Genomic DNA, 55,894 nt, shown 5'->3' on the forward strand with positions numbered 1-55,894 from the left:
CGCACGGGCCCGTTCTTCAGCTTCGAGGACGCCGGCATCGTCCCCGACATGGTCTGCCTGTCCAAGTCGATCGGCGGCTACGGGCTCCCACTCGCGCTCACGCTGATCCGCCCGGAACTCGACGTCTGGCAGCCGGGCGAGCACAACGGCACGTTCCGCGGCGTGGGCCCGGCCTTCGTGACCGGCGCGGCAGCGCTGCGCGCCTACTGGTCGGGCAACGACCTGGAGAAGGCCGTACGGAGCGCGGGCGAACGGCTCGCCGCAGCACTCGGCGAGATCGCCCGTGCCCATCCGGACACGGACATCACCGTCAGGGGACGGGGCCTGGCCGCCGGCCTCGGCTTCCCCACGTTCCCGGGCGCCCCGGACGGCCTCGCCTCCCGGATCTCCGCGGAGGCGTTCCGGCGCGGGCTGCTGGTCGAGACGTCGGGCGCCGACGGATCCGTCGTCAAACTCCTGCCGCCGCTGACCGTCACCGACAGCGAACTCGACCAGGGAGTGGACATCCTCGCCGCCGCGGTCGGCTCGGCCCTGCGCACCTGAACTCCCCGACCACACACCACACGAAAGGAGCCACCATGGAAAGCGCCATACCCACCGTCGACCTGCGCGCCTGGCGCACCGCCTCGCCCCAGGAGCGGCGCGCCACCGCGACAGCGCTCGACCGGGCGCTGCGCGAGACCGGCATGTTCCTCCTCGAAGGACACGGCGTGCCGCGCGAGACCATGGACGAACTACGCGCCCGGGGTAGGGAGTTCTTCGCCCTCCCGTACGAGGCCAAGGCGCCGTACGCCATCGGCGCGCCCTACGAGAGCGGCTGGCTCGAAATGCACCCCGGCGGCGGCGTCGGGGTGGCACGCGAGGAGGGCGAGGAGCCGACGGCAGAACCCGACCTGCACGAGTCCTTCTACGCGGGCCCCGCGTACCGCTCGGGCGACGAGGCGGCCGACCGCTACAGCTACCCGCCCAACCGCTGGCCCGACCCGGTGCTGCCCGCGCTGCGCCCGGCAGTCGAGACCTACACCGGCCACATGCAGCGCGTCGCCCTGGCCCTCAACGTGCTCTTCGCCGAGGTGCTCGGGCTCCCCGAGGACTTCTTCAGCCGGAGGGCCACCCGTGCCACCTGGACTCAGAACGTGAGTTGGTACCCGTCGCTGACCTCGGTGGGCGAGGTGGCGAGCGGGCAGCTGCGCAACGGGCCGCACACCGATCTCGGCGCCTTCACCATCCTCAGCCGCCAGCAGGGCGTGGGCGGGCTCCAGGCATGGAACGAGGCCGACGGGTGGTTCGCACCCCCCTACAACCCCGACGCGCTGGTGGTGAACCTCGGCGACCTGATGGAGCGGTGGACGGACGGCCGCTGGCGGGCGCTGCTGCACCGGGTGCTCGCCCCGAGCCCCAGTGCGCCCGACGAGGAACTGCTCTCGCTGGTGTTCTTCTTCGAGTCGGACCCGGACACACTCGTCGAGCCGCTGGCCCCGCCGGTGGGCGGCGGCGCAGGCCTGGAACCCGTCGTCTCCCGCCGCTCCGTGCTGGAGAAGCTCGGTGTCCACCCGGACACGTCGCCCTCCCACGCCTGACCGCAGGACACGCCGCTCCCGCACGCCGGACCGCCGTACGCGGCACCTCGCACGCCAGAGACCGCCGGCCACCGCGCACCACCGCGGTGCCTCCCCCGCCGTCCCCCACCCCCGAGAAAGGTTCGACACACATCATGACCCTCCGCATCACCAAGCGGTTCGACTTCTCCGCCAGCCATCAGTTGGGCGGCCTGCACGAGAGCCACCAGTGCGCCCGCCTGCACGGCCACAACTACGCCGTGGAGCTCGAACTGAGCGCCGAACAGGGTGACTTGACCTCGGTCGGCTTCGTACGCGACTACGGCGACCTGTCCGTGTTCAAGAAGTGGCTCGACGAAACCCTCGACCACCGGCACCTCAACGACGTGGTCGACGGCAACCCGACCGCGGAGAACCTCGCGGTCTGGATGTTCGGCCAGTGGGAGAAGGACTTCCCCGAGCTGACCTCGGTCCGCGTCTCCGAGACGCCCAAGACCTGGGCGGAGTACCGGCCCTGAGCCGGAGCCCGTACCGCCAGGCACAGCATCCACAGCAACCGGCGCACGCCCTACACGAAGAGGAGGTGGTGCCCCGTGGAACCGGAACTCGTGGTCAACGAGATCTTCGGCCCCACTTGAGGCCGTCCAGGGAGAGGGACGGTCACTGGGCCGCAGGTGCGGCTTCCTGCGGCTCGGCGGCTGCAACCTGTCCTGCCGCTGGTGCGACACCCCCTACACCTGGGACTGGCAGGGCATCAGCGACAGCGGCATCAGCTACGACCCCAAGGTCGAGCTGCACCGGCGGCCGGTCTCCGAGGTCGCCGATGAGCTGATGGGGCTCGGCGTCGGCCTCGTGGTGATCTCCGGAGGTGAACCGCTCAGCCAGCAGGCGCGGTTGCTGCCGTTGGTCGACATCCTGCGGGACGCGGGGACCGAGGTGGAGTTCGAGACCAACGGGACCCGCGTGCCCGACAGCAGGCTGGTGCGGCCCGGCGTGCGCTTCAACGTCTCGCCGAAGCTGTCGCACTCCGGGGACCCGGCCGAGCGGCGCATCGTGCCGCAGGCGCTCACGCGGTTCGCCGCCACGCCGGGCACCACCTTCAAGTTCGTCTGCCGCACCACCGCGGACCTGGACGAAGTGGCCTCGCTGGTCTCCGACTTCGGCATCGAATCCGTCTGGATCATGCCCGAGGGGCAGAGCCCGCACGACATCGACAAGCACATGCAAGAACTCGTCTCCTCGGTCATCGACCGTGGATGGAACGTGACCACCCGGCTGCACACGCTGGTCTGGGGACAGAAGAGGGGTGTCTGAAGTGACCATGAACACCGTCGAACCGCAGGCCGTCGCCGAGGAGGAGAGCGCGGCCGACCCGCTCGTGGACCTCGCGCAGCGCCTGCTCAAGGAGATCGGCGAGGACCCCGGGAGAGACGGGCTGCGCCAGACTCCCGAGCGGTTCGCGCGCTGGTGGCGCGAGTTCATCGACTACGACCCCGGAACCATCGACACCCTCTTCGAGACCACGACCACCAGCCAGATGGTGGTGGTCTCCGACATCCGGGTGTGGTCGCTGTGCGAGCACCACCTGCTGCCGTTCAACTGCTCGGTCGACATCGCCTACCGGCCCACCAAGCGGCTGCTCGGCCTGTCGAAGTTCGCCCGGGTCGCCCACCGCCACGCCCATCGGCTCCAGGTGCAGGAGCGGCTCGTCGCCGACATCGCGCAGGAGGTGGCGGACATCACCGGCGCCGAGGACGTCGCGGTGATCGCCAAGGGCGAGCACCTCTGCATGACGATGCGAGGCATCAAGGCGAGCGCCGAGATGACGTCGACCTCGTTCCTCGGGGCGTTCGGCGACGACAGTGCACTGCGCGGCGAGCTGCTCGCGCTGCTGAGGTCCTGAGCCGGCACCGGCACCCTGGCCGCGGCGGCCCGCGACGAACCTCGGGGTTCGCCGCGGGCCGCCGCGGTTCACGGGCGTCGCACCGGCCCGGAACACACCGCCGTCCGGTGTTTCCCGGATCTACCGCAGGGCGCGTCACATATAGCCCTCACGGATCGCATAGGCCACCGCGTGCGCGCGATTGCGCAAATTCAGACGCGTCATGACGTCGTGCAGTATGCCTTTGATAGTGCGCTCGGAGTAACTGAGCTGCTCGGCTATTTCCTTGGTGCCGAGCCCGTGCGCCACCAGTTCCAGCACGTTCAGTTCACGCCCTGTGGGCCTGCCGGTCGCCACGGTGCTCAACACGGTTCCCCGGGCCTGGCGTTCGAGGTGGCCGAGGAGCCTGCGCAGCAGATCGCCCGGCATGTCGCCCTCATTCCTCGCGGCCGCCTTGATCGCCTTTACCAGCTGTGCAGGGGTGGCCTGGTGACGCCACACGACGGAGAGGATTCCGGCCTCGATGACCAGGTCCAGCCGGTGTTCGTCGAGTTCGCCGATCACGAGCACCACGCGCTTGCCGTAGTCCGAGGCGAGTTTGCGCAGCCTGGCGACCGACTTGACGTCCAGGCGATCGTCGAGGACCAGGGCGACCGCGGTGGAGTCGCCGAGTGGGCGGCCGGAGTCCGACAGGACTCTCATGCCGCGCTGCTGGCCTATTTGGGCCATGATGCCGGCGCGGGTCAGGGGGTCGCCCCCGTGCAGGACGACGGAGACCGGAGGCACCGGGACCTTTGCTGTGCGAACGGTCGACGGTTCCTGTACTGCGCGAACGGGCGCGTCACCATACAAGGTGTGCAAGCAGAGAGACATGTACGTCCTTTGCGTTCAAGCAAGCGGTGAACCCCCGGGCTGCCCAGAGATCGTAGGCGCTTGAGGTCGCGTAGCCACGGCGGCACTCAGGGCAACCGACCATGTTGACGTGAAACGTCGGATCGTGGCCGAAAATATCAATGCGGACCACATACAACTACATCTGCATGGAGCGAGTCGGCGCCGTCGGTCGCCGGATGTTCCGAATCCTGCGGTGAAAAAACTCTCGCCTCTCCATTGTTTGCATTCCTTCCACTGCGGTTTCCCGGCCCTTTTCGGACACGCGCCGACCGGGGCTCCTACAGGCGGGTACCGCGCGGCCCGACCGCCTCCCGCCCGGCGTCGCCGGCCGCTTCCCCCGCCGCTCACCGCCGGGCGCGGCCCCGTCCTGCCGGGCAACGGCTCTGCACCGCCGGGCGTCGCACCGTCCGCCGGGACCGTCTGCCGGTACGTGCCCCGCGCCCGGCCCCGCGGACAGAATTGCGGGAAGCGCACGGCCGCCCGCCACGGGCGCGGCCGGCGCGCACGACCGAGGAGAGGCGGCCCATGACCACCAGTGCACCTGCGATCGTCCTGGTAGACCCGGTGCGGCAGGGCCGGCCCTTCAAGGCCGCCGCGCGCGAACTCGGCTTCCATGTCGTTTCCTTGTACACCCACGCTTACCTCGCCTCCCTCGACGGGCATGCCGAGGGCGACGATCTGTCCCTCTACACGGCCGACCCCGACGAGGCCGAGCGCCTCCTCACCGACGCCGGCGTCGACGCCAGGGCCGTGGTCCCCTGCCTCGAAGCCGGGGTCCACCTCACCGACGTGCTGGCGCACCGGCTCGGCCTCCCCGGCAACGACCACACCCTTGCCTGGGCCAGGCGCAGCAAGGCGGCCATGCGGGCGCACGGCGCGGAAGCGGGCCTGCGCATACCGGAGTTCCGTCTCGTACACTCCGCCAACGAGATCGCACGTGCGGCCCACGACATCGGCTTCCCCGTCATCGTCAAGCCGACGCTGGGCGCCGGGTCCCAGGGCGTACGCGTCTACTCCACCGCGGCGGACCTCGCGGACCTGGAGCCGCGGGTCACCCACGACGTCTACCGTGAGCCGGTGCGCGAGTGGCTCGTCGAACGGTACGTACGGGGGCGGGAGTTCGCCGTCAACTTCTTCAGCTCGGACGGCGAGCACCGGATCGTCGACATGTGGGAGTACCTGCGCCCCGACGATGCCGACTACGACTTCCCGCTCTGGGACATCATCCAAGTCGGCCGGGACCACAGCGACTTCGCGCGCGTTGAGGAATACACGCGCAGCGTCCTGACTGCGTTCGGCGTCCGCAGGGGCCCCAGCCACACCGAAGTCAAGTGCGCCGCGGACGGCGTCTACCTCATCGAGGTGGGCGCCCGGCTCTCCGGCGGCCCGGCCGTCGACCTGTGGATGGCCCACGGCGGGCTGCGCCCCTTCCACGACACGATCGCCTGCTACCTCGGGCGGCGCCCTGCCCTGCTCGACGGGCCCGTCGACTTCCCGGTCCGCTTCGGGTCGGCCGTCGTGCACAACGAGCAGGGGCCCGGGCCGCTCGTCGCGGTGCACGGCGCAGCGGAGGCCGCAGAGCTCCCCGGGGTCGACAGTGTGGAACTCGGCTACGCGCCGGGCGAGCACGTGCCCGCCACCCACGACAACGTCAGCATCCCGTTCAGCGCGGCGGTCCACGGACCGGACGCCGACGCGGTCCTCGCCACGCTGGCCCGCATCAGGTCGCTGGTCCGGGTGGAGACCCGGCCTGCGGCACCCACCGACGGCACGGACGCCCCCGCGGCAGCCTCCTGACATGCCGGGGCCCGAATCCGGGAAACTGCCCGCACCCGCCGCCGCACCCCCGCTTCTCCGGGCCGGCCTGCTCGCCACCTACCGGGACGTGCTCGCCGCCCCGGGCGCCACACGGCTCGCCGCGGCGAGCATCCTGTCGAAGTGGCCGATCAGCATGTTCCCCGTCAGCGTGATGCTGCTCGTCTCGCCCGGCTACTCCTACGCCGGGGCCGGCGCCGTCGTCGCGGCCATGCTCGTCGCCAACGCAGCCAGCAGCCCGCTGCGCGGCCGGCAGGCGGCCCGGCGCGGAGCGCGCGCGGTGCTGCGCACCTGTCTGGCCGGCTATCTGGCGGGGCTCGCGGGGATCGCCGTCGCCGCGGCCTGCTCGGCGCCCCTCCCCCTCGTCCTCGCGGCGGCCGTCCTCATGGGTGCCTTCTTCCCACCCGCGAGCATCCTGCTGCGCTCCCACTGGACGGCGGTGGACCGCGGCGGCAGACGCTCCTCGGCCAATGCCCTGGAGTCAGCGCTGATGGACCTGTCCCTGATCACCGGCCCCATCCTGGCCAGTTGGCTCAGCACCTCGCTCTCCCCCGTGCTCCCCCTGGTCGTCATCGGCGCCCTGATGACGCTCGCGGTCCTCCTGCTCTCCGCCCTGCCCGACCGTCGGCCCGCTTCCCCGCAGGCCACGGACCGCAGCCGCCCCGCGCCTGGAGCCCCACTGGTCCTCCTGCTCTGCGCGCAGTTCCTCTTCTGCGCGGCCCTCGCAGCCACGGAGGTGTCCCTCACCGTCTACGCGCAGCGGCAGCACGCGGCGGCCTACAGCGGCTGGCTCCTCGCGGGCCTCTCCGTCGGCAGCATCGTCGGCGCGCTGGTCCTCGGCAGGCTGCCCGGCGCCCGCGCCACCGCCCTGCCCGTGCTGCTCGTCCTGCTCGCGGCCGGCACGGGCGGCGTCGGCGCGGCCCTGTACCTCCCGCCGGCCGCGGTGGCCGCGGTGTGCGTCCCTGCGGGTCTCGCCATCGGCTCGGTCTTCGCCCGCTTCTTCACCGTCCTCGGCGCCGCGACCCCGCCGGGCGCCGACCACGAGGTCCAGGGCTGGGCCAACAGCATGACCACCATCGGCTTCGCCGCGGGCTCCTTCGGCGGCGCGGCCCTCGGCGACGCCCTGGGCACCCCCGCCCTCCTCCTCGCCACCCCCACCGCAGCCCTCCTGGCCGCCTACCTGACCACCCGCGCCCGCACCCCAAAACCCTGAGTCCGCACCTGAACCAGGTCTCCGATCGACCTCTGCGCCTGTGCCGCCGCACCCGGTACGACCTCACCTCGATCGAGCCCCTCTCCCTGACGAGCTGTATGCGCGCCACTGCCGGCTCGGCGGCTCGGCGGCTCGGCGGCTCGGCGGCTCGGCGGCACGGCGGCACGGCGGCACGGCGATGGTGCCCTCTTCGTCCACGTCGAGCTCGGGCTCCTTGCCGCAGACACCGCGTGGCTCCCGGCCCGCCACGGGTCCGGCGACGGAGCACCCACGCTCCCGCCCCGGGCGTACGACCCGGCAGTCGGCACCGGGGCACGCCTCTCGTCCCTCGGAATGGAGACACCGCCTTGGCCGTCAGCACACCGACGACCGTGCAGAACCCGCGCCACCTGCTCGCCCCCGAGCAGCTCGCCGGGGTCCGTACGACCGTCCTTGACGCCAACCCGGACATGACAGAGGACATCGCCGACCGCATCGTCCACCAGGCCCTCGCGTTCGTAGAGCCCTGGCGCGGCCCGGACCAGAGCACCATCACCATCGGCGCCCTGACGTGGCACACACCGAAGGGCCCGAACCGCACGCCGATCACCATCGAGAAGAAGGCCAGGCCGAAGGGAGCGGCACCCAAGTAGGCTGCCCGGCGCCAAGGACAGGGAGCAGGGCCATGGAGTGGATCGACCCCCGCCATGAAGAACTGCGCCTGCGGGGAGGACGGATCGGAAGTGCCCGAGGTCCAGGAGCAGCACGGAACACCCCTGCGCCTGCGGGGAGGGCGAGTCGGTCGGCGGTGACGGTCGGTCGTGCTCCGTGTCCTCCCCGCAGGTGCGGGGGTGTTGGCCGCTCCCGCTGCGCCGCTGCCCTGCTGCCCGTGTCCTCCCCGCAGGTGCGGGGGTGTTGGCGGCTCGCACACCGCGTGCGCGCCGTCGATCGTGTCCTCCCCGCAGGTGCGGGGGTGTTGGTCCCGCCGGGCACCACGGTCACGATCGACGAGTGTCCTCCCCGCAGGTGCGGGGGTGTTGATGCCGCGCTTCGCCCGTGCGGCGTTCGAGACGTGTCCTCCCCGCAGGTACGGGGGTGTTCCGGCCGACCCCATGCGGGTAATGGACTGGCCGGAGTCCTCCCCGCAGGTGCGGGGGTGTTCCGCCTGGAGCGCGCGGGCGAACTCGGCGTGGCTGGTCCTCCCCGCAGGTGCGAGGGTGTTCCGTCTTCCACGCTTTGCTTCGCGGCCTGCTGGTGGTCCTCCCCGCAGGTGCGGGGGTGTTCCGACCGCGACCTGTGCCGTGACGGTCACCGGCTCGTCCTCCCCGCAGGTGCGGGGGTGTTCCGGGGATCGACTCGTGCTCGGCGCGGTACACGGTGTCCTCCCCGCAGGTGCGGGGGTGTTCCGCTCAAACACCAGGTCACCGACCGCGACCACGGGTCCTCCCCGCAGGTGCGGGGGTGTTCCCGCGTCGGACACCTGCCCGCCGACGGTCCAGATGTCCTCCCCGCAGGTGCGGGGGTGTTCCCTGACGGAGGCCGGGTGCGGTGAACAGGGTCGGGTCCTCCCCGCAGGTGCGGGGGTGTTCCCGCGTCGGACGCCGACCGCCAGAACGTCCGCGACTTCCAGCTCTCCCGGCGCGAGCTCGCGGGCGACCCCGACGGCTACCCGGGCCCCCTGACCTGGCGCCTGCTGTTCAGCTGAAGGGCCCACATGATCCTCAACCTCACGCCGCACCCGATCCGGCTCTACTCGGCCGAACGCCCGGACGGCGACGACTACCTCGAACCGCATCTCCTCAGAGTGATCCCGCCCGAGCCCGTTCCCGCGCGGCTCGCCACGATCGAGCTCGGCGGCGGCATCACCTTCGAACTGGTCGAGTTCGGGCACGCCCAGAACCTCCCGCCCAAGCACGACGGCGTCCAGTACATCGTCTCCCTCGTCGTCGCCCTCGCGCTCGCCGACCGGCGCAGCGACTTGCTGGTCCCCTACCGCGAGGTCCGCAACGCCTCCGGGACTGTCATCGGCTGCCGCAGCTTCGCGCAGCCCGTCCCGTCTGAAACGAGACCCCCATGAACCGTGCCTTCCTGCTCGACCTCGTCGAGCGCACCGTCGCGACCTACCTCGAAGCCGGAGCCGGGCTCCTCCTGGCCGACAGCACGCATCTGCTCTCCCTCGGCAGCCAGCGCGTCGCCGCCATCGCCGCGCTCCCCGCGGCGCTGACCGTCGTCAAGGGCGCGCTCGCGGGCAGCCTCGGCACCAGCTCGACCGCATCCGCCCTGCCCACCAAGACCGCCCCCGCCCCCGCCCCGGCGGCGGTCTCGGACGGTCCGGCCGCAGGCTGATGCCGCACCGCTGCGGCCGGATCGGCCGCTGCCTCGGCTACCGCGGCGCCGCCCTCCTGATCTGCGGCACCGGCTGGATCAACTACGGCCTCGGCCTCCTCGCCGACCCGCGCTTCGGTGTCGTCCGCGGAGTCGCCGCGCCCACCCGCATCGCCCCCATCCCCATCTGGGGCTGGGCCTGGCTCACCGCCGGAGCCGCATCGTGCATCGCCGCGGTCCTCCCCTCCCGCCGGGACTGGTGGGGCTAGGCCGCGGCCACAGCGATGCCCGTGATCTGGGCAGCCGCCTACACCAGCGCCCGCGCGATCGGCACCCTGCCGCAGGGCATCACCTCCGGACTCACCTGGCTCGTGAGCCCGGGACTCGCGGTCGTGCTGGCGACCGCCACACGCAGACTGGTCATGATGCGGCGGGAGGTGGCCACCCTGCGGCGCGCCGTCGCCGCGTCTGTGAGAGAGGACGGCGCCGCCGATGGATGACAGCACAACCCTCTACGGCGCCGCCTCGATTGTGCTCGGCGGCCTGTTCGCGTTCCTCACCGCCCTCGTCGGCCGCCCCCGCGACCGCCCCGACCGCCCGGAACCCGGCGAGCCCGACCCGGAGCAGCTGACGACCGTCGCGGGCATCGCCGCCGTGGTCACCCAGCAGCAGCGCCTGCGCGACCTGGAGACCGAGCAGACCCACACGACCGCCCGGGTCGGCACCCTGACCCGCTACGTGCGCACCCTGAAAGCCGCTCTGCGGTCCGTGCACGTCCCCGTCCCCGAGCCCGACCCCGGCGACCGACACCTCATCGAGCAGTGAACACGCGCCCCCGCCCCGGCCACGCGCCGACGGCGGGGGCGCCTTCGTTCGTCTGAGGTCAGGCTCTGGGCGAAGCGACGTCATGGGCCGTGTCCGCGAGCCACGTCGGCCCGTCTCGCTCGATGATGCGAAGCGTGCGCCGCAGGCGCTGCCGAGTGCGCGAGGACGTGACCGTCCGCAGGATCGGTTCGAGCCTCAGCAGCGGCGCCTCAGCTTCCCGCCACGCTGCGAGCAGCACGTAGGCGTGCAGCTCGGCCAGGATGTTCCCGAATGCCCTCCGACCGCCGTCCGTGCTCGCTGCCGAACTGCGTTGCAGGTGCGGCAACGCGGCCGCCGGGTCTCCAAGGCTCAGCATTGCCTCGCCGCGGTGGAGCTCGATCTCGGCGGAGTCGACCCACCACGTGAACGACGGGTCGTCCGAGTGGACCGACTCTTGCAGACCGCCAGCCGCCCGGTCCAGAGCAGCGATGGTCCGGGCCCTGTCGCCAGCCTGGGCAAGGCCGCGGGCCTGACGGGCGCGCGCCATGAGCGCCACACGGCCCGGAACGCCCCGCCCTGTGATCAGCTCGTCTGCAATGGCCAGGGCCTCGCCCGCGCGCCCGGTGTGTACGTCCACCATCGCGATGAGGTCCAGGATGAACCACTCCAGCGGCTCGTCACCAGCGAGACGGGCGAGCATGTGGGACTCGGTCAGCGCGGTCCGGGCTTCCTCGTACCGGGCCGCGTCGTGCAGAAGCCATCCGGCCACCTCGCCGATCTCGGCAACTGCGGCGAGGCGCCGCTTGTCCGCGCCGACGAGTTGATCCGTCTGCGCTCGCCACACTTGGACTGCGGCATCCGCGACGTGGTCCCCACCGTGCCGGTTGTCGTGTTCAAGGAGGTAGCCGACCGCGTCGGAAACGAGTGTGTCCTGCCCGTCCCGAGCGGCCCCGTCGGAAGTGTCTTCGGCAAGCAGCGGCGCGAGCTCCAGACCAAGCAGCGAGCCGAGAGCCTCTACGAACTCTGCGGATGGCCGCTGCTTCCCGGCTAGGACACGAGAGAGGTACGCGATGTCGTAGTGAACGGCCCGGGCTGCTGCTCTTTGGCTCAGGCCCCGGTCGGCCAGGGCCTTGCGGACCGCATCGCCGAACGTGCTCATCGCGACCCCTTCCGCTGACTCGGAGCTGTCAACGCTGACCTCAGCGTAGTCAACAGCCAGCCCATACCGCCCGGCCCCGCAGGAGCCGTTGGATGAGTGCAGGCGCCCCGCGACCGCGCGACCGGCCCGGGGCTGTGGACGACGCTACGAGGAGCGACGCCATGGCGCAGACTACCGACCGACCGCCCATCAAGACGGACCAGCTGACCGACGAGCAGTGCCGCGGCGCCGCATGTACGGACTGCGGCGCCCCGCTGTCGGCTCGCAGCGCCGTCGAGCTCGGATCCCGCCCGGACACCGACGGTGTGCGGATCTTCCCCCGCGCCTGCCCCGGCTGCGACGCGGCCGCGCGATGACGACCCGCGCACCGGCCGCCAGGAAGACGCCGGAGTGCCAGCTCGGCGAGCACCTCCTGTGCCGCCCCGGCGACCACTACGCGGGCGGCATGAGCATCCCCGCGGTCCGCGTGCGCTGCTCCTGCACCTGACACACCCCCGGGCCCCGGCCGCCCGGCACCTGAGCCGCTCCGGCCGGCGGTGGGATACCACGCTCGTCACACCCGCCGGCCGGAGCACCAACCCCCGCCCCGGGCGCTTCCCGGCAGTCGCCGCCCGGGGCGGGGCCCCACCACAGCCACGAAGGGATCCGCCATGCCCCCGAACCCCGAACCCCGAGCCCGAGCCCGAGCCTGACGACGATGAGCCCGATCCGGAGCTCTCGGCGGTCGCCAAGCTCGGCTGGGCGACCGGCCTCGCGAACGACGAAGACTTTCCGCCCGCCGTCCGCGAGACGGCCGCCCAGCTCGCAGCGGAAGCCGCCGACGAACTCAAGCGCAACCGGTGAACTCCCGCCCCACCCCCGCGGGGAGACAGAGTAGGGGCGGGTCAGTAAGTGCAGTGCACCACCCCCACGAAGGGACGTACAGCACATGAGCACAGCAGTCATCGAGACCACAGAGCAGACCAGGACCCGCGATCCGCAAGCCATCCTCAACGCGGTCGCCCCCCACATCACGGAACTGACCACCAACGTGTTCGACAGCGGCATGAGCCTGTGGGACCGCGAGGTCGCCCTGCTCCTGCGCGACCACACCATGGTCCGCGACATGGCCGAACGCATCCTCGGCAACGCGATCATGTACGTCATGGGCTCCATCGAGAACCCCGACGTCCACCTGGGTGTCGGCCGACTCGTCGACATCGGCGTCCACCAGCTCATCCTCGACACACCCGTGTGGTGGGGCATCTGCCGCCTCTACAACGGCGGCCGCTTCAAACACCACGCACCGTTCATCGAACGCCGCAGCGACGGCCTGTGCCTGCGCACCGGCGACTTCCTGCGCTCCCAGGACTGGCCCGTCGACGACGAACTGTGGGCCATCGACGGCGCGAAGCGCTCACCGTGTGACGACAAGGCCCCCGACAGCCACTGACGCCCTACCCTGGCCCCTGCCCGCTCCTCGCGGGCAGGGGCCGCCGTCCACACCCATGAAGGAACGCCTGTGCCTGCACTGCACGACATCGCCGCCGAGACCGAACTGTGGGACACCTTCGCCAAGTCCGCGTTCGAGCCGGAAGCCGACCCCGCCTTCCACTGGACGCAGTACGCAGGTCACGGCCCCGGCCCCGAGCTGCTCGGCGACCCGGCGACCGCCCTGGAGATCGGCTGCGGCACCGGCCGCGCGGTCGCGTTCCTCGCCAACCGCGGGGTGAAGGCGACGGGCCTCGACCTCTCACCCGTGATGGTCGCGAAGGTCACCGAACGCTGGTCGGCGACAGGCGCGCAGTTCGAGCAGGGCGAAGTGCTCGACTACCTGCGCGAGCGGGCGGGCACCTTCGACGCGATCTACTCCATCTTCGGCGCCGCCTGGTTCGCGCCGCCGCACCTGCTGTTCCCGCTCGTCGCCGAACGCCTCGCTCCCGGCGGCCGGTTCGTCTTCTCCCAACCGCCCGCGATCCCCGGCGCCTACGGACCCCAGGGCATGTACAAGGGCGGCTTCGCGGGCAAGGCCATGTTCACCTACCGCTACAGCTACACGCCGCAGGTCTGGGAGCGGCTCCTACTGCGATCCGGCTTCCGCACGGCCGAGGCCCACGTCATCGAGGCGCCGGAACCCGGCCACATCGGCACCCTGGCCGTCCAAGCCGAGCGCTGATGCAGCCGACCCGAGCCCCGGCCACCACCACGGCGGCCGGGGCTTCTTCGCGTCTCCATTGCCTCGCCACAGGCGCGGTGATCGTTTGCACTTCGGCCGAGCGACGGCCGAGCTAAGGATCTTGAGAGAGGGGCGCTTCCCGGGGTGCCATCACGGGAGTGCAGGGCGCATCGATTCTCCAGATGCGTGTTCGAGTGGGGCGGGTGGGACTCGAACCCACGGCCGACGGATTATGAGTCCGCTGCTCTAACCGGCTGAGCTACCGCCCCCACTCGGCGCGTCGCGTACATGTGTACGCGCCGTCTGCCGCAGCATAGCCGGTCATACGATCTGCCGCCTCGGCTGGCCGGCATGCTCCCACCTGGAGGAGTGGCCCCCGCGCCGGGTGGTTCCCGGCAAAGGAAAAGGACCCCGAGGGGCCCTTCCGCATGAGTGCTCCCCCGGCTGGACTCGAACCAGCAACCCTCCGGTTAACAGCCGAATGCTCTGCCAATTGAGCTACAGGGGATCGCGCTCCCCCGACTGGACTCGAACCAGTAACCTGCCGGTTAACAGCCGGCTGCTCTGCCAATTGAGCTACAGGGGATTGCTGCGTCTGCGACGGGCGTCGCCGGTCCGGCTCACCCGGGCGGCGCGTGCTCGCTGCGACACATACATTAGCGCAAGCAGGGGGGTGCTCCGCCAATCGGTATCGTGCCGGGTCACGTCGGGTGATCCCGGGCCGGTACGGGGTAGGCGGAGGGCACGACGCCAGCAGATGGCCCCACGGTCCGACGCTAGGAAAGGGTGGCAGCCATGAGGTACCGCCTCACGTTCATCGCGGGTCTGGCTCTCGGATACGTTCTGGGAACCCGCGCAGGCCGCGAGCGCTACGAACAGCTCAAGAAGGCAGCACAGCAGGTCTCGCAGAACCCCGCCGTGCGCAACGCCACCGAGACGGCGGCGCAGACGGGGCGCGAGTTCGCCGGCAAGGCCTACCACTCGGTCAGTGGCCGTGTGGAGGACAAGGTCCCGGCCTCCGTCGCCCAGCGGGTCCGCTCCCTGCGGGAGCGCAACGGCCACGGCGGGGACGACTGGGGCACCACCAACACCTGAGCCGCCGCGCGGCGGACGGCAGGCGGCGGGCAGCTGAAGGGGCGGGCTCCGACGGGCGTCTGGGCCCGCCTCGCGCTGTCCGTAGAATCCCGTGCCATGGGAATAGTCGCCGGTCTCGACAGCTCGTCCGCGGCCACACGCATCGTCGTCTGCGACACCGACACCGGTGCCGTCCTGCGCCAGGGGTTCGCGCCGCACCCGGTCGATCCCAAGGCCACCGACATCGACCCGCAGGTCTGGCTGCTCTCCCTCGGTGAGGCCGCGGGCGGCGGGGTCCTCGAAGGCGTGCAGGCCATCGGCGTCTCCGCGCAGCAGCACGGTCTGATCGCGCTCGACGACAAGGGCGCCCTGGTGCGGCCCGCGCTGCTCGGCAACGACAAGCGGGCGCAGGTCGCGGCGGCCGACCTGGTGGACGCGCTCGGCGGGCGCAGGGCGTGGGCCGAGGCGGTCGGCGCGGTGCCGCAGGCCGGGCAGATCCTGGCGAAGCTGCGCTGGCTCGCCCGGCACGAGCCGGAGGCCGCCGAGCGGGTCGCCTCGGTGATGCAGGCGCACGACTGGATCGTCTGGCAGCTGCTCGGCAGGCCCGCGCGGCGTACGACGGACCGCGGCGGCGCGTCGGGCACCGGCTACTGGGCCGCGGGCGCCGGCGCGTACCGGCAGGACCTGATCGAGCTGGCGCTCGGCCACCGGGTCGGGGTCCCCGAGGTGCTGGGCCCCGCCGACTCCGCGGGCACCACCCCGGAGGGGCTGCTGATCTCGGCGGGCACCGGCGAGACCATGGCGGCGGCGTTCGGGCTCGGGCTCGGCGTCGGGGACGCGGTGGTCTCGCTCGGCGCCTCCGGCTCGGTGACCGCGGTGCACGGCGAGGCGCTTGCCGACCCCTCGGGCACCATCACGTCGTTCGCCGACGCGACGGGCATGCACCTGCCGGTCGTGCACACCAGCAACGCGGTGCGGGCGCTGCGGGGTACCGCCGAGCTGCTCGGCACGGAGGACCTCGCGGAGCTCTCCGCGCTGGCCCTCAAGTCGACGCCCGGCGCCTCAGGGCTGGTGCTGCTGCCGTATCTGGAGGGCGAGCGCACGCCCCAGCTCCCGCACACGGCGGGCACGCTGAGCGGGCTGCGGCGCGAGTCGATGCGGCCCGAGCACCTGGCACGCGCCGCGTTCGAGGGGATGCTCTGCTCGCTCGCCGACGCGATGGACGTGCTGCGCGGGCGGGGCGTGGAGGTGCGGCGGGTGTTCCTGCTCGGCGGCGCGGCGGAGCTGCCCGCCGTGCAGGCGATCGCGCCCGCGGTGTTCGGCGCGCAGGTCGTGGTGGTGCAGCCGGCGGAGTACGCGGCGCTGGGCGCCGCCCGGCAGGCGGCGTGGGCGCTCGGGGTGTCGCAGGGCACGCTGTCGCCCGCCGCGCCGCCCGCCTGGCAGGGCGCGGCCGCACAGGTCTTCGAGCCGGGCGACGAGCTCGCGGTCGGCTCGGCCGTGCGCCAGCAGTACCGGGCCACCCGCGAGCAGATCCACCCGGGCGCCTTCGACGCGGCGCGCGAGCCGGCGGGGGCGGCCGGGCCGGCCGAGTAGCACCGGTCCCGGGCGGTGGCCGGGTCGCGGCCCGGGCCGCGACCGGACATCGGCAGTCCGGCCCGCAACCGGATGTCGGTGATCCGGCCCGCGAACGGACCTCGCCGGCACCGGCCGCAAGCGGACCTCGGCGGTCCGGGCCGCGGGGGTGGAAACCCGTGGGAATCGGGGCGCGCGGTGGCGCAAGATGGGGGGCGACTCTGTCCACCGACCCCGAGAGACCCGCGTGCTCCTACGACTCCTGCGGACCCGCCTCGCTCCGTATCGAAAATCCATAGGTCTGCTGGTGGTGCTCCAGCTGCTGCAGACCGTCGCCACCCTCTATCTGCCCACCCTCAACGCCGACATCATCGACAACGGTGTCGTGAACGGCGACTCGGGCTACATCCTGGAGTTCGGCGGGATCATGCTCGCCGTCTCCGTCGGCCAGGTGCTCTGCAACGTCGGCGCCGTCTACTACGGGGCGCGTACGGCGTCCTCGCTCGGCCGGGACGTGCGCTCGGCGGTCTTCCACCGCGTGCAGAGCTTCTCCGCGCGCGAGGTGAACAGGTTCGGCGCGCCCTCGCTGATCACCCGTACGACCAATGACGTCCAGCAGATCCAGATGCTGACGCTGATGTCGTTCACGCTGATGGTGTCCGCCCCGATCATGTGCGTCGGCGGCATCGTGATGGCCCTCAGCCAGGACGTGCCGCTCTCGGCGATCCTGCTCGCCGTGGTGCCGGTGCTCGCGGTGTCGGTGAGCCTGATCGTGCGCAGGATGCGGCCGCTGTTCCGGCAGATGCAGAAGAAGCTGGACAACGTGAACCGGGTGCTGCGGGAGCAGATCACCGGCAACCGTGTGATCCGCGCCTTCGTACGCGACGACTACGAGCGCCGCCGCTTCGAGACCGCCAACACCGAGGTGGCGGGGCTCCAGCTGGCGACGGGCCGCCTGATGTCGCTGATGTTCCCGACGGTGATGACGGTGGTCAACCTCTCGTCGATCGCCGTGGTCTGGTTCGGGGCGCACCGCATCGACGACGGGCACATGCAGATCGGCGCGCTGACCGCGTTCCTCTCGTACCTGATGCAGATCGTGATGGCCGTGATGATGGCCACCTTCATGTTCATCATGGTGCCGCGCGCCGAGGTGTGCGCCGAGCGCATCGAGGAGGTGCTCTCCACCGAGTCGAGCGTGGTGCCGCCGCTGAGCCCGGTGCGCGAGCTGCCCACGCACGGCCGTCTGGAGATCAGGGACGTCGACTTCCGCTATCCGGGCGCCGAGGAGTCCGTGCTGAGGGCGGTGACCCTGGTCGCACGGCCCGGCGAGACGACCGCCGTCATCGGCTCGACGGGCAGCGGCAAGTCGACGCTGCTGACGCTGGTGCCGCGGCTGATGGACGTGACCGCGGGCGAGGTGCTGGTCGACGGGCAGGACGTACGGGACCTCGACCCTGCGCTGCTCGCCAAGACCGTCAGCCTGGTGCCGCAGAAGCCGTACCTGTTCGCGGGGACGGTCGCGACGAACCTGCGGTACGGCAACCCGGACGCGACGGACGAGGAGCTGTGGCACGCGCTGGAGGTGGCGCAGGCCAAGGACTTCGTGGCCAAGCTCGAAGGCGGCCTCGACGCGCCGGTCGCGCAGGGCGGCACCAACGTGTCCGGCGGTCAGCGCCAGCGCCTGTCGATCGCGCGGACGCTGGTGCAGCGTCCCGAGATCTACCTGTTCGACGACTCGTTCTCCGCGCTCGACTACGCGACGGACGCGGCGCTGCGCGGCGCGCTCTCGCGGGAGACCGCGCAGGCGACGGTGGTGATCGTCGCGCAGCGCGTGTCGACCATCAGGGACGCCGACCGGATCGTGGTGCTCGACGAGGGCCGGGTGGTGGGCACGGGCCGCCACACCGAGCTCATGGCGTCGAACGAGACGTACCGGGAGATCGTGCTCTCCCAGCTGACCGAGGCGGAGGCGGCCTGATGAGCGGCGCAGGACGGATGATGGGCGCCGCCGCGCACACGCAGCGGTCGGCGGACTTCAAGGGGTCGGCGAAGCGGCTGCTGCGGCGGCTCACGGAGCACAGGCCCGCGCTGGTGGCGATGGTCGCGGCCGCGGTGCTGAGCGTGGGCCTCTCGGTGGAGGGCCCGCGGATCCTCGGCCGGGCGACCGACCTGATCTTCGCGGGCGTCATCGGCCACGCCATGCCCGAGGGCGCGACGAAGGCGCAGGCGATCGCCGGGCTGCGGGAGCGCGGCCAGGGCTCGGTCGCCGACCTGCTGTCGGGCGTGGACTTCGTGCCGGGGCACGGCATCGACTTCGACCGGATCGGCACGACGCTGCTCGAAGCGCTGCTCGTCTATCTGGCGGCGGGGCTGCTGATGCTGGTGGCGCAGCGGATGTCGATCCGCGTGATCAACACGACCGTGTACCGGATGCGGGAGGACATCCAGGCGAAGCTGGCGCGGCTGCCGCTCTCGTACTTCGACGGGCAGCGGCGCGGCGAGGTGCTGAGCCGCGCGACGAACGACGTGGACAACATCGCGCAGACGATGCAGCAGACGCTGGGCCAGATGGTCAACTCGCTGCTGACGATCGTCGGCGTCATCGTGATGATGTTCTGGATCTCGTGGCTCCTCGCGCTGGTGGCGCTGGTGACGGTGCCGCTCTCCGTGGTGGTCGCGACGCGGGTCGGCAAGCGGTCGCAGCCGCAGTTCGTGCAGCAGTGGCGGGTCACCGGCAGGCTGAACGCGCACATCGAGGAGATGTACACGGGCCACTCGCTGGTCAAGACGTTCGGGCGGCAGGAGGAGTCGGCCGCCGCGTTCGAGGAGCAGAACGAGCAGCTGTACGAGGCGGCGTTCAAGGCGCAGTTCAACAGCGGGATCATGCAGCCGCTGATGATGTTCGTCTCGAACCTGAACTACGTGCTCGTCGCGGTCGTCGGCGGGCTGCGGGTCGCTTCCGGCGCGCTGTCCATCGGCGACGTGCAGGCGTTCATCCAGTACTCGCGGCAGTTCTCGCAGCCGCTGACGCAGGTCGCGTCGATGGCGAACCTGGTGCAGTCGGGGGTGGCGTCGGCCGAGCGGATCTTCGAGCTGCTCGACGCGGCGGAGCAGGAGCCGGACGGGCCGCCGCGCAAGACACTGACGCCGCCGCGCGGCCGGGTGGCGCTGGAGAAGGTGTCGTTCCGCTACGACCCGGAGAAGCCGCTGATCGAGGAGTTGTCGCTGGCGGTCGAGCCGGGCCAGACGGTGGCGATCGTGGGGCCGACGGGGGCGGGCAAGACCACCCTGGTCAATCTGCTGATGCGGTTCTACGAGGTGTCGTCGGGCCGGATCACGCTGGACGGCGTCGACGTGCGGGAGATGACACGCGAGCAGCTGCGGGCCGGGATCGGCATGGTCCTCCAGGACACCTGGCTGTTCGGGGGGACGATCGCGGAGAACATCGCGTACGGCGCCTCGCGGGAGGTGACGCGCGAGGAGATCGAGGAGGCGGCGCGCGCCGCGCACGCCGACCGGTTCGTGCGGACGCTGCCCGACGGCTACGACACGGTGATCGACGACGAGGGGTCCGGGGTCAGCGCGGGCGAGAAGCAGCTGATCACCATCGCGCGTGCGTTCCTCTCCGACCCGGTGATCCTGGTGCTCGACGAGGCGACGAGCTCCGTGGACACCCGCACGGAGGTGCTGATCCAGAAGGCGATGGCGCGGCTCGCGCACGGCAGGACGAGCTTCGTGATCGCGCACCGGCTCTCCACGATCCGCGACGCCGACGTGATCCTCGTGATGGAGAACGGCTCGATCGTGGAGCAGGGCTCGCACGAGGAGCTGCTGGCCGCTGACGGCGCGTACGCGCGGCTGTACAAGGCGCAGTTCGCGCAGGCGGTGGCGGAGGTCGACTGAGCCGGGCGCCGCGAGGCGCGGACCGGGGCCGCGGGCCGTCCGCGAGGGCGGGCCGGTCCGCGCCTGTGCCTGCTTGTGCATGCTTGTCCGCATTACGGGTAATCGGAGCGGTAGGAGTGACCGAGACCACCTTGAAGGGGGTTCTCATGGCCGACACGTTCTACAAGCACGGCAGGCCGCAGCATCCGACGCTCCACGAGGACCGGCCGCGGGGCGGCCCGGCCCGGCGGGTGCGGCACCAGGGCGGCTGGTCCGCGGGGGCCGTCGTCCTCGTCATCCTGCTGCTGATCCTCGTGGGGATCGCACTGTTCCCGTAAGGGGATCGCACTGTTCCAGTAAAAGGACTGAGCTGTTTCGGCGGGCCCGCCTTCGGACCGGAGGGCGGGCCCTCGCCTGGTCCGGCCGGGGTGCGGGCCCGCGTCAGTCCAGGTAGCCGCGCAGCTGGTCGGCGAGCGCGTGGTCGCGGAGCCTGGCGAGGGTCCTCGCCTCGATCTGGCGGATGCGCTCGCGGGTGACGCCGAAGACCTGGCCGATCTCCTCCAGCGTGCGCGGGCGGCCGTCGGAGAGCCCGTACCGCAGCTGGACGACCTTGCGCTCCCGCTCGCCGAGCGTGGAGAGCACGGCCTCCAGATGCCGGCGCAGCAGCAGGAAGGCGGCGGACTCGACCGGGGATGCCGCGTCGCCGTCCTCGATCAGGTCGCCGAGCGCGATGTCCTCCTCCTCGCCGACGGGCGCGTACAGCGAGACGGGCTCCTGGGCGTAGCGCAGGACCTCGCTGACCCGCTCGGCGGGGAGGCCGAGCTCCGCCGCGACCTCGGCGGGCGCCGGCTCGTACCCCTTCTCCTGGAGGAGCCTGCGCTGTACGCGGGTCACGCGGTTGATCTGCTCGACCACGTGCACCGGCACGCGGATGGTGCGGGCCTGGTCGGCGAGGGCGCGGGACATGGCCTGGCGTATCCACCAGGTCGCGTACGTGGAGAACTTGTAGCCGCGCGCGTAGTCGAACTTCTCGACGGCCCTGATCAGCCCGAGGTTGCCCTCCTGGACCAGGTCGAGCATGGTCAGGCCGCGGCCGACGTACCGCTTGGCGACGGAGACGACGAGCCGGAGGTTGGCCTCGATGAGGCGGCGCTTGGCCATCCGGCCGAGGACCACGAGCCGGTCGAGGTCGAGCGCGAGCCGCTCGTCGAGGCCGGTCTGCGTGCCGAGCCGCTCCTCGGCGAACAGCCCCGCCTCGACGCGGCGGGCGAGCTCGACCTCCTCGGCAGCGGTGAGCAGCCGGATGCGGCCGATCTCGCGCAGGTACTGGCGCAGCAGGTCGGAGGAGGCGGCGGCCCCCGGGTACGCGCCGGGCCGGGGCGCGGGCAGCTCGCGCGGGTCGTCGGGCGGGCCCGCTTCGTACGGTCCCGGGGCCGCGGCGGGGGCCGGGACCTGGGCCTGGGCGAGGGGGGCGGCGGGCGCTGTCCGGGTTCGCACGAGGCGACCTCCAGATGGTCGCTGCCGGGCTCGGGGGTGTGCGGCAGCAGGGACCCGCCCCCAGTGTGGCGTACGGCACATCGCCGCCACGAGGGGCGTGCGCGCACTTTCTGGCCCCGCGGGCCGGTCACCGCCCGGCGCGAGGGCGCACCCGGGGGCGCGGGCCCGCGCGTCGCGAGCGCGGGCGCGCCGGGCGCCCCGCGGTGCGGGCCGAGGCCCGGCCGGGTCAGAGGGCGGCGACGCCGTGGTTGCGGAGAGCCTGGCCGTACTGCTGGAGGACCCAGAGCTCGTTCTGGACCGCGGCGTACTGCTGTGGGTCGCCGCCGGTGCCGAGGCGGGTCAGCGCGGACGTGACGTCCTGGATGCGGCGGTCGACGGCGCGGATGCGGACCTGGACGAGCTGCTGGCCCGCGTACAGCTCGTCGATGGTCTTGCCGCGGAAGACCTCGACGGCCAGCTCGGTCACCAGCTTGCGCACCGAGTCGTCGGGGGCCGCCTCGCGGACCCGGGAGAGGTAGTCGCGCACGTCGGCGCAGCCCTGCTCGGCGCCGCCCGCCTCGTCGATGCAGGCGCGCACCGCCGCGTAGGGCGGGGCGGTGAACTCGTCGGCCTCGTAGGCGTCGAAAGCGGGCGTCACCAGCTCGGGCCGCTGGAGGGCCAGCTTCAGCAGCTCGCGCTCGGTCGCGTAGACCGGGTTGCGCAGATAGAGCGCGGGTCCTGCGGGCCCCCTGCGGCCCGCGGGCGCGGCGGCGCCCTGCGCCTGGCCGCCGGGCCCCTGGGCCTGGGCGGGGCCCCGGCCGCCGCGGTCGCGGGCCCAGCGCGCGAGCTGCGCGACGCGCTTGACCACGAACTGGGTGTCGAGGATGCCCAGCATCCCGGCGAGCTGCACCGCGACCTCGTGCTGCGAAGCGGAGTTCTTGATGCGGGCGACGATGGGCGCCGCCTCGTCGAGCGCGGCGGCCCGGCCCGCCGGGACCTCCAGGTCGTAGCGGGCCACGATCTGCCGGATCGCGAACTCGAACAGCGGGGTGCGCGGCTCCACCAGGTCCTGCACGGCCGTGTCGCCCTTGGCGAGGCGCAGCTCGCAGGGGTCCATGCCGTCGGGCGCGATCGCGATGTACGTCTCGGCGGCGAACTTCTGGTCGTCCTCGAAGGCGCGCAGCGCCGCCTTCTGGCCGGCCGCGTCGCCGTCGAAGGTGAAGATCACGCGGGCGCTGCCGTTGTCCATCAGCAGCCTGCGCAGGATCTTGATGTGGTCGCCGCCGAACGCGGTGCCGCAGGTCGCGATCGCGGTGGTGACCCCGGCGAGGTGGCAGGCCATCACGTCGGTGTAGCCCTCGACGACGACCGCCCTGCTCGCCTTGGCGATGTCCTTCTTGGCCAGGTCGACCCCGTACAGCACCTGGGACTTCTTGTAGATGGGGGTCTCGGGGGTGTTGAGGTACTTGGGGCCGTTGTCGTCCTCGCGCAGGCGGCGCGCGCCGAAGCCGACGACATCGCCCGAGATGTCCCTGATGGGCCACATCAGGCGGCCGCGGAAGCGGTCGATCGGGCCGCGCCTGCCGTCCTGCGAGATCCCGGACATGATCAGTTCGCGGTCGCTGAAGCCCTGGCCGCGCAGGAAGCGGGTGAGGTGGTCCCAGCCGGCCGGGCTGTAGCCGACCTCGAAGTGCTCGGCCGCCGCCTGGTCGAAGCCGCGCTCCGCGAGGAACTTGCGGCCGATCTCCCCCTCGGGCGAGCCCAGCTGCTCCGTGTAGAAGCGCGCCGCGATCCGGTGCGCCTCCACCAGCCGGGTGCGCTCGCCGCGCTGGCTCGACGGGTTGTACCCGCCCTCCTCGTACCGCAGCGTGATGCCCGCGCGGGCCGCGAGGCGCTCGACCGTCTCGGAGAACGAGAGGTGGTCGATCTTCATCACGAAGGCGATGGTGTCCCCGCCCTCCTGGCAGCCGAAGCAGTGGAAGAGACCCTTGCTCGGACTGACCTGGAAGGACGGGGACTTCTCGTCGTGGAAGGGGCACAGACCCTTGAGGTTGCCGCCGCCCGCGCTGCGCAGCTGGAGGTACTCGGACACGACGGCGTCGATCGGGACCGCGTCCCGTACCGCCTTCACGTCGTCATCGTTGATCCTGCCGGCCACGCGTGAATTCTACGGGGACGGCAGAGCACTCCCGCGACCCCGTGGCCGGGGCACCCGCCGTCAGCGCCCGATCCCGCCGAGCGGCGCCGAAGGATCGGCGAGCGCGTCGCGGTCGACGGCCGCGCCGGAGCGCACCAGGCGCTGGATGTCCTCCGCCACGTCCCAGACGTTGACGTTCATCCCGGCGAGCACCTTGCCCCCGCCGAGCCAGAACGCGATGAACTCCCGCTTGCCCGCGTCCCCGCGCACCACCACTTCGTCGTACGTGCCGGGCGGCGCCCAGCCCGAGTACTCAAGGCCGAGGTCGTACTGGTCGGAGAAGAAGTACGGGACGCGGTCGTACGCCGCGTCCTGCCCGAGCATCGACCGGGCGGCGGCCGGGCCCGCGTTCAGCGCGTTGGCCCAGTGCTCGACACGGATCCTGCGGCCGCCCGCCGCGCCCCACCGGCACGGCACGGAGGCCACGTCGCCCGCCGCGTAGACGTCCGGGTCCGAGGTGCGCAGGGCCGCGTCCACCGCGATGCCGCCGCCCTCCGCGCGGTCGGCGAGCGCGAGGCCCGCGGCTTCGGCGAGGCCGACGCGGGGCGCCGCGCCGATCGCGGCGAGCACGTCGTGCGCCGGGTGCTCCTCGCCGTCGTCCGTACGGGCCGAGAGGACGACCCCGTCCTGGCCGACGATCTCCGTGAGCCTGGCGCCGAAGTGGAAGCGGACGCCGTGCTCGGCGTGCAGGTCCGTGAACAGCTGGCCGAGCTCGGGTCCGATGACCCGGTGCAGCGGGGTGGCCTCCGCCTCGACGACCGTGACCTCGGCGCCGTACGTGCGGGCGGCCGCGGCGACTTCGAGGCCGATCCACCCGGCGCCCGCGATGACGATGTGGCCGTTGTCACGGCCGAGGGAGGTGAGCACCTGGCGCAGCCGCTCCGCGTGCGCGAGGCGGCGCAGGTGGTGCACGCCCGCAAGGCCGGTGCCGGGGACGTCGAGCCTGCGCGGCTCCGCGCCGGTGGCGAGGAGCAGCTTGTCGTACCGGACGGAGCTGCCGTCGCCGAGGCGCACGGAGTGGCCCTCGCGGTCGAGGGCGGTGACGGTCTGGCCGAGGTGCAGCTCGACCTCCTGCTGCGCGTACCAGGCGGCGTCGTGCACGAACACCCCGGCGCGCTCGTCCTTGCCTGCGAGGAAGCCCTTGGAGAGCGGCGGCCGTTCGTAGGGGTGGTCTCGCTCGTCGCCGATCAGGATCACTCGGCCGGTGAACCCTTCCGCGCGGAGGGTCTCCGCCGCTTTCGCCGCGGCGAGACCGCCACCCACGATGACGAAGGTGCGATGTGCGTCGACCACTTGATGCCTCCTCGTAGTGCTGCCGCCACCTGCGAGCGTCCCGCACGGAGCGTGATGGCGGAAGAGGGGGGTGCTCCACGGGGATGTCTTCTCGCCCCGGTCCCGGCGGTTCGCGCCCGGGCCCGGGGCTCGCGCGCGGTCGCGTCCCTGGCGGGGCCGCGCGCGGCCGTGCGGTGTGCCGCCGTCGATCTTGCCGCATCACGTGGAGGCCGCGGGCACGGGGCCGCCCGGTGTCGGGCCGTACGGTCCTGGCGTGCGGTTCTCCGGAGGACGGCGGCGGAGCCTTGAGGCGGGCGTCAGGGGTGCGTCCGGGGGGCCTGCGTCACGCGGGCGTGCAGCGCGCGGGCGGCAGCGTCGGTGAGGGAGGCGATCTGGTCCACGACGACGCGGGTGCGGGCCCTGTCGTCCCCTTCGGCCTCGAACAGGGCGCGGAACTGCGGCGTCAGGCCGTACGGCGCGCGGGCGGCCAGCGCGTGACCCAGCTCGGCGAGCACCACGCGCTGGTCGGCGCGGATCGCCTCCTGGTCGGCGCGGCGCATGACGTACAGGTCGGCGACCGCCTTGAGCACCGCGCATTCGAGCCTGGCGGCGCGGGGCACGACCAGGCGGGCGCCGTAGCGGGTCAGCGGGCCCGTGCCGTACGCGGCCCGGGTCGCGGTCTCGGCGGCCAGGCAGAACCTGCCGATGAGCTCGCTGGTGGCGTCCTTGACCCGGCCCTGCGCGACGGCCGTGCCGTCGTAGGCGTGCGGCCACCACTCCTCGGCCGTCAGCCGGTCGAGCGCGGCGGCGAGTTCCGCGGGGTCGGTGCCCGGCTCGGTGTAACGGCCCACCGCCACCGCCCAGATGGCCTCCCGCTCGGTGGGCGAGGCGAGGGCCGCGGGCCGCACGTACCCGGCGTACAGCCCGTCCTCGAAGTCGTGGACGGAGTACGCCACGTCGTCCGACCAGTCCATGACCTGCGCCTCGAAGCAGGTGCGGCCGGCCGGGGCGCCCTCACGGACCCAGGTGAAGACCGGCAGGTCGTCCTCGTACACGCCGAACTTGACGCGGCCGGGGGCACCCGCGGCCGCCGCCTCAGGGGCCTCGCGCGTCCAGGGGTACTTGGTGGCGGCGTCCAGGGCGGCCCTGGTGAGGTTGAGGCCGACCCCCGGGCCCGGCGCACCGTCCGCGGCGGGCGCGAAGCGCTTCGGCTCGATGCGGGTGAGGAGGCGCAGCGACTGCGCGTTGCCCTCGAAGCCGCCGCAGTCCGCGGCGAAGTCGTCCAGTACGCGCTCGCCGTTGTGGCCGAACGGCGGGTGCCCCATGTCGTGCGAGAGGCAGGCCGCCTCGACCAGGTCGGGGTCGCAGCCGAGGGCCGCGCCGAGCTCCCGGCCGACCTGGGCGCATTCGAGCGAGTGCGTGAGGCGGGTGCGGGGGCTGGCGTCCCACTCCTCACCCGGCGCGCCTGGCGTGACGACCTGGGTCTTGCCCGCGAGCCTGCGCAGCGCCGAGGAGTGCAGGACACGGGCGCGGTCGCGCTGGAAGGCCGTGCGGCCAGGCCGCTTGTCGGGCTCGGCGACCCAGCGGGCGGTGGCGGCGGCGTCGTAGTGGTCGGCGGTGTCGTGGCTCTCGGCCGTGTCGTGGCCGCGGGTGCCGCCTGCGGGCACGGGCCGGGGCGTGCGGGGTCCTGAGGTGCCTGCCATGGCTCGACGGTAACCGGCCGCGGCGGGGAGCGTGACGCACGGGCCCACGGCCCCGGCCCCTCGTCCTTGCGCCGTCCAGGACGGCAGCGGCCACGCGGGCGCATCACTCGTTCGGCGCGAGCGGGTCCGGCCGCGGCCCGCCGCCAGGGTGCCCGTGCTGAACTGCGGCGATGCCGCGCGCCCCGGGTCGCGGGGCGCCGCGGGCCTGCGCTCTCGGCAGGCGCGCGTGCGCCCGCGCGCCTTACCTCTTGGAGAGGAGAGACACGCCGCCCCTTCCCGGAGGACAGCATGCCCACCACCGCCCGCACCGCCCGACGGACGACCGGCGCCGCGCTGGCGGCGGCGTCACTCGGACTGGTCGCAGCGGGCGCCTCCCCCGCGCTCGCCGGGCAGGCCGGAGCGCCGGGGCAGAGCCCCGCCACCGCTGCCCACGGCACCGCGGCCACCGTCCGCACGGCCGCCTGCGGCACCGGCGGCGCGGCCGAAGCGAGCGAACCTGGCAGCGGCGCGGAGGCGTCCGCCAACGCGTCCGCCGCATACGGCAGGGACGCCGCGGCCCGGTTCGGCGCATCGGGCGGCGCAGCGCCCGGCACGTACACCGTCGGCCTCGCCTGCGGCCACGGGAGGCAGGCCACGGGCGGCAGCGCGGCGGAGGGCACCGGGGGCACCCTGCCGGGCAGGCCGCCCGCCGACGCCGGTCCCCCGGCGGACCCAGGGGCGGGCGAACAGCCCGCACCTGACCAGACGGGCGAACAGCCCGCGCCGGATCCCGGGGCGAGCGAGCAGCCTGCGCAGGACCAGCCGCCCGCGCCGGACCACGCGGGCGAGCCGCCGCAGCCCGAGGCGCCGGGAGAGGCGGAGCAGCCGGGCGGCGGCGCCGATGTCCCCGACGCGCACCGGCCGCCTGAGGACCCCGGACCTCAAGGCGGCCACGGTTACCCGGACGGGTCAGGCGACCCCGCGGGGCCCTCGGCCCCGATACCGCACGGCCACCTGGAGACCGGGGCAGGCGGCAGCGTCCACACCGATGTGCCCGAGGTCGCGGCGGGGTCGGCCGTTCTGGCCGGTTCCGCCGTGGGCGGGGCATGGCTCCTGCGTCGCCGGGCGAGCGGCACGCGGAGCTGACGGGCCGCGGTTCCCACCCGCGCGGCGCCCGCACCCGCCCCATGTCCCCGCCCCCGTCACGCTTCAGCTGACGCGGGCGGGGACTTCTCGCCCCGCCCCCGCCCCCCGTCCCGTCCCGTCCCGTCCCGTCGAACCTGGATCCGGCGGCCGAGGACCCGGATTCCACCGACGCCCGCGAGAGAGGTCGAGGTCCACCGCATGAGCGCCAACGGCGTCAGAGGCACCGCCTGGGGGCTGGCCGCGGCCGCCTGCGTCGGCATCTGGCTCGTGGAGACGGGGCTGCGTCCCGTGACCCCGCCTGCGCCGACCGCCGCGCAGGCCTTCGCAGGCCCGGCGGCGCCCGGCGGCGCGGACCACGGCGCGGACCACGGCGCCGGGCCGTCCGCCGGGGCGCGGCCGAACCCCGCGCCGCTGCCCGCCTCGCGCCCGGTGCGCCTGCGCATCCCCCGCATCGGGGTGGACGCGCCCCTGCGCGGGCTCGCCCTGACCCCGGACGGCAGGCTCGCCGCGCCGCCCGCGACGGACGGCACCCGCGCCGGCTGGTACGAGCGCGGCACGGCGCCCGGCGCGACGGGCACCGCCATCGTGGCCGGCCATGTCGACACGGCCGGCGGTCCGGCCGTCTTCTACCGCCTCGGCACGCTCCGCAAGGGCGACAGGATCGAGGTCGCGCGGCAGGACGGGCGCACGGCGGTGTTCGGCGTGGACGCCGTGGAGGTCTACCGGAACGACTCCTTTCCCGACCGCCGGGTCTACGGCGCGGCCGACCGCCCCGAACTCCGCGTCATCACCTGCGGCGGCGCCTTCTCCCCCGGCTCCGGCTACCAGGGCAACGTCGTCGCCTACGCCCACCTGACCGCCGCCCTCGATCCCCCCGCCGGCCGCTCGGGCGCGCCGCACGCGGGCTAGGCCCGGCGCGCCTCCGGGCCCGGCACGCACGCGGCGCCCGGCGCGGGAAGGGCGCGCCCCGCCGCGCCCTCACAGACTTGGACACGCCCCGGGCGAAAACGTCACCGCTGGTCGCGGATTTTCTCCGCAGCCTCCGCGACCCGGCCGATCAGCCGCAGCAGCGTCTCCCGCTCGTGCTCGTCGAGCGGTGCGAGGAAGACCCGGTTCATCGCCTCGGTCCGCGCCACGAGCCTGCGGTGCACCCTGGCCCCCTCGGCCGTCGCCCGCAGCACGTTGCGCCGGCCGTCCAGGGGGTCGCGCACCCGCTCGACCAGGCCGCGCCTGGCGAGCCGCGCGACGACGTCCGCGACCGTCGACCGGTCGAGGCGCACCTCCTCGCCCAGCGTGCGCTGGTCGATGTCCGGCTTCTCGGCCAGCGCGTTCAACACGGCGAACTGCGGCGAGGTGGTCTCCTCGGAGACCAGCGTCGACCACAGGAGCGTGTGCGCCTGCTGGAGCCTGCGCGCCAGATGGCCCGGGTGCGTGTTCAGATCGACCGCTGCCATGCGCGCGCTCCCTGGGGTGTCCCGCGGGTGGTTGCTCCGTGTACTGAGCTATTGACGACCACCGAACTGCCTGCAAGTGTACGGGTTCAGCAGCAAAACAATCAGTACACGGAGCAATCAGCACGGAGCGTTTGCCCGCTCCGGTGAGCCGAGGAGGGAGGGGCCGGATGGCCGGGACGCGCAGCCTGCACGACGCCGTGGCGGACCTCATCCACGACGGGGACACCGTCGCGCTCGAAGGATTCACGCATCTGATCCCGTTCGCCGCAGCGCACGAGATCATCCGCCAGGGCATCACCGACCTGACGCTCGCCCGTATGACCCCCGACGTCATCTACGACCAGCTCATCGGCGCCGGCCTGGTACGCAAGCTGGTCTTCTCGTGGGGCGGCAACCCGGGCGTCGGCTCCCTGCACCGGTTCAGGGACGCGGTGGAGAACGGCTGGCCGCGCCCGCTCGAACTCGACGAGCACAGCCACGCGGGCATGGCCAACCGCTATGTCGCGGGCGCCTCCGGGCTGCCGTTCGCCACGCTGCGCGGCTACCGCGGCTCCGACCTCGCCACCCGCACGGACACCGTCTCGACGGTGACCTGCCCCTTCACCGGCGAGGAGCTCGCGGCCGTCCGCGCCCTCAACCCGGACGTGGCCGTCATCCACGCGCAGCGCGCTGACCGCGCGGGCAACGTGCAGATGTGGGGCCTTACGGGCGTGCAGAAGGAGGCGGTGCTGGCCGCGAAGCGCTCCCTCGTCACGGTCGAGGAGGTCGTGGACGAGCTGGAGCCGCGGCCAGGCGGCGTGGTCCTGCCGCACTGGGTCGTCGACGCGGTCAGCGTCGTGCCCGGCGGCGCGCACCCCTCGTACGCGACGGGCTACTCGGAGCGCGACAACGCCTTCTACCGGGCGTGGGACCCGATCGCCCGCGACCGCGAGGCGTTCACGAAGTGGCTGGACACCGAGGTCAGGGGCGTAGCAGGCGCCCGCGGCGACGGGACGGAGGCGACGGCGCGATGAGCGGGACCACCACCCCCGGGGCGGCAGCGGGAACGGCCGCGGGCGAGGACCCTGCGGCCTTCACGAGCGACGAGCTGATGGAGGTCAACGCGGCCCGCGCGCTGGCCGGTTCGCGCACCTGCTTCGTCGGCATCGGGCTGCCGTCCACCGCCGCGAACCTCGCGCGCGCCACCCATGTCCCCGACCTCGTCCTGATCTACGAGTCGGGCACCATCGGCTCGCGGCCCACCAGGCTCCCGCTCTCCATCGGCGACGGCGAGCTCGCCGACACCGCCGACGCGGTCGTCGCGGTGCCCGAGATGTTCAACTACTGGCTCCAGGGCGGCCGGATCGACGTGGGCTTCCTCGGCGCCGCCCAGGTCGACCGGTTCGCCAACGTCAACACGACGGTGATCTCGCGCGGCGAGGGCAGGCCCGAGGCGCGGCTGCCCGGCGCGGGCGGCGCCCCCGAGATCGCCGCGAACTGCCGGAAGGTGCTGCTGGTGCTGCGCCACTCCCAGCGCGGCTTCGTCGACTCGCTCGACTTCGTCACCACGATGGGGCACGGCTCGGGCCCCGGCGACCGCGCGCGGTACGGGATGCGCGGCGCGGGCCCCGTCGCGGTCATCACCGACCTGGGCGTCCTGCGGCCCGACCCCGGGACGGCGGAGCTGGTGCTCACCGAGACCCACCCGGGCGTGACGGTCGAGCAGGTCAGGGCCGCGACCGGCTGGGACCTCAGGGTCGCTGACGAGGTCGGGTGCACCGCGCCGCCCACCCCACAGGAACTGGCGGCGCTGCGTGCGCTGAAGGCCGCGGGAAGGAGCGCGTCGTGACCGCCCAGGAGGAGATCACCGCGGAGATACGCGCCGCGCACGACGCGTACGCGAAGCGGCGCGCGGACGGCGCGCCCGCCGCCCACCACCCGTCCCGTGCGTACGCCCCGTACCGCAGCTCGGTGCTGCGGCACCCGAGGCTGCCGCTGGTCGCCGTGCGGGCCGAGGGGGACGGCGGCGACCCCGAGACGGTCGAGCTCTCGGGGCCGGTGTTCGGCGCCACCGACGTCACGGCCCTCGACTCCGACCTGACGAGGCAGCACAGGGGCGAGCCGCTCGGCGAGCGCATCACCGTCACCGGGCGGCTGCTCGACCGGTACGGGCGGCCGGTGCGCGGCCAGCTGATCGAGGTGTGGCAGGCCAACGCGTCGGGCCGGTACGCGCACCAGCGCGACGACCATCCGGCGCCGCTCGACCCGAACTTCACCGGCGTGGGGCGCACTTTGAGCGGCGACGACGGCTCGTACACCTTCACCACGGTGAAGCCGGGCGCCTACCCGTGGCGCAACCACGACAACGCCTGGCGGCCCGCGCACATCCACTTCTCCGTGTTCGGACAGGCGTTCACGCAGCGCCTGGTGACGCAGATGTACTTCCCCGGGGATCCGCTGTTCCCCTACGACCCGATCCTGCAGTCCGTGACGGACGACGCGGCGCGCGAGCGCCTGGTCGCCCGCTACGACCACGCGCTGTCGCGGCCCGAGTGGTCGCTCGGCTACCGCTGGGACATCGTGCTCGACGGGCCGTCCGCCACCTGGATCGAGGAGGGCCGCTGATGCCGGAGCAGACCACCGCGGGCGGGCAGCCGCCGACGCCCTCGCAGACCGTGGGGCCGTTCTACGGCTACGCGCTGCCGTTCCCCGGCGGCGGCGACATCGCGCCGGCCGGCCACCCGGACGCCGTCACCGTGCACGGGTACGTGTACGACGGCGACGGCGCGCCCGTGCCCGACGCGCTGCTGGAGTTCTGGCAGGGCGGGCCGGGCACGGGGCTGCCGGGGTCGATCCGGCGTTCCACCGTGACCGGCGGGTACCTGGGCCGCAACGGCGTGGACTTCACCGGCTTCGGCCGCGTGCCCACCGACGCCGACGGGCACTACGCGGTGCGCACGCTGCCGCCGGCCGCACCGGCGGCGCTGCCGTACCTGAGCGTGTGCGTGTTCGCGCGCGGCCTCACCCACCACCTGTACACCCGCGCCTACCTCGTGCAGGACGGCACGGACGCGCTGCTCGACGCGCTGGACCCGGCGCGGCGTGCGACCCTGAGGGCGCGGCGGGAGCCGGGCCCGGCGCGGCACAGGACCCACCGCTTCGACATCCGCCTCCAGGGAGAAGGGGAGACGGTCTTCCTTGAGTTCACCTGAGCGCCCCGACAGCGGCGATCCCGGGCTGTGCGGCCTGCTGTCGCCCGCGGCGGCGGGCACGGCGGCCGAGGCGGCCACCGGCGACGCCGCCCTGCTGCGCGCCCTGGTCGCCGCGGAGGCCGCGCTCGCCCGCGCGCAGGGCGCACCGGCCGGGGCAGCCGAGGCGATCGCCGCGTGCGCGGACCGGCTCGACGCGCGGGAGCTGGCCCTGGCCGCGCGCGCGGGCGGCAACCCGGTGATCCCGCTGGCCGAGGCCGTGCGCGCGGAGGTCGGCGCCCAGTGGGCGCGGTACGTGCACCGGGGCGCGACCAGCCAGGACATCCTGGACTCCGCGCTGATGCTGCTCGCCGAGCACACCCGGCGGCCGGTGCTCGCCGACCTCGGCCGTACGGCGGCGGCACTGGCCCGGCTCGCCGCCGAGCACCGGGACACGGCGATCGCGGGCCGCACCCTCGCCCAGCAGGCAGTCCCGACCACCTTCGGCCTCAAGGCGGCGGGCTGGCGCTCCCTCGTCCTGGACGCGCGCGACCGCCTCGCCGCGGTGGCGCTGCCCGCCCAACTGGGCGGCGCAGCCGGGACGCTGGCCGCGCTCGGCGGCGAGGCGGCGCTCGCGCACGTCGCCGCGTACGCCCGCGAACTCGGCCTGGCGGAGCCCGCGTTGCCCTGGCACACGCTGCGCACGCCCGTCGCCGACCTGGGCGGGGCGCTCGCCTTCTGCTGCGCCGCGCTCGGCAAGGCCGCCGTGGACGTGCTGACGCTGTCGCGCACCGAGGTCGGCGAGGTCGCCGAGGGCGGGGGCGGCGGCTCGTCCGCCATGCCGCACAAGGCGAACCCGGTGCGCGCGACCCTGGTCGCCGCGGCGGCCCGGCAGGCGCCCGCGCAGCTCTCCGTGCTGCTCGGCGCGGTCCCCGCCGAGGACGAACGGCCCGCGGGCGCCTGGCACGCGGAGTGGACTCCGCTGCGCGAACTGCTGCGCCTGGCGGGCGGCGCGGCCGAGCACGCCGCCGAACTGGCCGAGGGGCTGCGGGTGTTCCCCGACCGAATGGCCCACAACCTCACGCTCACGGGCGGGTTGGTCGTCAGCGAGCGCTTCTCCGCCGAGCTGGGCAAGGCGGAGGCGAGGAAGCTGATCGAGCGCGCCGCCGCCGCGGACGTCCCCTTCGCCGACGCCGCACGGGACGCGGGCCACGCCGCCCTGCTCGACCCCGCGGGGTGGACGGGCGCGGCGAGCGCCCTGGTGGACCGGGCGCTCGAGCGGCGGTAGCGGGGCCGTACGGCCTCAAGGACCCGCGTACGGCGCCGCCGCAGCGGACCCGCCGTCCACCGTCGCCGCGGCCCCGGCCCGAGAGGGCAGGGCGGCTGCCCTCACGGGCAGACCTCGGCGCGGGGCCGTGCACGGCGCACGCGTCGCCGCTGGTGGGCCGCGTCCGGCCGGCAGCGGGCCGCCGCCGCCCCGGTGGGCGGGGTTACGGCACCGACGTCCGCGGGCCTAGGTTCGGTCGTGGTGCTCTGAGCCGAGGGGTGTCGATGCGATCGTACGAGGGAAGGCGCAGGCGCTCCCCCGCGCCCGGCCGCCAAGAGGTGGCCGAACACGCCTCACCGCCGGGCGCGTTGGCCAGGCTCCAGGCGAGCGTCGGCAACCAGGCGGTGCTGCGGATGATGCGCCGCCTCGACGAGGGCGACGGGCCGGCCCCCGCCTGGGCCGTGGCGCGCCCTGTCGAAGGAGCGGAGCCTGACGGCTCCCCCGGCCTTGCAGAAGCGGAGCCCGCCCCCGGCCTCGCCGACGTCGAGGCGGGGCTGCGCGCCCCCGGACGGCCGCTCGACCGGGCGACCCTGGCGCGCAAGGAGGAGCAGTTCCAGGCCGACCTGTCCGGTGTGCGGATGCACACGGGCCCCGCGGCGCGGCAGGCGGCCGCCGCCGTCCGCGCCCGCGCGTTCACGGTCGACCAGCACATCGTGGTCGGCGAGGGCGGCGCCGACGCCGAGACGCTGGACCACGAACTCACCCACGCGGTACGCAACCGGCAGCAGGCGCCGGCCGGGCACCCGACCGGCGCCGGGTTCGCCATGACGCACCCCGGCGACCGCGAGGAGCGCGAGGCGGCGGCGAACGCCGCGCGGATGCGCGCGGGCGGCCCCAGCACGGTCCTCGGCGCGGACACCGCTGCGGGCGGCGGGGGCCGCGGGACCCTCACGGCGGCCGTGCAGCGCACGACCGACACCGAAGGGCAGGCCGCGGCCGGGACGGCTGAGGCCACGGAGGCATCAGAGGCCGCGGAGATCATCAGCCGCCTCAGCCGGTCCATCGATCAGAACACCCTCCAGACGACCGCCAAGCGCAACATCTTCGCGCCCGGCACCTGGGTGCCCGAGCAGTGGATGCGCGAGGGCCCCGCACGGCTGCGGAAGACCCTGGACCGGCGGGTGATGCGGGGCGAGACATTCGGCGAGCAGGACCTCGCGGACATCAGACGGCTCTCCGTGATCGCCCCGCAGTGGCTGCGCGCGGTGCAGATCGGCACGTACGAGGAGGCCGAGACGTACACGAAGGGGCAGTTCAAGGACTGGCTGAAGCTGCCCGCCGGCAAGCGTGTGCTCACCGCCACGCTGGCCATCGACAAGCGGCCCGACCTGGTGGCCGAGAAGGCCGCCACCCCGGCGGACCCCGCCTACACGCTCGGCCGGTTCATGCGCACCCAGGCGCCCGGCACGGACCCGGGGCTGAGGGAGAGCCTGGAGCAGGAGCGCGACCGGCAGATCCGCGACACCGCGCTCGACACGCTCCACCCGGAGGGCATGGCGGCCGACCGCCGCCACCCCGGCGAGATCCCGGCGCCCGACACCTCGACGGGAAAGGGCAAAGGCAAGGCCACGGCCTCCGACTGGGTCCAGCAGGACGCCCAGGGGCGCGAGTTGCTCACCAAGATCCTGCTTCTCCTGCGCAACGGCCTGGAGTTGTACACCCCCGGGGAAGGCCACGCACCGGACTACCAGCGGGACGTCATCCGCGCGCTGGCCCACGGCGGCCGAGTCAACGTGCGCGTCCCCGCGCTGGGTCCGAAGGACAAGGACGCCTACTGGCTGCCGCACTTCCTCGGCGTGACGCAGGACGCCACCCGGGACGAGACCGTCGAGGGCATCTCCGAGCGCCCGTTCGCCACCCACCGCACCTCCATCGGCCCCAACAAGGAGGGCCAACCCGGCACGTTCAAGGAGAAGGGCGGCATCCCCGCGTCCCTCACGAACAAGCTCGCCGTCGGCGCCGCCAGGCCGAAGCTGTGGGGCAAGGACATCTCGGGCGGCGGAATCGGCTCCAAGGACTGGAACGGCGACATGGTCCTGCCGAACGGCTCGTACGGTCATGTCCTCCTCGTCTACCACCGCCCGACCAGGGAGAAGGACGGCTCGCTCCAGATCGGCATCGAGACCATCGCCCCGCACGCGGCGAGCCCGGTCGGCTACGAGCACGACTTCCGCTCCACCGAGGCCACCTCGAACCCCGAGTCGATCCTGCACGGGCACAAGGGGGACAAGGTCGGATCCGGCGGCCTCGGCAAGAACGAACGCCTCGTCGACCTGCGGGGGACGGGCCAGGGCCGCCCCGACGGCTGGCGCGGCTTCCTCCAGGAGATCCAGGCCGAGTGGGACGCCAGACTCGCGGCGACCGAGGGCCCCGGGGAACGCCGCGCGCTCTACGAGGAGTTGGTCGGCCCCCGCCCCCGCCCCCGCCCGCCGGGCGGCCCGTAGGCCCCGCCTACCGCATCGAGAGGTACAACCGCTCTCCCGCCGCACCGCCCGTCAGGGTGACCGCGCGCGCCGGTGGGCGCGGGTCGCGTGGGGGCGCTTCCGTGCGGGGGACGCGGTGGCGGCGTGCGCGGTCGCGCGCCGGTCGCGCGCTCATGACCACGGTGTATGGAACGCGCCAGGGCCACGCTTTAGGGGCATGTACGGGCGTACGGCACATCGGGACGATGAGACCGGTGGCCGAAGGACGACGTCCTGAGGCCGCCTTCCGGCGTCGGCAGACAGCCGGAGACGAGACCTCGCAGCACGAGCAGAAGGAAGTGTGTCCGATGACCGTGGGCTCCTCGCGGAAGACGATCCTGTGCGGCGCGTTGGCAACCGCCCTGTCGGGATTCCTCCTTGGCGGCACGGCCCAGGCGGCCCCGGCCGCGGTTCCGTCCGAGACCGTGGTGATCACGAACTACGCGCACAGCAACTACCTGATCCCCGACAACGGAAGCGGGCAGCCCGGCACCTATCTGCAGGTGTACTACCGGGCCGACCACCCCTTCAAGCGCACTTTCACCTTCGAGCGGGTGGGCGGCCAGGCCGACATCTACAAGTGGAGGATGGCCGACTCGGGTGCCTGCGCCGAGAGCAGCGGCCAGGCCGGCACGTACGTCGATGTGCGCAACTGCACCTCCAACAAGAACCAGTGGTGGGAGGTGCGGCGTGTCGGGAACACCAGCCGGTGGGTGCTCATCCCGTTCCTCAACGAGGGCGTGGCAGTGACCGGCACCTTCGGCGACGACAACGTCGCTCCCCTGCGGGAGCTGCCCTCCCCGCGCGATGCCACGGCGGCCCAGCAGTGGTTCCTCGCCCCCGAGTGAGGCGTGCCGGTCAGAGCCAGAAGGCCGCCGGGTCGCCGGTGGCGACGAAGTCGCTGAAGTCCATGTTGCCGATGCCGAGGTTGCACGCCATTCCGGCGGCGGCGCGGCGGGGGACGGCGGCGGACTGGCCGGGGGTGTGGAAGGGGTCGACGGCGATCAGGGGCCCGTCGGGCCGCGCGAAGGTCCCGGCGTCGGCGAGGAGGACGAGGCAGGTGCTCTCCACCGTGTCGCAGGTCCCCGGCTCCAGGGGCGGGAGCGCCGCGGGGACCTGGCCGGGGCCGAGGCCCTCGAACCTGCGGTCGTCGACGCTCAGCGCGTACAGCGGGAAGTCGTCCATGTCGTCCGTCTCCCATTCGAGGTCGACGCCGACCCTGCCCTCGCCGTCCGCACCGCCGAACTCGGCGAGCAGGGCGCGCCAGCCGTCCTCGTCGTCGAAGGACGTGCGGACCAGGAGGGTCTCCTCGCCCGCGGGCAGCAGGGGGAAGGCGCGGGGCGCCGCCACCGCCGGGGTGGGGAACGCGGGCCGCTCGCCGCCCCCTTCGTAGCTGCCGTACCTGTCCATGCCGCGCACCAGGTCGTCGAAGTCGAGCGTGCCGTCCAGCAGGCCCGCGAGGACCTCGCCGAGCCGGTCGCCCGGGACCCGGACCCCGCGCCCCGGCGCCTTGTGCAGGTCCACGAGGAGCGGATCGCCGCCGTACAGCGCGGGGATGTCGGTCAGGACGGCGACCGGCGGCACGGGCCCGCCGGGCGGGAGGAGCGCCGGTATGTTCCCCGCCGACAGCCTCTCCCACCCGCGGTCCTCGACCTTGCGGAGCCGCACCCCGGCCGCCCCGAGGCTGAGCACGCCGTCCTCCTCTCCTCCTGCGAGCGCGTCGGGCTGCTCGCCCCAACGGGCCTCCCCCACCTCGTAGCAGGAGCAGACCCACGGGATCTCGCCGGGCGGGAGCTGCGGGAGTGCGGGCAGGGCCATGTGTCTGTCCTCCACGTCGTCGGGACACGTCTGTCGGACCACCGGGCAGTCCCTGGAGCCCCTGTGGTTCCTGTGGTTCCTGTGGTTCCGGGCAAAAGCTAGCCCCGCCCTCTGACAGTCGCTCTCGCCGGGCGTCGCGGCGGCCCCGGCCGAGGGGGTGTCCGCCGCGGGCCGCGGCGCGCGGCGCGCTGTGTAGGCTGAGCCGCGTGCAGACGTCGCCAGGGCCGGTGGAGGGGGACATGACCCCCGCGGCGCGGGCGGCAGGCGGCTTTGAGGGGCGCTCCCCCGTCGGCCCCTGGGTCACGGCGAGCGAGGCCAACCGGGCACGGGTGCTCCAACTGCTGTACGACATGGGGCCGCTGTCGCGCGCCGACCTGGCCAAGCTCATCGGGGTGACAAGGACCACCGTGGGCTCGGTCGTCCAGCCCCTGATCGACGGGGGCGTCCTGGTCGAGGGCGAGCCGCGGCCGAGCGGCGCGGTGGGCGGCAAGCCCGCGCGGCCGCTGTGGTTCTCCCGCGAAGGGCAGCCCATCGGGGCGGTGCACCTGATGCCGGGGCGGGTTGCCGCGGCCGCCGTCAGCCCGGTCGGCGAGGTGCTCGCGACGGCGGGCGGGACGTTCAGGGCCGACGCGTCCGACGGCTCGGCCGCCGTCGACCTGGTGGTGGAGTGCCTGCGCCGGGTGCTGCCCGCCGACGGGCCGCGCGCGCTCGGCGTCGGGGTGGCCGTGGGCGGCATGGTCGACACGGACACCGGCACGATCGTCGAGGTGAGCCTCGCGCCCGCGCTGTCCGGTCTGCCGCTCGCGCCGCTGGTGTCACGGCGGTTGGGGCTCGACGTGCACATCGACCACCATCCGCGGGCGCAGGCGCTGGGCGACCGGTGGTTCGGACAGGCACGCGGGGTGCGCTCGTTCGCCTCGCTCTACCTCGCTGACGTGCTGGGCGTCGGCCTGGTGCTGGACGGCGCGGTGCAGCGCGGCAGGGCGGGCGCAGGCGGCGAGATCGGGCACAGCGTGGTCGAGCTGGACGGCGGCGAGGTGTGCAACTGCGGTCGCAGGGGCTGCTGGGAGACCGTCGCGACGGTCGGGTGGCTGCGCGGCCGGGCGCGGCGGCTCGGGCTGCCGGGGGCCGGGAAGCTGACGCCCGGGCGGCTCGCGGAGCGCGTCGCCGCGGGCGACCGGGCCGCGGCCGGCCTGCTCGACCGCTATGCGCGCAACATCGCGGTGGGGATCGTCAACCTCCAGCACACCCTGGCGCCCGGCCTCTTCCTGCTGCACGGGGACGTGGTCGCGGGCGGCGAGGTGCTGCGGGCGGCGATCGAGGGCCATGTCGCCGGGTGGGTGCTGCCGCAGCCCGGCGGGCCGCCGGAGATCGTGCTGGCCGAGGACCGCGACCACGCCACGCTGCTGGGCGCGGCGGGCATCGTCCTGTCGCAGTCGCTCGGCCGCATCCGCTGACCGGTTCCCGGCCGCCCGGCCGCCCCGGCCCGCGCGCCGGTGCCGTACGCGCGCCGCGTGTTCACCCGGCGCGGCCGGGCGCGGGGGCCGCGCCGGGTGAACCGGGTGAACCGGGTGAACCGGGTGAACCGGGTGAACCGGGTGAAGGGGACGGCCAGCGGCCGCCGTTGTCCCAGTAGCCGCGGATCTCCTCAAGCGAGCGGCCCTTCGTCTCGGGCGCCGTGCGGTACAGGAAGACGAGGGCGAGCAGGGACAGCACGCCGAACGCGCCGAAGCCCACCGAGCCGCCGAGGTCGGCGAGGACGCCGGGGAAGGCGAAGGTCGCGATGAGGTTGGCGGCGAAGTCCGCGAGCAGCAGGGCGGCGGCGCCGACGCTGCGCAGCCGCGCGGGGAACGCCTCGCCGGTGTAGACCCAGATCAGCGAGCCGATGCCGAAGTAGAAGCCGAGGTAGAAGACGCCGATGCCCGCGACGGCCGCGTACCCGGCGCCCGGTGTGATGGTGTGCCGCGCGAAGACCAGGGCCATCACCAGGTGCCCCACGACCATGGCGACCGTGCCGATCAGCAGCGGCGGGCGCCTGCCCCACCGGTCCACCACCAGCATGGACCCCACGACCCCTACGGCGGCGACGAGTTGGACCAGGGCGGAGAGCAGGATGGACTCGGACGCGTCGGCGATGCCTGCCTTGTCGAAGATCAGCGGGCTGTAGTAGAGGATCGTGTTGGTGCCGGTGATCTGCACGAAGAAGCCGAAGGCGATGACGAAGAACGTCGCGCGCGCGTAGCGGCGGGTGAAGATCTCCCGGAAGGTGCCCTGTTCGCCCTGGGCCAGGTCGGCCCTGATCGCGGCGAGCCGCGCCTCGGTGTCGCCGCCCGGCTCCACCCGGCGCAGGGTGGCGCGCGCCTCCTCGTACCGCTCCCGCATGGCGTACCAGCGCGGCGAGTCGGGGAAGCGCAGCAGGACGAGGAAGACCACGGCCGCGGGGACCGCGGAGATGCCGAGCAGCGCCTCCCACGAGCCGCCGCCCGACAGGCCCCAGGCGACGACGAGCGAGATGATCACTCCGGCGCAGGTGAAGAACTGGTAGGCCGTGCCCAGCCTGCCGCGGTTGTGCTCCGAGGCGAACTCGGAGATGAAGACCGGGGCGGCGACGGTCGAGAGGCCGATCGTGACACCGAGCAGCAGCCGTACGCCGGTCAGCCACCACACGCCGAGCGGGGCCGCGCTCAGCGCGGCGAACACCGCGAAGCCGCCGGCGACGAGGAGCATCGTGCGCTTCCTGCCGAGCCTGTTGGCCGCGCGCGGGCCGAGCGCCGCGCCCACCAGGCTGCCGAAGACCACGATGGAGGTGATGACGGACACCCACAGCGTGCTCAGGTCGTAGTCCTTCTTCAGGAAGACCAGGGCGCCGCTGATGGAGCCGGAGTCGTAGCCGTAGATCAGGCCGAGCGCGGCCGCGACGGAGGCGACCCTCGGGCCGAGCGGCCTGGGGCCGTCCGCCGGCGGTGCGGCGGCCTCGGCCCGGCCGGCGGGGGCGGATCGGGACAACGTGCGCTCCTCGGTTCTGGCCTCGCGGCCGTGGGACGGGGCGGGCGCCCCGCGGTGTCGTGCCCCGTCCCCCCGGCCGGGTTCAGCCGCGGGCCGCGGGGCCCACGGGCACGCGCCTGCCGCTCTCCAGCGACGTGTGGATCGCCACGACGACGTCGGTGACGGCCGCGCCCTCGTCGAGGCCGGGCGAGACCTGCTCGCCGCGTTCGAGCCGGGCGACGAACTCCTGGACCATCCAGGTGGGCGGGCCCTGGAGGCGGCCGCCGATCTCGCGGCCGAGCAGCCCGGGGCGGCTGACGCCGTCGGGACCCGCCTCCTGGACGCTCTGCTCCTGGAGGTCGAAGGAGAGTGCGGCGCGCTCGCCGACGACCTGGTAGCGGAAGTCGACGACCGACGGCAGGGAGTCGGGCAGCACCCAGGTCGAGGTGAGGTTGGCCGTGGTGCCGTCGTCGAAGGTGAGCAGGGCGTGCACGACGTCCCAGGTGTCGACGGAGCGGGCGGCCAGCACACCGCGCGAGCCGTGCGCGTCGACCGCGGTGACGGTGCGTCCGCTCACCCAGGCGGCCGCGTCCACGGTGTGGCTCATCAGGAACCAGGCGGGGGACGACTTCGCCGCCCAGCCGATCATCGTGGTGGGTACGTAGTAGGTGTTGCTGAGCAGGATGTTCTGCGTCAGCACCCGGCCGAGCGCGCCGGCGGCCGAGCGCTCGCGCAGCTGCGCGACCGCCGGGTTCCACCGGTTCTCGAAGCCGACCATGCACTGCACGCCCGCCGCGCGCACGGCCGCCGCGATCGCGTCCGCGTCCTCGCGCGTCGTGGCGAGCGGCTTCTCCACCAGCAGGTGGCAGCCCGCGCCCGCGGCGTCGACCGCCGCCTCCCGGTGGGCGAAGTCGGGCGTCGCCACGATCACCGCGTCCAGCTGCTGCTCGGCGAGCATCCGCCGATGGTCCGTGTACGCGCTCAGGCCGAAGCCGTCGGCGACCTTGCGGGCCACCGGCTCGGCCAGGTCGCACACCGCGCGGACCTCGGCGCCGGGAAAGCCGCGCAGCGACTGCGCGTACATGGAGCCGCGGATGCCGCCCCCGATGATGCCGATCCTCTGCACACCCACCTCCTGCTCAGGTATGTCCAGCATCCGCACTAACCCCGGGCCACGTCAACCCCCCATGTCCCCCGGGCCTTTCGCCGGGTGCCGCGGACACCGGAGGCGGGCACCCCGCGCGGCGCAGGACACACCGGAGGCGGGCGCCGTGAGCGGCGCCCGCCTCCGGGACACGGCCGGCACCGCGGTGCCGCGCCGGTGAGGGGTGGCGCGGACCGTCGGCTCCGGCGGCTTCCGCCCGGCGCGCTGCCGGGCGTACGGCCGCCGCCCGCCGCGCGGCCGGCCGTACGGGCCCGGGGTCGGGGTGCCCGTACGACCCGCCCGCACGGCGGGGGCGGAGCGGGGAGGGGCTATCCCCCGAGCACCGCGGCGCGGCCCGCCTCCAGGCGCGCGACCGGGATGCGGAACGGCGAGCAGGACACGTAGTCGAGGCCCGCCTCGTGGAAGAAGTGGACGGACTCGGGGTCGCCGCCGTGCTCGCCGCAGATGCCGAGCTTCAGATCGGGCCGGGTGGCGCGGCCCGCCTCCGCGGCGCTGCGCACCAGCGCGCCCACGCCGTCGCGGTCGATCGTCTCGAAGGGCGAGACGCCGAAGATGCCCTTCTCCAGGTAGGCGGTGAAGAAGCTGGCCTCGACGTCGTCGCGGCTGAAGCCCCACACCGTCTGCGTCAGGTCGTTGGTGCCGAACGAGAAGAACTCGGCGGCCTCCGCGATCTGGCCCGCCGTCAGCGCGGCGCGCGGCAGCTCGATCATCGTGCCCAGCGAGAGCTTCAGCTCGGTGCCCGTGGCGCGTTCGACGTCGGCGATGACCCGCTCGGCCTCGTCCCGTACGATCTCCAGCTCCTGCACGGTGCCGACGAGCGGGATCATGACCTCCGCGCGCGGGTCGCCCTTGGCCTCGCGGCGCGCGGCCGCCGCCTCGGCGATGGCCCGCACCTGCATGGCGAACAGGCCGGGGATCACCAGCCCGAGGCGCACGCCGCGCAGGCCGAGCATCGGGTTCTGCTCGTGCAGCTTGTGCACGGCCTGGAGCAGCCGCAGGTCGTTCTCGTTGGCGTCCTTGCGGGACTCGGCGAGCGCGACGCGCACCGACAGCTCGGTGATGTCGGGCAGGAACTCGTGCAGGGGCGGGTCGAGCAGCCGTACGGTGACGGGCAGCCCGTCCATCGCCTCGAACAGCTCGATGAAGTCCGCCTTCTGGAGCGGCAGCAGCTGGCCGAGCGCGGTGTCGCGCTCCTCGTCGGTGTCGGCGAGGATCAGCCGCTCCACCAGCTCGCGGCGCTCGCCGAGGAACATGTGCTCGGTGCGGCAGAGGCCGATGCCCTGGGCGCCGAACCTGCGGGCGCGCAGCGCGTCCTCGGTGTTGTCCGCGTTGGCGCGCACCCGCAGCCTGCGCTTGCGGTCCGCGTACGCCATCATCCGGTGCACGGACTCGACGAGTTCGCCCGCCTCCTCGGCCCCCGCGTGCATCCGGCCCTCGAAGTACTCGACCACCGGGGAGGGCACGACCGGCACCTCGTCGAGGTAGACCTTGCCGGTCGAGCCGTCGATGGAGATGACGTCGCCCTCCTCGACCACCCGCGAACCGGCCGTCATGCGCCGCTTCTTGGTGTCGACCTCCAGCTCCTCCGCGCCGCACACGCAGGTCTTGCCCATGCCGCGCGCGACCACGGCGGCGTGCGAGGTCTTGCCGCCGCGCGAGGTGAGGATGCCCTCGGCGGCGATCATGCCCTCCAGGTCGTCGGGGTTGGTCTCGCGCCGCACGAGGATGACCTTCTCCCCCGAGCGCGACCACTTGATCGCGGTGTACGAGTCGAAGACGGCCTTGCCCACGGCCGCGCCGGGCGAGGCCGCGATGCCGCGGCCGAGCAGGTCGCGCTTGGCGCCGTCGTCGAAGCGCGGGAACATCAGCTGCGCGAGCTGCGCGCCGCTGACCCTGCGCAGCGCCTCGGCCTCGTCGATCAAACCCTGGTCGACGAGCTGGGTCGCGATGCGGAAGGCGGCCCCCGCGGTGCGCTTGCCGACCCGGGTCTGGAGCATCCACAGCGTGCCGCGCTCGATCGTGAACTCGATGTCGCACAGGTCGAGGTAGTGGTTCTCCAGGATCTCCATGATCTCGAGGAGCCGGTCGTACGACGCCTTGTCGATGGTCTCCAGATCGGCGAGCGGCACCGTGTTGCGGATGCCGGCGACCACGTCCTCGCCCTGCGCGTTCTGGAGGTAGTCGCCGTAGACGCCCTGGTGGCCGCTGGCCGGGTCGCGGGTGAAGGCGACGCCCGTGCCGGAGTCGGGGCCGAGGTTGCCGAAGACCATCGCGACGATGTTGACGGCCGTGCCGAGGTCGCCGGGGATGCGCTCCTGGCGGCGGTAGAGCCTGGCCCTGTCGGTGTTCCAGGACTCGAAGACCGAGCGGATCGCGAGGTCCATCTGCTCGCGCGGGTCCTGCGGGAAGTCGCGGCCCGCCTCCCGCGAGACGATCTTCTTGAACGCCTTGACGAGCTTCTTGAGGTCGGCGGTCTCCAGCTCGACGTCGGTGGTGGCGCCGCGCCCCCGCTTGGCCTCGTCGAGCGCGTCCTCGAAGAGCTCGCCCTCGACGCCGAGGACGGTGGTGCCGAACATCTGGATGAGGCGGCGGTACGAGTCCCACGCGAAGCGCTCGTCGCCCGCCTGGTGGGCGAGGCCCGCGACGGAGTCGTCGGAGAGGCCGACGTTGAGGACCGTGTCCATCATGCCGGGCATGGAGAACTTGGCACCGCTGCGCACCGAGACGAGGAGGGGGTCGTCGCTCTGCCCGAGCTTCTTGCCCATCGTCTCTTCCAGCGTGGCCAGGTGCGCGCTGACCTCGCGGCGCAGCGTGGCAGGCTCGGACCCGGAGGCGAGGTAGACCTTGCACGCCTCGGTGGTGATGGTGAAGCCGGGCGGTACGGGCAGGCCGAGGTTGGTCATCTCGGCGAGGTTGGCGCCCTTGCCGCCGAGCAGCCCCTTCATGCCCTTGTTGCCCTCGGTGAAGTCGAAGACGTACTTCTCGGCCTGCCCGGCCTGGTGGTCCTGGCGGGCCTGCCCGGTGCGCTCGGCCCGCTGAGCCCTGGCGGCCTTCCTGGCCTTCTCCGACTGCTTGGCCGGCCGAACCTTGTTCTCCAGGTTCTGCGGGCTCTCCGGGTTCTCCGGGTTCTCCGACACGGTCTCGACTCCTCGGGACGCGGTAGCTGCCCTGACGGCGAGGAACATACCCAGATCGAAGGCGTCTGGGGATGTCCACCTGACTGTCATACGGCCATAACCACCCGTCCGCCACTGGATCTAAAGCGCTCCGGAATGGAGCCGATCACTCCGGATCTTTCAGGAAGCGAAGGGTCGATGACCGGGACATGGCCTCCAACCGCTCACATGAGCGGTGACAACGACGTCTGAGTTCAGTTCCCGAACACGGAAGGGGTGGCACTGGGTGCCACCCCTTCCGGAGTCACAGGCGAGCATGATCCGCTCATATGAGCAAACCCGAGATCAAACGTGGCGAATGTCACGCTGTCCGTGGCCGGAATTCGACGCTCACGCACGCCGCGAGATCGGCCGGGCCGACGCCGTCGAGGCTCGCGGCGAAGTACCGTCCTTCCCCCTCGGCCACCGGCAGCAACGACGGCACCACCAGCACCGGGCAGCCGGCCGCGCGCGCCGACGCGGTCCCGTCGGGCGAGTCCTCCACGACCACGCACGCGCCGGGCGCCACCCCGAGGCGCCCGGCGGCCGCGAGGTACGGCGCGGGGTGCGGCTTGGTCCGCGCCGTGTCGTCGGCGGAGAGCGTGAACGCGAAGCCCGCGCCGTCGAGCGCCCCCGCGACCACCGAGTCGACCACGCTTCTCGGCGAGGCGCTGACCAGCGCGAACGGCACATCCGCCGCCCGCAGTGCGGCCAACAGCGAGCGGACTCCTGGGCGCAGCGGCGCCCCGGCCTCGACCCGCAGAAGGAACGCGCGGGTCAGCTGCCGGGCGACCGTGTCCACGGCGTCGGCAGACGCGCGGGGCGGGCCCGCGGCGCGCCCGGCCGCAGGACGTGCGGTGCCGGACGCCGCGGCAGGCGGGTCCGCCGCGGCGCCGTCCCCGGCCGTGACCCGCACCAGGTGCGCCGCGGTGTCCAGGACGGCCCGACCCACCACCTCGGGCGCGTCGGTGTCGCCGAGCCGGTGGCCGAGACCGGCCGCCACCTCGGCCGCCGCATCCCACCAGAGGCACTCGGTGTCGACCAGGGTCCCGTCCATGTCGAACAGCACGGCCGCAGGCAGCGCGCCGCCGTCCGGAGCGGGCGGGCGGCCGACGCCACCGTCCGCGCCCACGCCGGCCTCCGCGCCCACGCCGCTCTCCGCGCTCATGCCGCCTGCCCCGCGCTCATGCCTGCCCCGCGCCGGACGCGCCGGACGCGGGGACCACGAGCACCGGCCGGTCCGCGGGGGCGACCGCGGCGCGCACACCGGGACCGAGCCCGCCCGCGTCGCGCGAGGGGACGTCCGCCTTCACAGCCGTACCGTCCGGCAGGTCGAGCAGGACGCGGGTGACCGAGCCCAGGAAGGCCGCGGACACCACGGTCGCGGGGCCCTCGGGGTCGGGCACGGCCGTGATGTTCTCCGGCCTGATCAGCACGTCGACCGCGCCCCCGCCGCCCGCCGCGGGTGCCTCGCCGTCCACCGGGAGCAGCGCGCCCGCGACCCGGACGAGGCCGGGGTCCGCCAGGGTGCCGGGCAGGCGGTTCATCGTGCCGACGAACTCGGCGACGAACGCCGTCGCGGGCCGCTCGTACAACTCGGCGGGGCTCGCGCACTGTTCGAGGCGGCCCGCGCTCAGGACGGCGACCCGGTCCGCCATCGAGAGGGCCTCCTCCTGGTCGTGGGTGACGAAGATGGTGGTGATGCCGAGCGAGAGCTGGAGCCGCCTGATCTCCTCGCGCAGGGACAGCCTGACCTTCGCGTCGAGCGCGGAGAGCGGCTCGTCGAGCAGCAGCACGCGCGGCCGCAGCGCCAGCGCGCGGGCCAGCGCGACCCGCTGCTGCTGGCCGCCCGACATCTGGTGCGGGAAGCGGTCGCCGTGGTCGGGCAGCCCCACGAGGTCGAGGAGTTCGGCCGCACGCAGGCGCCGCTCGGCCGCCGCCGCCTTGCGCACCCGCAGCCCGAAGGCGACGTTGTCGCGGGCGCTGAGGTGCGGGAAGAGGCTGTACGACTGGAAGACCATGCCCGCGTCGCGCCGGTTGGCGGGGACGCGGGTGATGTCCTCGCCGTCCACCAGCACCTCGCCCGCGTCGGGGTGCTCGAACCCGGCGAGCACGCGCAGCGCGGTGGTCTTGCCGCAGCCCGACGGGCCGAGCAGGGCGAGGAGTTCGCCGGGGCGTGCGGTCAGGTCGAGGCCGTCGAGCGCGACGGTGGGGCCGAACGCCCGGCGCAGGCCGCGGAATTCGACGAGCGCACCGGCTCCTGGCGCGCGGCCGCCCGCCGCGGGCGCGGGGGATGTGGTGGGTGTGACCATGGGAGGTCTACTCCTTGGCTGAGGTGGCGGGCAGGGGGGCGGCGCCGGACGCCGGTGCCGTGGGTGCCCGGTGTGCGGGGGACTTCGCCGCGGCGCCGGGCGCCCCGGCGCCGGTGTCGGCGCGGGCGCCCGCGCGCGACAGCACGAGCAGCAGCGCCCAGGCGATCAGCAGGCTCAGCAGCGACACCGCGACCGACATCTGCGCCTGGTCGCCCGAGATGGTGACGATCCACACCGCGAACGGCTCGTAGCCGAGAAGCGCGGCGATCGTGTACTCGCCGAGGACCAGCGCGAGCGTCAGGAACGCGGCACCGGCCAGCGAGGAGCGCAGATTGGGCAGCACGACGCGCCAGACGGTCGCGGCCATCGAGGCCCCGCAGTTGCGGGCCGCCTCCACCAGCGTGGTGAGGTCGACGGCGCGCAGGCCCGCGTCGAGCGAGCGGTAGACGAAGGGCAGCGCGAGCACCACGTAGGCGAAGACGAGCACCAGCGGGAACGACGGGTCCTGCACGGCGATGAACGTCTGGTAGAGCGGGGTCGTGGCCAGGTGGTCGGGGCCCCACTTCAGCACGCTCTGCACCCCGCTGACGAGCGCGATCGGCGGGACGACCAGGGGCAGCATGCAGACGATCTCGACCACGGGCCGCAGCCGGGGCGCGCCGAGGCGCACCGCGACCATGGCGGGCACGACGAGCAGCAGCGACAGCGCGATGGTGGCGGCGGCGAGGCCGAGCGAGAGCAGCAGGCTCCGGCCGAAGCCGTCGGCGGAGAGTATGCCGGTGTAGGCGCTGAAGTCGACGCCCTGGCCCGGGACATGGACGGTGAAGACGAACGAGGCGACGAGCGGCACCACGAAGTACACGCCGGCGAGGCCGAGGAGGGCGCCCCGCCAGACGCGGGGCCGCCCGCGCCGGGTCCCCGCGCGCCGCCCCGCGGCCGGTGCGCCGCCCTGCGGGGAGGTGCCGGACGCGGCGCCCGCGCCGTCCGCCGTGGGGATCAGTGCAGCCATCGGGTGCTCCGTCGCTGGAGGGGCAGGTAGACCGCCATCACGAGTCCGGCGATCACGATCATGTCGAGGCTGAGCGCGAGGGCCACGTTCTCCTGGCCGACCTGGACGTTGCCGGAGAGCGCGTCCGCGATCTTCAAGGTCACGAGCGGCACGGAGCCGCCGACCAGCGCGGCCGCGGTGGCGTAGGCGGCGAAGGCCGAGCCGAACAGCAGGACGAAGCCGCCGAGCAGGGTGGGCGCGAGCACGGGTACACCGACATGGCGCCAGAACTGCCCTGTGGTGGCGCCCGAGTTGAGTGCGGCCTCGCGCCACTGCGGGCGCAGTCCTTCGAGTGCGGGGACGGACACGAGGACCATCAGCGGCACCAGGAAGTAGAGGTAGATGACGACGAGGCCGGGGAACGAGTAGAGGTTCCAGCCGGCCGCGCCCAGGTGCGCGACCTGGGTGACGACGCCGGAGATGCCGAGCGTGGCGACGAACGCGAACGCGAGGGGCACGCCGCCGAAGTTGGCGAGGACGCCGGAGGCCGTGAGCACCGACTCGCGCAGCGCGCCGCGCCGGGAGGTGACCACGGCCTGGGCGATCAGCATGCCGAGCACGCAGCCGATCAGGGCGGTCAGCGCGGAGAGTTCGACGCTGCCGGTGAGCGAGGCGAGGTAGGCGCCGCCGAGCGAGGTGGCGAGGTTGGCGCCGGTCGCGTGCGTCGCGCCGCCCTGGTCGGTGGTGAGGGCCCCGTACACGACGAAGCCGACGGGCAGGCCGAAGCAGGCCGCGGCGAAGACGAGCAGCGGCAGTGTGCCGAGCCAGGAGCGCGACGCCCGCCGCCGCCGGCGGCTGCTGCCGCCGGCGGCGGACGGTGCGGGCGTGCCCGGTGCGGGCAGGGTGTCGGACGGCATCAGGAGACGGCCTTGTCCCAGTTCTGGGCGAGGACGCCCTTGACCTTGTCGAGGTCGGCGGACGACGGGAAGGACGGCGTGCCGGACACCTTCGGCAGCTTGGCGACGAACGCCTTGTCGGCGGTGCCGTCCGCGGTCATCGAGGGCAGCAGCACGGGCCGCGCGTACCCCTTGAGGAAGAGGTTCTGCCCGGTGGTGCTGTAGAGGAATTCCATCCACAGGCGGGCGGCCGCGGGGTGCGGCGCGTCCTTGTTGACGGCCTGCGAGTAGTACTGCGCGTACCGGCCGTCGGAGGGCACGGAGACCTTCCAGTCGACGCCCTTGGACTTGAACTCGTCCGCGTAGGAGGCGTTCAGGTAGTCCCAGTCGATGGAGATGGGTGTCTCGCCCTTCTCCACGGTGGCCGGGGTGGACTCGACGGGGATGAAGTTGCCGCTCTTCTTCAGCTTGCCGAAGTAGTCGATGCCGGGCTGGATGTCGGCGAAGCCGCCCTTGTCGGCGAGGGCCGCCGCGTAGACGCCGCCGAAGGCCGAACCCGACTTGTTGGGGTTGCCGTTGAGCGCGACCTTGCCCTTGTACTCGGGCTTGAGGAGGTCGGCGAAGGTGGTGGGGCAGACCGTGACGCGCTTGGCGTCGCAGCCGATGGAGATGTAGCCGCCGTAGTCGTTGTACCAGCGGCCCTGCGGGTCCTTCTGGGACGCGGGGATCTTGTCGAAGTCCGCGACCTTGTAGGGGGCGAACAGGCCCTGGGAGGCGCCGCTGCGGTCGAAGGGGATGCCGAGGTCGACCACGTCGGGGGCGCGGCCCTGGCCCTTGCGCGAGGTGACCGCGTTGATCTCGTCCGCGCTGGCGGCGTCGGGCGTCTCGTCCTTGACCTTGATCTTGTACTTGGCCTCGAACTCCTTGATGATCTCGCCGTAGTTGGCCCAGTCCGGTGGCAGGGCTATCGCGTTGAGCGTGCCCTCCTTCTGTGCCGCGGCGACGAGGGCGTCCATGCCGCCGAAGTCGGCGGCCGAGGTGGCGGACGCGGCCTTGACGCCGCCCGCCGACGCGGCGCTGCCCGCGCCGTCCTGCTTGGCGCCGCAGGCGGTGAGCGCGGTGAGTGCCGCGGTGGTCAGGGCCACGGCGGCGGCGAGCCTGCGGTGGTCGCGCGTACGGGTTCTGGTCACGCTGGTCTCCCGGATGGCAGGGGGATACGAGGGCATGGGGGATGGCGTGGCCTGCCCGGCGCGAAGCGCACTTGTTCAGACAAGCCGGCATCAGTTCGCCCGGTCGCCGTGACCGGTGGATGAACGGGCGGCGGCCGCCCGCGGTCGGTGAGGAGAAGACGGGGCGGGCTGTTCGACCACCGATCTACCCGTGTTCGACACGGCTGACACCCTGGGGCCCGGTGTCGGGGCGATGTCGCCCGCGGTGCGTACGGGCGCCGCCCGAGTGGCATCGCGGTGCGTGGCACATACTCGTATCTGTGCACAGGCAAAGCAGTGACCGACGGCCGGGCTGAGGGGGATGCGTGAGCGGTTCGCGCTACGGGGAGATCGCTGAGGCACTGCGCCGCTCGATCCTCGAAGGGGAGTATCCGGTGGGGGCGTTGCTGCCCTCGGAGAGCGATCTCGCGGCCCGCTGGGGCGCCTCGCGCGGCACGGTGCGCCAGGCGGTGGGACTGCTGGCGTCCGAGGGGCTCGTCGGTTCGAGGCAGGGGGCGCGCCGGGTGGTGCTGCGGCAGGAACGGCGGCACAGTTTCGCCCAGTTGACAAGTTTCGCGCAGTGGGCCCAGGCGATGGGCTGCGAGGTGTCGAGCCGCATCCTCACCCGTACGACGCGGCGCGTGGGGGCCGAGGAGGCGTCACGGCTCGGCGTCGCGCGGGACAGCGAGGTGCTGTACGTGCTGCGGCTGCGCAGGCTCGACGGCGAGCCGGTGCTCGTGGAGCGGACCGCATACACGGACTGGGTGGCGCCCGCGGTGCGCGACCTGCCGGACGACTGCGTGTCGATCATGAACAGCATCGCCGGGAGCGCGGGCATCGTCGCGCACTACGGGGAGCACCTGATCGACGCGGTGGCGGCGGGCAGCGAGGACGCGCGACTGCTGGGGGTGCGCCGCGGCAGCCCGCTGCTGCGGCAGCGCTATCTGACGTACACGGCGGCCGGCCGGCCCATCGAGTGGACCGACGACCGCTATCTGCCGGGCAGCGTGGCGTTCGCGGTGAGCAACTCGGCGGCGGCCGCGCCCCTGGAGCGCCACGCGGGCCCCTCGGTCACGCCGCACCCGGTGCGCGCGTCCTGAGAGGGCGCGCGCACCGGGGCCCGCCGCGTGCGGCCGCGCTCAGCGGGCCCGGCCGTGCAGCGCCAGGTCGGGGGCGCCGAAGCGGTCGGAGGCCGCGGCCGCCTGGTGCCAGTGCGGGTAGATCAGGTACGGCGCGCTCACCCTGTCGAGCCGGTCGACGTCCTCGGCCGACAGCGCGACCTCGGCGGCGCCGAGGTTGTCGGCGAGCTGCTCGTCCTTGCGGGCCCCGACGACGAGCGTGGTGACTGCGGGCTTCGCGAGGAGGTAGGCGAGCGAGATCTGCGCGGGCGAGGCGCCGTGGGCCGAGGCGATGTCGACGACCGTCTCGATCGTGTCGTACAGCTTCTCCTCGTCGCGCACGGGCGGTTCGCTCCACTCGGTGAGGTGGCGGCCCTCGCTCGCCTGCTGCCCGCGCCGGTACTTGCCGGAGAGCAGCCCGCCGGCGAGCGGGCTCCACACCATCACGCCGAGGCCCTGGTCGAGGGAGAGCGGGACCAGCTCGTACTCGGCGTCGCGGGATTCGAGCGAGTAGTAGACCTGGTTGCTGACGAAGCGCTCCCAGCCGTGCGCCTCGGAGACGGCGAGCGCCTTCATCAGCTGCCAGCCGGTGTAGTTGGAGACGCCGAGGTAGCGGACCTTGCCGGAGCGCACGAGGGAGTCCAGGGTCTGGAGCGTCTCGTCGAGCGGGGTCTGCCCGTCCCACTCGTGCACGTGGTAGATGTCCAGGTGGTCGGTGCCGAGGCGGCGCAGACTCGCCTCCACCTGCTCCAGGATGTGCTGGCGGGACAGGCCCTGCTCGTTGGGGCCCTCGCCCATCTTCATGCGGACCTTGTCGGAGATCAGCACCTTGTCGCGCCGTCCCGCGAGCGCCTTGCCGACGATCTCCTCGGACAGGCCCCCCGAGTACATGTTGGCCGTGTCGATCAGATTGACGCCCGCATCCAGGCACATGTCGATCTGCCGCTTGGCGCCCGCCACGTCCGTGTTGCCGAGCGAGCCGAACTGGTCCTTGCCGCCGAACGTCATCGTGCCCATGGAGAGCACGGAGACGCGCAGCCCCGAGCGTCCGAGCTGCCTGTACTCCATCGTGGTTCCCTCTCGGTCGTACGGAGCGCCGGGGAAACCGGCGCAGGTGACGACTACCACACGAGAGGGAGCTGAATCGGGGTCGCGCGCTGCGGCCGCCCGCAGGGCACGGCGGCGGGGTCAGCCGCCCGAGGTGGCGAGTTCGGCGGAGGCGTCGATGCCCGCGCAGTCGTAGGGGTCGCGCAGCCAGCCGTCCGGCAGGACCACGCGGTTGTTGCCCGAGGAGCGGCCGCGCGGGCCGTCGGCGCCCTGGGGCCAGGGCTGGTCCAGGTCGAGCCCGGCGAGCAGCTCGTCGAGCTGGTCGAGCGAGGAGGTGACCGCGAGCTTCCTGCGCAGCTCGGAGCCGACCGCGAAGCCCTTGAGGTACCAGGCGACGTGCTTGCGGAAGTCGACCACGCCGCGCGCCTCGTCGCCGAGCCACTCCCCCAGCAGCTGCGCGTGCCGGTGCATCACGGCGGCGACCTGCCGCAGTGTGGGCCGCAGCGCCTCGCCCGTGCCCTCGAAGGCGGCGACGAGGTCGGCGAAGAGCCAGGGCCGCCCGAGGCAGCCGCGGCCCACCACGACGCCGTCGCACCCCGTTTCGCGCACCATGCGCAGCGCGTCGCCGGCCGACCAGATGTCGCCGTTGCCGAGGACGGGGATCTCCGGGACGTGCTCCTTGAGGCGGGCGATGGACTCCCAGTCGGCGGTGCCGCCGTAGTGCTGGGCCGCGGTCCTGCCGTGCAGGGCGATCGCGGTCACGCCCTCGTCCACGGCGATCCGCCCGGCGTCGAGGCTGGTGAGGTGGTCGTCGTCGATGCCCTTGCGCATCTTCATGGTGACCGGCAGGGCGCCGGCGTGGGAGACGGCCTGGTGCAGGATGGCGCGGAGCAGGGGCCGCCTGTACGGGAGGGCCGAGCCGCCGCCCTTGCGGGTGACCTTCGGCACGGGGCAGCCGAAGTTGAGGTCGATGTGGTCGGCGAGGTCCTCGTCCACGATCATGCGGACGGCCCGGCCCACGGTCTCCGGGTCGACGCCGTACAGCTGGATCGAGCGGGGCGTCTCGCCCGGGTCGAACCGGATCAGCTGCATGGTCTTCTCGTTGCGCTCGACCAGGGCGCGTGTGGTGATCATCTCACTGACGAAGAGTCCCTTGCCGCCGGCGAACTCCCGGCACAGCGTCCGGAACGGCGCGTTGGTGATGCCCGCCATCGGCGCGAGCACCACGGGCGGCCGGACGGCGTACGGCCCGACCTGGAGCGCGGCGGCCGCCCGCGCTGCGGGGGCCGCGGCGGCCGGAGGGGCGGGGGTCTCGGTGGTCATGGACCCATTGTCACGTATCCCGCGCGGGGCCCCTGCGGGGAACCGGGTGTGCGTTACACCCAGGTCATTAGTTTTGCGTACTATCGATGTATGCCCGAGCTCAGCCCCCGACGGCGGATGCTGGTGCTTGCGATCTGCTGCATGAGCCTGCTGATCGTCAGCCTCGACAACACCGTCCTCAACGTCGCCCTGCCCGCCATGCAGAAGGAACTGCACGCGAGCGTCTCAGGACTCCAGTGGACGATCGACGCGTACACGCTGGTCCTCGCCTCGCTGCTGATGCTCTCGGGCTCGACGGCCGACCGGATCGGCCGCCGCCGCGTCTTCACGACCGGCCTGGTGATCTTCACCATCGGCTCGGTGCTCTGCTCGGTCGCGCCCAACCTGGAGACGCTCGTCGTCTTCCGGATGCTCCAGGCCATCGGCGGCTCGATGCTCAACCCGGTCGCCATGTCGATCATCACCAACACCTTCACGGACCCGCGGGAGCGCGCCCGTGCCATCGGTGTGTGGGGCGGCGTGGTCGGTCTGTCCATGGCGGCGGGACCGCTGGTCGGCGGGCTGCTCGTGGACTCCGTCGGCTGGCGCTCGATCTTCTGGATCAACCTGCCGATCGGCCTGGCCGCGCTCATCCTGACCTGGAAGTTCGTGCCGGAGTCGCGTGCGGCGAAGGCGCGCAGGCCCGACCCGGTCGGGCAGGCGCTGGTGATCGGCGTGCTGGGCGCGGTCACGTACACCATCATCGAGGTCCCCTCGGCGGGCTGGACGTCGCCGCGGATCCTGGCGCTGATCTGCCTGGCCGTGGCCTGCACCGCCGCGCTCCTCGTGTACGAGCCGCGGCGCGCCGAGCCCCTGATCGACCTGCGGTTCTTCCGCAGCGCGCCGTTCAGCGGCGCCACCGTGATCGCGGTCTGCGCGTTCGCCGGGCTCGGTGGCTTCCTCTTCGTCAACACGCTCTACCTCCAGGAGGCGCGCGGCCTGACCGCGCTGCACGCGGGCCTCTACCTGCTGCCGATGGCCGCGGTCACCGGCGTCTGCGCGCCGCTGTCCGGGCGCCTCGTCGGCAGCAGGGGGCCGCGGCCCTCGCTGGTCGTCGCGGGCGTGGGGATGACGGTGAGTGGGCTGCTGTTCGCCGTCTTCCAGGCCGACGCGCACACGCCGCTGCTGTTCCTCGGCTACGTGCTGTTCGGCTTCGGGTTCGGCTGGGTCAACGCGCCGATCACCAACACCGCGGTCTCCGGCATGCCGCGCTCGCAGGCGGGCGTGGCCGCGGCGGTCGCCTCCACCAGCCGCCAGATCGGCTCGACGCTCGGCGTGGCCGTGCTCGGCGCGGTGCTCGCGGGCGGTGTGGCATCGGCCGCCTCCCCCGCCGGCGCGAGC

52 protein-coding genes, 3 tRNA genes and 1 CRISPR repeat array (2 of these 56 only partly in view) are annotated in these 55,894 nt (G+C 73.3%); of the genes, 34 read left to right on the top strand and 21 right to left on the bottom strand.

From position 1 onward, the window contains the following. The 5 genes from ectB to folE form a co-directional block, all read left to right on the top strand. Positions 1-543: the end of a diaminobutyrate--2-oxoglutarate transaminase gene (gene ectB / locus AB0910_RS04985; protein ID WP_366743115.1), read on the top strand. The gene continues 717 nt to the left of window position 1, outside the view; the window shows 543 of its 1,260 coding nt (coding positions 718-1,260); its start codon lies off the left edge, out of view; its stop codon occupies positions 541-543. A gap of 35 nt (positions 544-578) precedes the next feature. After that, on the top strand, positions 579-1,580 hold the full coding sequence (locus tag AB0910_RS04990) for a 2-oxoglutarate and iron-dependent oxygenase domain-containing protein (protein WP_366743116.1): 1,002 nt from the start codon (positions 579-581) through the stop codon (positions 1,578-1,580). Positions 1,581-1,714: 134 nt separating this feature from the next. Continuing rightward, the gene (locus AB0910_RS04995; RefSeq protein ID WP_366743117.1) at positions 1,715-2,077 is read left to right on the top strand and encodes a 6-carboxytetrahydropterin synthase; all 363 of its coding nucleotides are present in this window, start codon (positions 1,715-1,717) and stop codon (positions 2,075-2,077) included. Between the two features lie 187 nt (positions 2,078-2,264). Beyond that, the gene (locus tag AB0910_RS05000) at positions 2,265-2,873 is read left to right on the top strand and encodes a 7-carboxy-7-deazaguanine synthase QueE (protein ID WP_366743263.1); all 609 of its coding nucleotides are present in this window, start codon (positions 2,265-2,267) and stop codon (positions 2,871-2,873) included. A 7-nt stretch (positions 2,874-2,880) separates the two neighbouring features. Further along, entirely contained in the window at positions 2,881-3,462 is a 582-nt protein-coding gene (gene folE, locus AB0910_RS05005) for a GTP cyclohydrolase I (RefSeq protein ID WP_366743118.1), read from the top strand. Between the two features lie 135 nt (positions 3,463-3,597). On the opposite strand, the gene AB0910_RS05010 is transcribed toward folE, so the two are convergent. Next, positions 3,598-4,143, bottom strand: coding sequence for a response regulator transcription factor (locus AB0910_RS05010; protein ID WP_366743119.1), 546 nt, complete (start codon positions 4,141-4,143; stop codon positions 3,598-3,600). A gap of 717 nt (positions 4,144-4,860) precedes the next feature. Between AB0910_RS05010 and AB0910_RS05015 the strand changes: the two genes are divergently transcribed. From AB0910_RS05015 to AB0910_RS05050, 8 genes are all read left to right on the top strand, one after another. Next, positions 4,861-6,132, top strand: coding sequence for an ATP-grasp domain-containing protein (locus AB0910_RS05015; protein ID WP_366743120.1), 1,272 nt, complete (start codon positions 4,861-4,863; stop codon positions 6,130-6,132). Between the two features lies 1 nt (position 6,133). After that, complete coding sequence (locus tag AB0910_RS05020) at positions 6,134-7,363, top strand: MFS transporter (RefSeq protein WP_366743121.1); 1,230 nt, start codon at positions 6,134-6,136, stop codon at positions 7,361-7,363. A 347-nt stretch (positions 7,364-7,710) separates the two neighbouring features. Continuing rightward, positions 7,711-7,995 carry a hypothetical protein gene (locus AB0910_RS05025; RefSeq protein WP_366743122.1) on the top strand — a complete coding sequence of 95 codons (285 nt, stop codon included), beginning with the start codon at positions 7,711-7,713 and terminating at the stop codon, positions 7,993-7,995. 177 nt (positions 7,996-8,172) lie between these two features. After that, positions 8,173-8,930: a CRISPR direct-repeat array (repeat unit 26 nt; unit sequence GTCCTCCCCGCAGGTGCGGGGGTGTT). Positions 8,931-9,056: 126 nt separating this feature from the next. Further along, entirely contained in the window at positions 9,057-9,419 is a 363-nt protein-coding gene (locus tag AB0910_RS05030) for a hypothetical protein (RefSeq protein ID WP_366743123.1), read from the top strand. Next, positions 9,416-9,688 carry a hypothetical protein gene (locus tag AB0910_RS05035; RefSeq protein WP_366743124.1) on the top strand — a complete coding sequence of 91 codons (273 nt, stop codon included), beginning with the start codon at positions 9,416-9,418 and terminating at the stop codon, positions 9,686-9,688. Before AB0910_RS05030 ends, AB0910_RS05035 begins: the two co-directional genes overlap by 4 nt. Beyond that, positions 9,688-9,936 carry a hypothetical protein gene (locus AB0910_RS05040; protein WP_366743125.1) on the top strand — a complete coding sequence of 83 codons (249 nt, stop codon included), beginning with the start codon at positions 9,688-9,690 and terminating at the stop codon, positions 9,934-9,936. Before AB0910_RS05035 ends, AB0910_RS05040 begins: the two co-directional genes overlap by 1 nt. Before the next feature lie 21 nt (positions 9,937-9,957). After that, positions 9,958-10,167 (top strand): hypothetical protein, encoded by a 210-nt coding sequence (locus AB0910_RS05045; RefSeq protein ID WP_366743126.1) that lies wholly within the window; start codon positions 9,958-9,960, stop codon positions 10,165-10,167. After that, positions 10,160-10,492, top strand: a complete 333-nt coding sequence (locus AB0910_RS05050) for a hypothetical protein (protein WP_366743127.1) — start codon at positions 10,160-10,162, stop codon at positions 10,490-10,492. The genes AB0910_RS05045 and AB0910_RS05050 overlap by 8 nt, the downstream gene beginning before the upstream one ends. Before the next feature lie 58 nt (positions 10,493-10,550). Here the strand turns inward: AB0910_RS05050 and AB0910_RS05055 are convergent, their stop codons facing one another. After that, positions 10,551-11,630 carry a helix-turn-helix transcriptional regulator gene (locus AB0910_RS05055; protein ID WP_366743128.1) on the bottom strand — a complete coding sequence of 360 codons (1,080 nt, stop codon included), beginning with the start codon at positions 11,628-11,630 and terminating at the stop codon, positions 10,551-10,553. Between the two features lie 161 nt (positions 11,631-11,791). Here AB0910_RS05055 and AB0910_RS05060 point away from each other — a divergent pair, with 161 nt between their 5' ends. From AB0910_RS05060 to AB0910_RS05075, 4 genes are all read left to right on the top strand, one after another. After that, positions 11,792-11,986, top strand: coding sequence for a hypothetical protein (locus AB0910_RS05060; RefSeq protein WP_366743129.1), 195 nt, complete (start codon positions 11,792-11,794; stop codon positions 11,984-11,986). Continuing rightward, positions 11,983-12,117, top strand: a complete 135-nt coding sequence (locus AB0910_RS05065) for a hypothetical protein (protein WP_366743130.1) — start codon at positions 11,983-11,985, stop codon at positions 12,115-12,117. Before AB0910_RS05060 ends, AB0910_RS05065 begins: the two co-directional genes overlap by 4 nt. Positions 12,118-12,558: 441 nt before the next feature. Further along, positions 12,559-13,062, top strand: a complete 504-nt coding sequence (locus AB0910_RS05070; protein WP_366743131.1) for a hypothetical protein — start codon at positions 12,559-12,561, stop codon at positions 13,060-13,062. A gap of 69 nt (positions 13,063-13,131) precedes the next feature. After that, positions 13,132-13,785 carry a class I SAM-dependent methyltransferase gene (locus AB0910_RS05075; protein ID WP_366743132.1) on the top strand — a complete coding sequence of 218 codons (654 nt, stop codon included), beginning with the start codon at positions 13,132-13,134 and terminating at the stop codon, positions 13,783-13,785. Positions 13,786-13,980: 195 nt separating this feature from the next. Here AB0910_RS05075 and AB0910_RS05080 read toward each other — a convergent pair. From AB0910_RS05080 to AB0910_RS05090, 3 genes are all read right to left on the bottom strand, one after another. Further along, positions 13,981-14,054: transfer RNA gene (locus tag AB0910_RS05080), tRNA-Ile, on the bottom strand. A 166-nt stretch (positions 14,055-14,220) separates the two neighbouring features. Next, positions 14,221-14,293 (bottom strand) — tRNA-Asn (locus AB0910_RS05085). Between the two features lie 5 nt (positions 14,294-14,298). After that, positions 14,299-14,371: transfer RNA gene (locus AB0910_RS05090), tRNA-Asn, on the bottom strand. 209 nt (positions 14,372-14,580) lie between these two features. Between AB0910_RS05090 and AB0910_RS05095 the strand changes: the two genes are divergently transcribed. The 5 genes from AB0910_RS05095 to AB0910_RS05115 all read left to right on the top strand — a co-directional run bounded on the left by AB0910_RS05095 (position 14,581) and on the right by AB0910_RS05115 (position 20,654). Further along, positions 14,581-14,880, top strand: a complete 300-nt coding sequence (locus AB0910_RS05095; protein WP_366743133.1) for a YtxH domain-containing protein — start codon at positions 14,581-14,583, stop codon at positions 14,878-14,880. Between the two features lie 96 nt (positions 14,881-14,976). Next, positions 14,977-16,452 (top strand): FGGY family carbohydrate kinase, encoded by a 1,476-nt coding sequence (locus AB0910_RS05100; protein ID WP_366743134.1) that lies wholly within the window; start codon positions 14,977-14,979, stop codon positions 16,450-16,452. A gap of 226 nt (positions 16,453-16,678) precedes the next feature. Further along, positions 16,679-18,412 (top strand): ABC transporter ATP-binding protein, encoded by a 1,734-nt coding sequence (locus tag AB0910_RS05105; RefSeq protein WP_366743135.1) that lies wholly within the window; start codon positions 16,679-16,681, stop codon positions 18,410-18,412. Next, entirely contained in the window at positions 18,412-20,337 is a 1,926-nt protein-coding gene (locus tag AB0910_RS05110; protein WP_366743136.1) for an ABC transporter ATP-binding protein, read from the top strand. The genes AB0910_RS05105 and AB0910_RS05110 overlap by 1 nt, the downstream gene beginning before the upstream one ends. Positions 20,338-20,483: 146 nt before the next feature. Beyond that, positions 20,484-20,654 carry a hypothetical protein gene (locus tag AB0910_RS05115; protein WP_366743137.1) on the top strand — a complete coding sequence of 57 codons (171 nt, stop codon included), beginning with the start codon at positions 20,484-20,486 and terminating at the stop codon, positions 20,652-20,654. Between the two features lie 103 nt (positions 20,655-20,757). Here the strand turns inward: AB0910_RS05115 and AB0910_RS05120 are convergent, their stop codons facing one another. From AB0910_RS05120 to AB0910_RS05135, 4 genes are all read right to left on the bottom strand, one after another. Continuing rightward, positions 20,758-21,894, bottom strand: coding sequence for an RNA polymerase sigma factor (locus tag AB0910_RS05120; RefSeq protein WP_366743138.1), 1,137 nt, complete (start codon positions 21,892-21,894; stop codon positions 20,758-20,760). 145 nt (positions 21,895-22,039) lie between these two features. Beyond that, on the bottom strand, positions 22,040-23,950 hold the full coding sequence (gene dnaG, locus AB0910_RS05125; protein ID WP_366743139.1) for a DNA primase: 1,911 nt from the start codon (positions 23,948-23,950) through the stop codon (positions 22,040-22,042). Positions 23,951-24,010: 60 nt separating this feature from the next. Further along, a complete protein-coding gene (locus AB0910_RS05130) occupies positions 24,011-25,282 on the bottom strand; it encodes an FAD-dependent oxidoreductase (RefSeq protein ID WP_366743140.1) in 1,272 nt (423 codons plus the stop codon). Positions 25,283-25,578: 296 nt separating this feature from the next. Then, entirely contained in the window at positions 25,579-26,964 is a 1,386-nt protein-coding gene (locus AB0910_RS05135) for a deoxyguanosinetriphosphate triphosphohydrolase (RefSeq protein WP_366743141.1), read from the bottom strand. A gap of 288 nt (positions 26,965-27,252) precedes the next feature. Between AB0910_RS05135 and AB0910_RS05140 the strand changes: the two genes are divergently transcribed. After that, the gene (locus AB0910_RS05140; protein WP_366743142.1) at positions 27,253-28,089 is read left to right on the top strand and encodes a hypothetical protein; all 837 of its coding nucleotides are present in this window, start codon (positions 27,253-27,255) and stop codon (positions 28,087-28,089) included. Between the two features lie 198 nt (positions 28,090-28,287). Next, a complete protein-coding gene (locus AB0910_RS05145) occupies positions 28,288-28,998 on the top strand; it encodes a class F sortase (protein ID WP_366743143.1) in 711 nt (236 codons plus the stop codon). Positions 28,999-29,099: 101 nt separating this feature from the next. Here the strand turns inward: AB0910_RS05145 and AB0910_RS05150 are convergent, their stop codons facing one another. Further along, positions 29,100-29,543: a MarR family winged helix-turn-helix transcriptional regulator gene (locus tag AB0910_RS05150; RefSeq protein ID WP_366743144.1), complete on the bottom strand. Its 444-nt coding sequence runs from the start codon at positions 29,541-29,543 to the stop codon at positions 29,100-29,102. Between the two features lie 167 nt (positions 29,544-29,710). On the opposite strand from AB0910_RS05150, the gene AB0910_RS05155 reads away from it, so the two are divergent. The 7 genes from AB0910_RS05155 to AB0910_RS05185 all read left to right on the top strand — a co-directional run bounded on the left by AB0910_RS05155 (position 29,711) and on the right by AB0910_RS05185 (position 37,347). Continuing rightward, positions 29,711-30,556 carry a CoA transferase subunit A gene (locus AB0910_RS05155; RefSeq protein ID WP_366743145.1) on the top strand — a complete coding sequence of 282 codons (846 nt, stop codon included), beginning with the start codon at positions 29,711-29,713 and terminating at the stop codon, positions 30,554-30,556. A gap of 77 nt (positions 30,557-30,633) precedes the next feature. Beyond that, positions 30,634-31,371, top strand: coding sequence for a CoA-transferase (locus AB0910_RS05160; RefSeq protein WP_366743264.1), 738 nt, complete (start codon positions 30,634-30,636; stop codon positions 31,369-31,371). Next, complete coding sequence (pcaH, locus tag AB0910_RS05165) at positions 31,368-32,147, top strand: protocatechuate 3,4-dioxygenase subunit beta (protein WP_366743146.1); 780 nt, start codon at positions 31,368-31,370, stop codon at positions 32,145-32,147. Before AB0910_RS05160 ends, pcaH begins: the two co-directional genes overlap by 4 nt. After that, positions 32,147-32,734 carry a protocatechuate 3,4-dioxygenase subunit alpha gene (gene pcaG, locus AB0910_RS05170; protein ID WP_366743147.1) on the top strand — a complete coding sequence of 196 codons (588 nt, stop codon included), beginning with the start codon at positions 32,147-32,149 and terminating at the stop codon, positions 32,732-32,734. The genes pcaH and pcaG overlap by 1 nt, the downstream gene beginning before the upstream one ends. Further along, positions 32,721-33,998, top strand: a complete 1,278-nt coding sequence (gene pcaB, locus AB0910_RS05175) for a 3-carboxy-cis,cis-muconate cycloisomerase (protein ID WP_366743148.1) — start codon at positions 32,721-32,723, stop codon at positions 33,996-33,998. Before pcaG ends, pcaB begins: the two co-directional genes overlap by 14 nt. Positions 33,999-34,261: 263 nt before the next feature. Continuing rightward, positions 34,262-36,481: a DUF4157 domain-containing protein gene (locus AB0910_RS05180; RefSeq protein WP_366743149.1), complete on the top strand. Its 2,220-nt coding sequence runs from the start codon at positions 34,262-34,264 to the stop codon at positions 36,479-36,481. Positions 36,482-36,807: 326 nt separating this feature from the next. After that, complete coding sequence (locus tag AB0910_RS05185) at positions 36,808-37,347, top strand: hypothetical protein (RefSeq protein WP_366743150.1); 540 nt, start codon at positions 36,808-36,810, stop codon at positions 37,345-37,347. A 10-nt stretch (positions 37,348-37,357) separates the two neighbouring features. On the opposite strand, the gene AB0910_RS05190 is transcribed toward AB0910_RS05185, so the two are convergent. Continuing rightward, positions 37,358-38,317, bottom strand: a complete 960-nt coding sequence (locus AB0910_RS05190) for a hypothetical protein (RefSeq protein WP_366743151.1) — start codon at positions 38,315-38,317, stop codon at positions 37,358-37,360. Between the two features lie 206 nt (positions 38,318-38,523). On the opposite strand from AB0910_RS05190, the gene AB0910_RS05195 reads away from it, so the two are divergent. After that, positions 38,524-39,774, top strand: a complete 1,251-nt coding sequence (locus AB0910_RS05195) for an ROK family transcriptional regulator (protein WP_366743152.1) — start codon at positions 38,524-38,526, stop codon at positions 39,772-39,774. A 61-nt stretch (positions 39,775-39,835) separates the two neighbouring features. On the opposite strand, the gene AB0910_RS05200 is transcribed toward AB0910_RS05195, so the two are convergent. The 8 genes from AB0910_RS05200 to AB0910_RS05235 form a co-directional block, all read right to left on the bottom strand. After that, a complete protein-coding gene (locus tag AB0910_RS05200; protein WP_366743153.1) occupies positions 39,836-41,323 on the bottom strand; it encodes a sugar porter family MFS transporter in 1,488 nt (495 codons plus the stop codon). Between the two features lie 82 nt (positions 41,324-41,405). Then, positions 41,406-42,458, bottom strand: a complete 1,053-nt coding sequence (locus AB0910_RS05205; protein ID WP_366743154.1) for a Gfo/Idh/MocA family oxidoreductase — start codon at positions 42,456-42,458, stop codon at positions 41,406-41,408. A 317-nt stretch (positions 42,459-42,775) separates the two neighbouring features. After that, positions 42,776-45,412 (bottom strand): pyruvate, phosphate dikinase, encoded by a 2,637-nt coding sequence (gene ppdK / locus AB0910_RS05210; protein ID WP_366743265.1) that lies wholly within the window; start codon positions 45,410-45,412, stop codon positions 42,776-42,778. 532 nt (positions 45,413-45,944) lie between these two features. After that, positions 45,945-46,790 carry an HAD family phosphatase gene (locus AB0910_RS05215; protein ID WP_366743155.1) on the bottom strand — a complete coding sequence of 282 codons (846 nt, stop codon included), beginning with the start codon at positions 46,788-46,790 and terminating at the stop codon, positions 45,945-45,947. Positions 46,791-46,806: 16 nt separating this feature from the next. Continuing rightward, on the bottom strand, positions 46,807-47,934 hold the full coding sequence (locus AB0910_RS05220) for an ABC transporter ATP-binding protein (RefSeq protein WP_366743156.1): 1,128 nt from the start codon (positions 47,932-47,934) through the stop codon (positions 46,807-46,809). A gap of 7 nt (positions 47,935-47,941) precedes the next feature. Further along, complete coding sequence (locus AB0910_RS05225) at positions 47,942-48,943, bottom strand: ABC transporter permease subunit (RefSeq protein WP_366743157.1); 1,002 nt, start codon at positions 48,941-48,943, stop codon at positions 47,942-47,944. After that, positions 48,931-49,839: an ABC transporter permease subunit gene (locus AB0910_RS05230; RefSeq protein ID WP_366743158.1), complete on the bottom strand. Its 909-nt coding sequence runs from the start codon at positions 49,837-49,839 to the stop codon at positions 48,931-48,933. The genes AB0910_RS05225 and AB0910_RS05230 overlap by 13 nt, the downstream gene beginning before the upstream one ends. After that, positions 49,839-50,963 (bottom strand): extracellular solute-binding protein, encoded by a 1,125-nt coding sequence (locus tag AB0910_RS05235; RefSeq protein WP_366743266.1) that lies wholly within the window; start codon positions 50,961-50,963, stop codon positions 49,839-49,841. The genes AB0910_RS05230 and AB0910_RS05235 overlap by 1 nt, the downstream gene beginning before the upstream one ends. A gap of 389 nt (positions 50,964-51,352) precedes the next feature. On the opposite strand from AB0910_RS05235, the gene AB0910_RS05240 reads away from it, so the two are divergent. Continuing rightward, positions 51,353-52,126 carry a GntR family transcriptional regulator gene (locus AB0910_RS05240; protein ID WP_366743159.1) on the top strand — a complete coding sequence of 258 codons (774 nt, stop codon included), beginning with the start codon at positions 51,353-51,355 and terminating at the stop codon, positions 52,124-52,126. 39 nt (positions 52,127-52,165) lie between these two features. Here the strand turns inward: AB0910_RS05240 and AB0910_RS05245 are convergent, their stop codons facing one another. After that, complete coding sequence (locus AB0910_RS05245) at positions 52,166-53,212, bottom strand: aldo/keto reductase (RefSeq protein ID WP_366743160.1); 1,047 nt, start codon at positions 53,210-53,212, stop codon at positions 52,166-52,168. A gap of 120 nt (positions 53,213-53,332) precedes the next feature. Further along, positions 53,333-54,514: a tRNA dihydrouridine synthase DusB gene (dusB, locus tag AB0910_RS05250; protein ID WP_366743161.1), complete on the bottom strand. Its 1,182-nt coding sequence runs from the start codon at positions 54,512-54,514 to the stop codon at positions 53,333-53,335. Between the two features lie 90 nt (positions 54,515-54,604). On the opposite strand from dusB, the gene AB0910_RS05255 reads away from it, so the two are divergent. Next, a protein-coding gene (locus tag AB0910_RS05255) for an MFS transporter (protein ID WP_366743162.1) crosses the window boundary here: on the top strand, positions 54,605-55,894 show its 5' portion. Its footprint extends 234 nt past the window's final position; only the first 1,290 of its 1,524 coding nucleotides appear in the window; its start codon is at positions 54,605-54,607; its stop codon lies beyond the right edge, outside the window.

Origin of the sequence: Streptomyces sp. NPDC047002 (genome assembly GCF_040704505.1) — a bacterium.
Lineage (GTDB): Bacteria > Actinomycetota > Actinomycetes > Streptomycetales > Streptomycetaceae > Streptomyces.

Bases quoted from the DNA above. Each gene is read 5' to 3' on its own strand.
- AB0910_RS04990 (WP_366743116.1), top strand. From the start codon at position 579: ATGGAAAGCGCCATACCCACCGTCGACCTGCGCGCCTGGCGCACCGCC.
- AB0910_RS04995 (WP_366743117.1), top strand. From the start codon at position 1,715: ATGACCCTCCGCATCACCAAGCGGTTCGACTTCTCCGCCAGCCATCAG.
- folE (WP_366743118.1), top strand. From the start codon at position 2,881: ATGAACACCGTCGAACCGCAGGCCGTCGCCGAGGAGGAGAGCGCGGCC.
- AB0910_RS05010 (WP_366743119.1), bottom strand. From the start codon at position 4,143: ATGAGAGTCCTGTCGGACTCCGGCCGCCCACTCGGCGACTCCACCGCG.
- AB0910_RS05015 (WP_366743120.1), top strand. From the start codon at position 4,861: ATGACCACCAGTGCACCTGCGATCGTCCTGGTAGACCCGGTGCGGCAG.
- AB0910_RS05020 (WP_366743121.1), top strand. From the start codon at position 6,134: ATGCCGGGGCCCGAATCCGGGAAACTGCCCGCACCCGCCGCCGCACCC.
- AB0910_RS05030 (WP_366743123.1), top strand. From the start codon at position 9,057: ATGATCCTCAACCTCACGCCGCACCCGATCCGGCTCTACTCGGCCGAA.
- AB0910_RS05035 (WP_366743124.1), top strand. From the start codon at position 9,416: ATGAACCGTGCCTTCCTGCTCGACCTCGTCGAGCGCACCGTCGCGACC.
- AB0910_RS05040 (WP_366743125.1), top strand. From the start codon at position 9,688: ATGCCGCACCGCTGCGGCCGGATCGGCCGCTGCCTCGGCTACCGCGGC.
- AB0910_RS05050 (WP_366743127.1), top strand. From the start codon at position 10,160: ATGGATGACAGCACAACCCTCTACGGCGCCGCCTCGATTGTGCTCGGC.
- AB0910_RS05055 (WP_366743128.1), bottom strand. From the start codon at position 11,630: ATGAGCACGTTCGGCGATGCGGTCCGCAAGGCCCTGGCCGACCGGGGC.
- AB0910_RS05060 (WP_366743129.1), top strand. From the start codon at position 11,792: ATGGCGCAGACTACCGACCGACCGCCCATCAAGACGGACCAGCTGACC.
- AB0910_RS05065 (WP_366743130.1), top strand. From the start codon at position 11,983: ATGACGACCCGCGCACCGGCCGCCAGGAAGACGCCGGAGTGCCAGCTC.
- AB0910_RS05070 (WP_366743131.1), top strand. From the start codon at position 12,559: ATGAGCACAGCAGTCATCGAGACCACAGAGCAGACCAGGACCCGCGAT.
- AB0910_RS05095 (WP_366743133.1), top strand. From the start codon at position 14,581: ATGAGGTACCGCCTCACGTTCATCGCGGGTCTGGCTCTCGGATACGTT.
- AB0910_RS05100 (WP_366743134.1), top strand. From the start codon at position 14,977: ATGGGAATAGTCGCCGGTCTCGACAGCTCGTCCGCGGCCACACGCATC.
- AB0910_RS05110 (WP_366743136.1), top strand. From the start codon at position 18,412: ATGAGCGGCGCAGGACGGATGATGGGCGCCGCCGCGCACACGCAGCGG.
- AB0910_RS05115 (WP_366743137.1), top strand. From the start codon at position 20,484: ATGGCCGACACGTTCTACAAGCACGGCAGGCCGCAGCATCCGACGCTC.
- AB0910_RS05120 (WP_366743138.1), bottom strand. From the start codon at position 21,894: ATGTGCCGTACGCCACACTGGGGGCGGGTCCCTGCTGCCGCACACCCC.
- AB0910_RS05135 (WP_366743141.1), bottom strand. From the start codon at position 26,964: ATGGCAGGCACCTCAGGACCCCGCACGCCCCGGCCCGTGCCCGCAGGC.
- AB0910_RS05140 (WP_366743142.1), top strand. From the start codon at position 27,253: ATGCCCACCACCGCCCGCACCGCCCGACGGACGACCGGCGCCGCGCTG.
- AB0910_RS05145 (WP_366743143.1), top strand. From the start codon at position 28,288: ATGAGCGCCAACGGCGTCAGAGGCACCGCCTGGGGGCTGGCCGCGGCC.
- AB0910_RS05150 (WP_366743144.1), bottom strand. From the start codon at position 29,543: ATGGCAGCGGTCGATCTGAACACGCACCCGGGCCATCTGGCGCGCAGG.
- AB0910_RS05155 (WP_366743145.1), top strand. From the start codon at position 29,711: ATGGCCGGGACGCGCAGCCTGCACGACGCCGTGGCGGACCTCATCCAC.
- AB0910_RS05160 (WP_366743264.1), top strand. From the start codon at position 30,634: ATGGAGGTCAACGCGGCCCGCGCGCTGGCCGGTTCGCGCACCTGCTTC.
- pcaG (WP_366743147.1), top strand. From the start codon at position 32,147: ATGCCGGAGCAGACCACCGCGGGCGGGCAGCCGCCGACGCCCTCGCAG.
- AB0910_RS05180 (WP_366743149.1), top strand. From the start codon at position 34,262: ATGCGATCGTACGAGGGAAGGCGCAGGCGCTCCCCCGCGCCCGGCCGC.
- AB0910_RS05185 (WP_366743150.1), top strand. From the start codon at position 36,808: ATGACCGTGGGCTCCTCGCGGAAGACGATCCTGTGCGGCGCGTTGGCA.
- AB0910_RS05190 (WP_366743151.1), bottom strand. From the start codon at position 38,317: ATGGCCCTGCCCGCACTCCCGCAGCTCCCGCCCGGCGAGATCCCGTGG.
- AB0910_RS05205 (WP_366743154.1), bottom strand. From the start codon at position 42,458: ATGCTGGACATACCTGAGCAGGAGGTGGGTGTGCAGAGGATCGGCATC.
- ppdK (WP_366743265.1), bottom strand. From the start codon at position 45,412: ATGAAGGGGCTGCTCGGCGGCAAGGGCGCCAACCTCGCCGAGATGACC.
- AB0910_RS05215 (WP_366743155.1), bottom strand. From the start codon at position 46,790: ATGAGCGCGGAGAGCGGCGTGGGCGCGGAGGCCGGCGTGGGCGCGGAC.
- AB0910_RS05220 (WP_366743156.1), bottom strand. From the start codon at position 47,934: ATGGTCACACCCACCACATCCCCCGCGCCCGCGGCGGGCGGCCGCGCG.
- AB0910_RS05225 (WP_366743157.1), bottom strand. From the start codon at position 48,943: ATGGCTGCACTGATCCCCACGGCGGACGGCGCGGGCGCCGCGTCCGGC.
- AB0910_RS05230 (WP_366743158.1), bottom strand. From the start codon at position 49,839: ATGCCGTCCGACACCCTGCCCGCACCGGGCACGCCCGCACCGTCCGCC.
- AB0910_RS05245 (WP_366743160.1), bottom strand. From the start codon at position 53,212: ATGGAGTACAGGCAGCTCGGACGCTCGGGGCTGCGCGTCTCCGTGCTC.
- dusB (WP_366743161.1), bottom strand. From the start codon at position 54,514: ATGACCACCGAGACCCCCGCCCCTCCGGCCGCCGCGGCCCCCGCAGCG.